The 55,396-nt window shown below is 67.7% G+C and carries 61 protein-coding genes, 1 tRNA gene and 1 riboswitch (2 of these 63 only partly in view); of the genes, 34 read left to right on the forward strand and 28 right to left on the reverse strand.

Annotated elements, in window-relative coordinates; genetic code table 11:
- The 5 genes from E3O18_RS13580 to E3O18_RS13600 all read left to right on the forward strand — a co-directional run.
- Nucleotides 1-72, forward strand: partial view of a septum formation initiator family protein gene (locus E3O18_RS13580; protein WP_134343481.1) — the end only. It extends 405 nt beyond the left edge of the window; 72 of the gene's 477 nt are visible here — the last part of the coding sequence; its start codon lies off the left edge, out of view; the stop codon is at nt 70-72.
- Nucleotides 69-590 carry a DUF501 domain-containing protein gene (locus E3O18_RS13585; RefSeq protein ID WP_134393816.1) on the forward strand — a complete coding sequence of 174 codons (522 nt, stop codon included), beginning with the start codon at nt 69-71 and terminating at the stop codon, nt 588-590. The genes E3O18_RS13580 and E3O18_RS13585 overlap by 4 nt, the downstream gene beginning before the upstream one ends.
- A 50-nt stretch (nt 591-640) precedes the next feature.
- A complete protein-coding gene (locus E3O18_RS13590) occupies nt 641-1,867 on the forward strand; it encodes a S8 family serine peptidase (protein WP_134393864.1) in 1,227 nt (408 codons plus the stop codon).
- 38 nt (nt 1,868-1,905) lie between these two features.
- On the forward strand, nt 1,906-3,438 hold the full coding sequence (locus E3O18_RS13595; RefSeq protein ID WP_134393815.1) for an NAD(P)/FAD-dependent oxidoreductase: 1,533 nt from the start codon (nt 1,906-1,908) through the stop codon (nt 3,436-3,438).
- 78 nt (nt 3,439-3,516) lie between these two features.
- A tRNA-Leu gene (locus E3O18_RS13600) sits at nt 3,517-3,592 on the forward strand.
- A gap of 387 nt (nt 3,593-3,979) precedes the next feature.
- Here the strand turns inward: E3O18_RS13600 and E3O18_RS13605 are convergent.
- Complete coding sequence (locus tag E3O18_RS13605) at nt 3,980-4,906, reverse strand: Ppx/GppA phosphatase family protein (RefSeq protein ID WP_134393814.1); 927 nt, start codon at nt 4,904-4,906, stop codon at nt 3,980-3,982.
- A gap of 119 nt (nt 4,907-5,025) precedes the next feature.
- On the opposite strand from E3O18_RS13605, the gene E3O18_RS16180 reads away from it, so the two are divergent.
- The gene (locus E3O18_RS16180; protein WP_166784531.1) at nt 5,026-5,190 is read left to right on the forward strand and encodes a hypothetical protein; all 165 of its coding nucleotides are present in this window, start codon (nt 5,026-5,028) and stop codon (nt 5,188-5,190) included.
- A gap of 69 nt (nt 5,191-5,259) precedes the next feature.
- Here the strand turns inward: E3O18_RS16180 and E3O18_RS13610 are convergent, their stop codons facing one another.
- Nucleotides 5,260-7,431 carry a hypothetical protein gene (locus E3O18_RS13610; RefSeq protein WP_166784935.1) on the reverse strand — a complete coding sequence of 724 codons (2,172 nt, stop codon included), beginning with the start codon at nt 7,429-7,431 and terminating at the stop codon, nt 5,260-5,262.
- A gap of 219 nt (nt 7,432-7,650) precedes the next feature.
- Here E3O18_RS13610 and E3O18_RS13615 point away from each other — a divergent pair, with 219 nt between their 5' ends.
- The 5 genes from E3O18_RS13615 to E3O18_RS13635 all read left to right on the forward strand — a co-directional run bounded on the left by E3O18_RS13615 (nt 7,651) and on the right by E3O18_RS13635 (nt 13,267).
- Nucleotides 7,651-8,883, forward strand: a complete 1,233-nt coding sequence (locus tag E3O18_RS13615; RefSeq protein ID WP_134418336.1) for an alanine racemase — start codon at nt 7,651-7,653, stop codon at nt 8,881-8,883.
- Entirely contained in the window at nt 8,880-10,193 is a 1,314-nt protein-coding gene (locus E3O18_RS13620) for a D-arabinono-1,4-lactone oxidase (protein WP_134393811.1), read from the forward strand. Before E3O18_RS13615 ends, E3O18_RS13620 begins: the two co-directional genes overlap by 4 nt.
- Entirely contained in the window at nt 10,190-11,647 is a 1,458-nt protein-coding gene (locus E3O18_RS13625) for a family 1 glycosylhydrolase (protein ID WP_134418337.1), read from the forward strand. Before E3O18_RS13620 ends, E3O18_RS13625 begins: the two co-directional genes overlap by 4 nt.
- 153 nt (nt 11,648-11,800) lie before the next feature.
- A complete protein-coding gene (locus E3O18_RS13630; protein WP_134418338.1) occupies nt 11,801-12,367 on the forward strand; it encodes a LemA family protein in 567 nt (188 codons plus the stop codon).
- A 12-nt stretch (nt 12,368-12,379) separates the two neighbouring features.
- A complete protein-coding gene (locus E3O18_RS13635) occupies nt 12,380-13,267 on the forward strand; it encodes a M48 family metallopeptidase (RefSeq protein ID WP_104170837.1) in 888 nt (295 codons plus the stop codon).
- Between the two features lie 16 nt (nt 13,268-13,283).
- Here E3O18_RS13635 and E3O18_RS13640 read toward each other — a convergent pair whose 3' ends face one another.
- On the reverse strand, nt 13,284-14,483 hold the full coding sequence (locus E3O18_RS13640) for a crosslink repair DNA glycosylase YcaQ family protein (protein WP_134397753.1): 1,200 nt from the start codon (nt 14,481-14,483) through the stop codon (nt 13,284-13,286).
- Nucleotides 14,484-14,643: 160 nt separating this feature from the next.
- Here E3O18_RS13640 and E3O18_RS13645 point away from each other — a divergent pair, with 160 nt between their 5' ends.
- The 6 genes from E3O18_RS13645 to ilvA all read left to right on the forward strand — a co-directional run bounded on the left by E3O18_RS13645 (nt 14,644) and on the right by ilvA (nt 21,124).
- Nucleotides 14,644-15,774, forward strand: a complete 1,131-nt coding sequence (locus tag E3O18_RS13645; RefSeq protein WP_134393807.1) for an ABC transporter substrate-binding protein — start codon at nt 14,644-14,646, stop codon at nt 15,772-15,774.
- Nucleotides 15,764-16,624: an ABC transporter permease subunit gene (locus E3O18_RS13650; RefSeq protein ID WP_134418361.1), complete on the forward strand. Its 861-nt coding sequence runs from the start codon at nt 15,764-15,766 to the stop codon at nt 16,622-16,624. The genes E3O18_RS13645 and E3O18_RS13650 overlap by 11 nt, the downstream gene beginning before the upstream one ends.
- The gene (locus E3O18_RS13655; RefSeq protein WP_134418360.1) at nt 16,621-17,448 is read left to right on the forward strand and encodes an ABC transporter permease subunit; all 828 of its coding nucleotides are present in this window, start codon (nt 16,621-16,623) and stop codon (nt 17,446-17,448) included. Before E3O18_RS13650 ends, E3O18_RS13655 begins: the two co-directional genes overlap by 4 nt.
- The gene (locus E3O18_RS13660) at nt 17,445-18,545 is read left to right on the forward strand and encodes an ABC transporter ATP-binding protein (protein WP_134393806.1); all 1,101 of its coding nucleotides are present in this window, start codon (nt 17,445-17,447) and stop codon (nt 18,543-18,545) included. The genes E3O18_RS13655 and E3O18_RS13660 overlap by 4 nt, the downstream gene beginning before the upstream one ends.
- An 82-nt stretch (nt 18,546-18,627) precedes the next feature.
- Nucleotides 18,628-19,896: an AI-2E family transporter gene (locus E3O18_RS13665; protein ID WP_134393861.1), complete on the forward strand. Its 1,269-nt coding sequence runs from the start codon at nt 18,628-18,630 to the stop codon at nt 19,894-19,896.
- On the forward strand, nt 19,889-21,124 hold the full coding sequence (gene ilvA / locus E3O18_RS13670; RefSeq protein ID WP_134393805.1) for a threonine ammonia-lyase: 1,236 nt from the start codon (nt 19,889-19,891) through the stop codon (nt 21,122-21,124). Before E3O18_RS13665 ends, ilvA begins: the two co-directional genes overlap by 8 nt.
- A 113-nt stretch (nt 21,125-21,237) precedes the next feature.
- Here the strand turns inward: ilvA and greA are convergent, their stop codons facing one another.
- Together greA and E3O18_RS13680 are read right to left on the reverse strand one after the other, a co-directional pair.
- On the reverse strand, nt 21,238-21,729 hold the full coding sequence (greA, locus tag E3O18_RS13675; protein WP_134418339.1) for a transcription elongation factor GreA: 492 nt from the start codon (nt 21,727-21,729) through the stop codon (nt 21,238-21,240).
- A gap of 107 nt (nt 21,730-21,836) precedes the next feature.
- Nucleotides 21,837-22,238 (reverse strand): DUF4307 domain-containing protein, encoded by a 402-nt coding sequence (locus tag E3O18_RS13680; RefSeq protein WP_134393803.1) that lies wholly within the window; start codon nt 22,236-22,238, stop codon nt 21,837-21,839.
- A gap of 70 nt (nt 22,239-22,308) precedes the next feature.
- Here E3O18_RS13680 and mca point away from each other — a divergent pair, with 70 nt between their 5' ends.
- The gene (gene mca / locus E3O18_RS13685; RefSeq protein ID WP_174722033.1) at nt 22,309-23,172 is read left to right on the forward strand and encodes a mycothiol conjugate amidase Mca; all 864 of its coding nucleotides are present in this window, start codon (nt 22,309-22,311) and stop codon (nt 23,170-23,172) included.
- A complete protein-coding gene (locus E3O18_RS13690; protein WP_134393802.1) occupies nt 23,169-23,429 on the forward strand; it encodes a hypothetical protein in 261 nt (86 codons plus the stop codon). The genes mca and E3O18_RS13690 overlap by 4 nt, the downstream gene beginning before the upstream one ends.
- Before the next feature lie 4 nt (nt 23,430-23,433).
- On the opposite strand, the gene E3O18_RS13695 is transcribed toward E3O18_RS13690, so the two are convergent.
- Nucleotides 23,434-24,135: a hemolysin III family protein gene (locus E3O18_RS13695; RefSeq protein ID WP_134418340.1), complete on the reverse strand. Its 702-nt coding sequence runs from the start codon at nt 24,133-24,135 to the stop codon at nt 23,434-23,436.
- A 70-nt stretch (nt 24,136-24,205) separates the two neighbouring features.
- Here E3O18_RS13695 and E3O18_RS13700 point away from each other — a divergent pair, with 70 nt between their 5' ends.
- The 3 genes from E3O18_RS13700 to E3O18_RS13710 all read left to right on the forward strand — a co-directional run bounded on the left by E3O18_RS13700 (nt 24,206) and on the right by E3O18_RS13710 (nt 27,656).
- Nucleotides 24,206-24,991: an isoprenyl transferase gene (locus E3O18_RS13700; protein WP_134393800.1), complete on the forward strand. Its 786-nt coding sequence runs from the start codon at nt 24,206-24,208 to the stop codon at nt 24,989-24,991.
- A gap of 9 nt (nt 24,992-25,000) precedes the next feature.
- Nucleotides 25,001-26,122 carry an aminotransferase class V-fold PLP-dependent enzyme gene (locus tag E3O18_RS13705; protein ID WP_134393799.1) on the forward strand — a complete coding sequence of 374 codons (1,122 nt, stop codon included), beginning with the start codon at nt 25,001-25,003 and terminating at the stop codon, nt 26,120-26,122.
- Between the two features lie 199 nt (nt 26,123-26,321).
- Nucleotides 26,322-27,656 carry a PhoH family protein gene (locus tag E3O18_RS13710; RefSeq protein WP_241976484.1) on the forward strand — a complete coding sequence of 445 codons (1,335 nt, stop codon included), beginning with the start codon at nt 26,322-26,324 and terminating at the stop codon, nt 27,654-27,656.
- Between the two features lie 130 nt (nt 27,657-27,786).
- Here E3O18_RS13710 and E3O18_RS13715 read toward each other — a convergent pair whose 3' ends face one another.
- The 5 genes from E3O18_RS13715 to xseA all read right to left on the reverse strand — a co-directional run bounded on the left by E3O18_RS13715 (nt 27,787) and on the right by xseA (nt 32,071).
- On the reverse strand, nt 27,787-29,202 hold the full coding sequence (locus tag E3O18_RS13715) for a class II fumarate hydratase (RefSeq protein WP_134393798.1): 1,416 nt from the start codon (nt 29,200-29,202) through the stop codon (nt 27,787-27,789).
- Nucleotides 29,203-29,290: 88 nt separating this feature from the next.
- Entirely contained in the window at nt 29,291-29,932 is a 642-nt protein-coding gene (locus E3O18_RS13720) for a carbonic anhydrase (protein WP_134397760.1), read from the reverse strand.
- Entirely contained in the window at nt 29,932-30,591 is a 660-nt protein-coding gene (locus E3O18_RS13725) for a DUF4245 domain-containing protein (protein ID WP_134397761.1), read from the reverse strand. The genes E3O18_RS13720 and E3O18_RS13725 overlap by 1 nt, the downstream gene beginning before the upstream one ends.
- Nucleotides 30,588-30,821 (reverse strand): exodeoxyribonuclease VII small subunit, encoded by a 234-nt coding sequence (locus E3O18_RS13730; protein ID WP_347232351.1) that lies wholly within the window; start codon nt 30,819-30,821, stop codon nt 30,588-30,590. The genes E3O18_RS13725 and E3O18_RS13730 overlap by 4 nt, the downstream gene beginning before the upstream one ends.
- Complete coding sequence (gene xseA, locus E3O18_RS13735; RefSeq protein WP_134418342.1) at nt 30,818-32,071, reverse strand: exodeoxyribonuclease VII large subunit; 1,254 nt, start codon at nt 32,069-32,071, stop codon at nt 30,818-30,820. Before xseA ends, E3O18_RS13730 begins: the two co-directional genes overlap by 4 nt.
- 89 nt (nt 32,072-32,160) lie before the next feature.
- Between xseA and E3O18_RS13740 the strand changes: the two genes are divergently transcribed.
- The gene (locus tag E3O18_RS13740; protein ID WP_134393858.1) at nt 32,161-33,195 is read left to right on the forward strand and encodes a 4-hydroxy-3-methylbut-2-enyl diphosphate reductase; all 1,035 of its coding nucleotides are present in this window, start codon (nt 32,161-32,163) and stop codon (nt 33,193-33,195) included.
- 102 nt (nt 33,196-33,297) lie between these two features.
- Here the strand turns inward: E3O18_RS13740 and E3O18_RS13745 are convergent, their stop codons facing one another.
- Both E3O18_RS13745 and fbaA read right to left on the reverse strand, forming a co-directional pair.
- Entirely contained in the window at nt 33,298-33,867 is a 570-nt protein-coding gene (locus E3O18_RS13745) for a DUF6264 family protein (RefSeq protein WP_134418343.1), read from the reverse strand.
- Between the two features lie 12 nt (nt 33,868-33,879).
- Complete coding sequence (fbaA, locus tag E3O18_RS13750; RefSeq protein ID WP_134418344.1) at nt 33,880-34,905, reverse strand: class II fructose-bisphosphate aldolase; 1,026 nt, start codon at nt 34,903-34,905, stop codon at nt 33,880-33,882.
- A 220-nt stretch (nt 34,906-35,125) separates the two neighbouring features.
- On the opposite strand from fbaA, the gene glpX reads away from it, so the two are divergent.
- Entirely contained in the window at nt 35,126-36,082 is a 957-nt protein-coding gene (glpX, locus tag E3O18_RS13755; RefSeq protein WP_233191397.1) for a class II fructose-bisphosphatase, read from the forward strand.
- A 64-nt stretch (nt 36,083-36,146) separates the two neighbouring features.
- Here the strand turns inward: glpX and rmuC are convergent, their stop codons facing one another.
- The gene (rmuC, locus tag E3O18_RS13760; protein ID WP_134418345.1) at nt 36,147-37,544 is read right to left on the reverse strand and encodes a DNA recombination protein RmuC; all 1,398 of its coding nucleotides are present in this window, start codon (nt 37,542-37,544) and stop codon (nt 36,147-36,149) included.
- Nucleotides 37,545-37,599: 55 nt separating this feature from the next.
- The gene (locus E3O18_RS13765; protein WP_134418346.1) at nt 37,600-38,217 is read right to left on the reverse strand and encodes an exonuclease domain-containing protein; all 618 of its coding nucleotides are present in this window, start codon (nt 38,215-38,217) and stop codon (nt 37,600-37,602) included.
- Between the two features lie 83 nt (nt 38,218-38,300).
- Here E3O18_RS13765 and ychF point away from each other — a divergent pair, with 83 nt between their 5' ends.
- Nucleotides 38,301-39,374: a redox-regulated ATPase YchF gene (gene ychF, locus E3O18_RS13770; RefSeq protein WP_134393789.1), complete on the forward strand. Its 1,074-nt coding sequence runs from the start codon at nt 38,301-38,303 to the stop codon at nt 39,372-39,374.
- A 128-nt stretch (nt 39,375-39,502) separates the two neighbouring features.
- Here ychF and E3O18_RS13775 read toward each other — a convergent pair whose 3' ends face one another.
- On the reverse strand, nt 39,503-40,114 hold the full coding sequence (locus tag E3O18_RS13775; RefSeq protein WP_241978196.1) for a hypothetical protein: 612 nt from the start codon (nt 40,112-40,114) through the stop codon (nt 39,503-39,505).
- A gap of 576 nt (nt 40,115-40,690) precedes the next feature.
- On the opposite strand from E3O18_RS13775, the gene E3O18_RS16185 reads away from it, so the two are divergent.
- Entirely contained in the window at nt 40,691-40,918 is a 228-nt protein-coding gene (locus E3O18_RS16185; protein WP_134393787.1) for a hypothetical protein, read from the forward strand.
- 99 nt (nt 40,919-41,017) lie between these two features.
- On the opposite strand, the gene E3O18_RS13785 is transcribed toward E3O18_RS16185, so the two are convergent.
- The 9 genes from E3O18_RS13785 to E3O18_RS13825 form a co-directional block, all read right to left on the reverse strand.
- Nucleotides 41,018-41,251 (reverse strand): hypothetical protein, encoded by a 234-nt coding sequence (locus tag E3O18_RS13785; RefSeq protein WP_134393786.1) that lies wholly within the window; start codon nt 41,249-41,251, stop codon nt 41,018-41,020.
- A 663-nt stretch (nt 41,252-41,914) separates the two neighbouring features.
- Nucleotides 41,915-42,787 (reverse strand): NAD(P)-dependent alcohol dehydrogenase, encoded by an 873-nt coding sequence (locus E3O18_RS13790; protein ID WP_134418350.1) that lies wholly within the window; start codon nt 42,785-42,787, stop codon nt 41,915-41,917.
- Between the two features lie 79 nt (nt 42,788-42,866).
- Nucleotides 42,867-43,043 carry a hypothetical protein gene (locus tag E3O18_RS13795; protein ID WP_198410553.1) on the reverse strand — a complete coding sequence of 59 codons (177 nt, stop codon included), beginning with the start codon at nt 43,041-43,043 and terminating at the stop codon, nt 42,867-42,869.
- Nucleotides 43,044-43,080: 37 nt separating this feature from the next.
- Nucleotides 43,081-43,272, reverse strand: coding sequence for a hypothetical protein (locus E3O18_RS13800; RefSeq protein ID WP_134393782.1), 192 nt, complete (start codon nt 43,270-43,272; stop codon nt 43,081-43,083).
- Nucleotides 43,273-43,398: 126 nt separating this feature from the next.
- Nucleotides 43,399-43,584 (reverse strand): LuxR C-terminal-related transcriptional regulator, encoded by a 186-nt coding sequence (locus tag E3O18_RS13805; protein ID WP_166784936.1) that lies wholly within the window; start codon nt 43,582-43,584, stop codon nt 43,399-43,401.
- A 31-nt stretch (nt 43,585-43,615) separates the two neighbouring features.
- Nucleotides 43,616-43,897 carry a hypothetical protein gene (locus E3O18_RS13810; RefSeq protein ID WP_134393780.1) on the reverse strand — a complete coding sequence of 94 codons (282 nt, stop codon included), beginning with the start codon at nt 43,895-43,897 and terminating at the stop codon, nt 43,616-43,618.
- Entirely contained in the window at nt 43,873-44,502 is a 630-nt protein-coding gene (locus E3O18_RS13815; protein ID WP_134418352.1) for a hypothetical protein, read from the reverse strand. The genes E3O18_RS13810 and E3O18_RS13815 overlap by 25 nt, the downstream gene beginning before the upstream one ends.
- Complete coding sequence (locus E3O18_RS13820; protein ID WP_134418353.1) at nt 44,483-44,710, reverse strand: hypothetical protein; 228 nt, start codon at nt 44,708-44,710, stop codon at nt 44,483-44,485. Before E3O18_RS13820 ends, E3O18_RS13815 begins: the two co-directional genes overlap by 20 nt.
- A complete protein-coding gene (locus tag E3O18_RS13825) occupies nt 44,707-45,204 on the reverse strand; it encodes a 2'-5' RNA ligase family protein (RefSeq protein ID WP_134418354.1) in 498 nt (165 codons plus the stop codon). The genes E3O18_RS13820 and E3O18_RS13825 overlap by 4 nt, the downstream gene beginning before the upstream one ends.
- 53 nt (nt 45,205-45,257) lie before the next feature.
- On the opposite strand from E3O18_RS13825, the gene E3O18_RS13830 reads away from it, so the two are divergent.
- From E3O18_RS13830 to E3O18_RS13845, 5 genes are all read left to right on the forward strand, one after another.
- Nucleotides 45,258-45,830: an HhH-GPD-type base excision DNA repair protein gene (locus E3O18_RS13830; protein WP_134418355.1), complete on the forward strand. Its 573-nt coding sequence runs from the start codon at nt 45,258-45,260 to the stop codon at nt 45,828-45,830.
- Nucleotides 45,831-45,832: 2 nt separating this feature from the next.
- The gene (locus tag E3O18_RS16635) at nt 45,833-45,973 is read left to right on the forward strand and encodes a hypothetical protein (RefSeq protein ID WP_241976480.1); all 141 of its coding nucleotides are present in this window, start codon (nt 45,833-45,835) and stop codon (nt 45,971-45,973) included.
- 27 nt (nt 45,974-46,000) lie between these two features.
- Entirely contained in the window at nt 46,001-46,225 is a 225-nt protein-coding gene (locus tag E3O18_RS16640) for a hypothetical protein (RefSeq protein ID WP_241976481.1), read from the forward strand.
- Nucleotides 46,226-46,451: 226 nt separating this feature from the next.
- Nucleotides 46,452-47,291, forward strand: coding sequence for a bacteriorhodopsin (locus E3O18_RS13840; protein ID WP_134393776.1), 840 nt, complete (start codon nt 46,452-46,454; stop codon nt 47,289-47,291).
- Between the two features lie 119 nt (nt 47,292-47,410).
- Nucleotides 47,411-48,619 (forward strand): FAD-binding domain-containing protein, encoded by a 1,209-nt coding sequence (locus tag E3O18_RS13845; protein WP_198410554.1) that lies wholly within the window; start codon nt 47,411-47,413, stop codon nt 48,617-48,619.
- Between the two features lie 22 nt (nt 48,620-48,641).
- Here E3O18_RS13845 and E3O18_RS13850 read toward each other — a convergent pair whose 3' ends face one another.
- Both E3O18_RS13850 and E3O18_RS13855 read right to left on the reverse strand, forming a co-directional pair.
- Complete coding sequence (locus tag E3O18_RS13850) at nt 48,642-49,616, reverse strand: IS481 family transposase (RefSeq protein WP_134418362.1); 975 nt, start codon at nt 49,614-49,616, stop codon at nt 48,642-48,644.
- A 103-nt stretch (nt 49,617-49,719) separates the two neighbouring features.
- The gene (locus E3O18_RS13855; protein ID WP_134393980.1) at nt 49,720-50,064 is read right to left on the reverse strand and encodes a LysR family transcriptional regulator; all 345 of its coding nucleotides are present in this window, start codon (nt 50,062-50,064) and stop codon (nt 49,720-49,722) included.
- A 164-nt stretch (nt 50,065-50,228) separates the two neighbouring features.
- A riboswitch (glycine riboswitch) is annotated at nt 50,229-50,326 on the forward strand.
- A 182-nt stretch (nt 50,327-50,508) separates the two neighbouring features.
- Here E3O18_RS13855 and gcvT point away from each other — a divergent pair.
- The 3 genes from gcvT to gcvP are packed head-to-tail and all read left to right on the forward strand — an operon-like array spanning nt 50,509 to nt 55,037.
- A complete protein-coding gene (gene gcvT / locus E3O18_RS13860) occupies nt 50,509-51,663 on the forward strand; it encodes a glycine cleavage system aminomethyltransferase GcvT (protein WP_134393979.1) in 1,155 nt (384 codons plus the stop codon).
- Nucleotides 51,664-51,688: 25 nt separating this feature from the next.
- Nucleotides 51,689-52,060, forward strand: a complete 372-nt coding sequence (gcvH, locus tag E3O18_RS13865) for a glycine cleavage system protein GcvH (protein WP_104100875.1) — start codon at nt 51,689-51,691, stop codon at nt 52,058-52,060.
- A 28-nt stretch (nt 52,061-52,088) separates the two neighbouring features.
- On the forward strand, nt 52,089-55,037 hold the full coding sequence (gene gcvP, locus E3O18_RS13870) for an aminomethyl-transferring glycine dehydrogenase (protein ID WP_134393978.1): 2,949 nt from the start codon (nt 52,089-52,091) through the stop codon (nt 55,035-55,037).
- Nucleotides 55,038-55,197: 160 nt separating this feature from the next.
- On the opposite strand, the gene E3O18_RS13875 is transcribed toward gcvP, so the two are convergent.
- On the reverse strand, nt 55,198-55,396 hold the 3' end of the coding sequence (locus E3O18_RS13875) for a CPBP family intramembrane glutamic endopeptidase (protein WP_134393984.1). The gene runs 515 nt beyond the window's last position; the window shows 199 of its 714 coding nt (coding positions 516-714); its start codon lies off the right edge, out of view — the gene reads right to left on this strand; its stop codon occupies nt 55,198-55,200.

A 55,396-nucleotide genomic window follows, 5' to 3' on the forward strand; every position in this document is an offset into this window, starting at 1 on the left:
AACGTCGATTGGCTCTCCTCCATGTTCGCCTCCGTAATGACGGCCGGTCTGGCTCCCGAGGCCGCGAAATGACCCGGCCTCCCTTCGCTTCGGTCACCGAGGACGACATCACTATCGTCTCGGCTCAGCTGGGACGCCCGGCCCGCAACGTCGTGGGCATCGCCGCGCGCTGCGTTTGCGGCGCCCCGACCGTGGTGGCGACGGCGCCGCGCCTTGCCGACGGCACCCCCTTCCCCACGTTGTATTACCTGACGCACCCCGCGGCGACCGCCGCGCTGTCGTTCCTTGAGGCCACCCAGGTGATGAACGAGTACAACCAGTTGCTGGCCGACGACGAGCAGGTGCGTGCCCGCTACCGGCGTGCGCATGAGGGTTTCCTCGCCGACCGGGAGATCCTGGGCACGGTTCCGGAAATCGTCGGCATCTCCTCCGGCGGCATGCCCGAACGCGTGAAATGCCTGCACGCGCTGGCCGCGCACTCTCTGGCCGCAGGTCCCGGAGTGAACCCGATCGGTGATCTGGCCCTCGCCCGGGCAGCCTGGACGCCCGCCGTCTGCGAGTGCCTCGACTACACCACGGCCGACGAGTGACCCGCTCCGCCTGGCGTCGGATCGGCGCGGGCGTCGCCCTGGGCCTGACCATGGCGCTGGGCGGGGCTTTCGTTGCACCGACCGCGCCGGCCTTCGCGGAGAACACGCAGGTGCGTGACCTTGAGTACTGGCTCAACGACTACGGATTCACCCAGGCCTGGAATACGACCCGTGGTGCGGGTGTGACGGTGGCCGTCATCGACACGGGAGTCGCCGGCGTCGCCGACCTCACCGGTGCGGTCGTCGGCGGAACGGATGTCTCCGGGCTCGGCTCCGCCAACGGGCAGACGCCCGTCGGAGAAGGCAGCGAGCACGGAACTCTGGTGGCATCCCTGCTGGCCGGCCGCGGCACGGGTGAGGGGTCCGGCGTGCTGGGAGTGGCTCCCGAGGCGTCGATCCTGGCCGTCTCGGTGGCCTTCGGCACCAGCGACGCCACCCTCAGCAACGACGACCAGATCGCCGAGGGCATCCGCTGGGCCGTCGACAACGGCGCGGACGTCATTAATATGTCCCTCACCCGCAACACCTTGGACTGGCCGCCGAGCTGGGACGACGCCTTCCTCTACGCGTTCGAGAACGACGTCGTGGTCGTGGCCGCCGCCGGGAACCGAGGCAGCGGCACCACCGAGGTCGGAGCCCCGGCCACCATCCCTGGGGTGCTGACGGTCGCCGGTGTCGACCGCAACAAGGGCGCCAGCTTCGACGCGTCCTCGCAGGGCATCACGATCTCGGTGGCCGCGCCCAGCGAGCAACTCGTGGGCGTCGTTCCGGGCGGCGGCTACGTGCAGTGGAACGGCACCAGCGCGGCCGCGCCCATCGTGTCGGGCCTGGTCGCCCTGGTGCGCGCCGCCTATCCCCGTCTCGATGCTGCGGAGGTGATGAACCGGGTCATCGAAACTGCCGACCCGAACGGGCGGGTCGTGCCCAGCCCGATCTACGGCAACGGTCTGATCGATGCCGCGGCGGCGGTCACTGCGGTCGTGCCGGCATCCACGAGCCCGGAACCGGCCGCCCTGCTGGAGGAGTGGATCCGGGTACACCGGCGGGCGGACACCGAGGTCGAGCCCACGCCGCAGACCGCCACGCAGGTGCCGGTCGCGCCGAAGGAAGACCCGGCGTTGCCTGCCCCCAGCGTCGTCGCGGCATGGTTGCCCAGCCCGCTCACGCTGAGGTATGTCACGGTGCCGCTCCTCGTCCTGGTCGGGTTTGGTACTCTGTTAACGCTGCTCGGCACCGGGGCCACTCGGCACATCAAGCGAATCCGGTCAAAACGGTAAGTTTTCGTGCAGCCAAATCATGTAGGAGGACTTTCATAGTGCCCAAAATTCTTATTGTCGGTGGCGGCTACGCCGGGTTCTACACCGCGTGGAAGCTGGAGAAATGGCTTCGCGCCGGCGAGGCCGAGGTCACCATGGTCGACCCTCTGCCGTATATGACCTACCAGCCGTTCCTGCCGGAGGTCGCAGCCGGATCTATCGAGGGGCGCCACGCCGCAGTCGCGCACCGTCGTCACCTCAAGAAGACCAACGTCGTGACGGCCAAGGTCACCCACATCGACCACGCCACGAAAACCGCGACCATCACCCCGCCCAGTGGCGAGCCCTACGAATTCGTCTATGACGTCGTCGCGGTGACAGCCGGCGCCGTGTCGCGCACGTTCCCGATCCCGGGCGTCGCGGACCAGGCCATCGGTCTGAAGACCATTGAGGAAGCCGTCGCCATCCGTGACCGCGTGCTCACCAACTTCGACAAGGCTGCCCAACTTCCGGCCGGCCCCGAGCGCGACCGCCTGCTCACCTTCGTCGTCATCGGCGGGGGCTTCGCCGGCATCGAGGTGTTCGCAGAGCTGCGTTCCTTCGCGTCATCGCTGCTGAAGTCCTACCCGCAGATCGGGTTCGACGACACCCATTTCCACCTGATCGAGGCGATGGGGCGCATCATGCCCGAGGTCTCGCTGCCGACCAGCCTCTGGGTCATCAAGCACCTCGACGAACGCGGCGCGCAAATCCACCTGAACACGCAGCTGACCAGCTCGGTCGACGGCAAGGTCGAACTGTCCACCGGCGAGAGCTTCGAGACCGATCTGATTGTCTGGACAGCCGGAGTCATGGCTAACCCGGCCATCGTGCGCCACACCGACCTGCCGATCGAAGATCGTGGACGCCTGCAGGTGCGCCCCGACCTGCGCGTCGGAACCGAAGACGAGATCATCGCCGACGCTTGGGGCGCCGGCGATATCACCGCCGTCCCCGACCTGAGCGGCGGGGGCGTGGGCGGCTTCTGCGTGCCCAACGCTCAGCACGCGGTGCGCCAGGGCAAGCTCCTCGCGAAGAACATCGTCGCGGTGCTGCGCGGCGAGACTCCCAAGGAATACCTGCACAAGAACCTGGGTGCCGTCGCCGGCCTCGGCATCGGTTCCGGTGTCTTCCAGTCCGGCAAGATCGCCATCACGGGTCTGCCGGCCTGGTTTGCCCACCGCGGCTACCACGGCCTGGCCATGCCCAGCTGGGAGCGCAAGCTGCGCATCGTCTGGGGCTGGATGAACAACTTCTTCCTCGGTCGCGACATCGTCTCGCTGGCCGCGGTGCAGCATCCGCGGGCCACGTTCGTGGAGTTTGCCTCGCGGCCCAAGCCGGTCGTGGATTCTGCCGCTCCGGCCAAGGCTCCGGTGACCGTCGCCGCATCGGCCAAGGCAGCGGCCACCGTAGCCGCGCCCGGCACGGGTCCCGCCGCCAAGGCAACGGCGCGCGCACCCCGGGCCCCGCGAAAGACCGCGGCCGACAAGGCTGCGGAAGTCGCTTCGGCAGGGACGACCGAGAAGGCCGCGGCGACCGCACCCGTCAAGTAATAGCGTCTGCGGGCGTCACCGGGAGAAACCGAAGACGCCCGCAGCCCCTACGCTTGAGGCGTTCGGTTCACCGGGCGCGCCCCCGTAGCCCAATGGCAGAGGCAGACGACTTAAAATCGTCACAGTCTGGGTTCGACCCCCAGCGGGGGCACCACACGGTACGTCACAGCGTCACAGCCCGACGCCCGCCGTCCGGGCGGCAGCATCGGAGCCTCGTCGTTCGACCTGTGCGGCAGCCTGTCCGGCCCGGTTCGTGGCGCTACCCTCTGCGAGTGAATCGGCCGATTCCTCCTGCCACGTGCCATTCCCCGACGTGAGAACGGTGTCAGGGGCATTCTGCACGCAACGTGGGACATCAGCCGCTTCTTCTTCTGGAAGTGATCACCACGGCGAAGGCGCCGCGCCGACCAGAGCGCTCCCTCGGCGCCACCCGGTTGGAGCTCAGACGGCCGAGTGCGGAACCAATTCGACGGAGATTTTGGCCTCGGAGCCCGTTTCGCGCCATTCTCGGCAGAATCTCCGTCGAATGGGTCAGGGGCAGCTACTCCAGGTGGTCCAGATACCTCAGGATGATGCCCTCGCGGAGCGCCCACGGCGACACTTCCAGCTCGGTCACCCCGAACGCGGCCATCGCCGCGTGGAGCACAATGCCACCGGCCACGATCTGGAAGGTGCGGTCGGCGGTGATGCCGGGCAGCGCCGGGCGCGCCTCAGCCGGGATCCGAGCCAGTCGGGGGACCCAGTCGCTCAGCTGCGAGCGGCTCAGCTGCATCCGCTCGCCCGACCCGAAACCGTCCGTGGTGGAGCCGGCCAGTTTCGCCAGGGAGCGGATGGTCTTGGACGAACCGACGACGTGGTGCGGCGCCGGGAGCCCCTCGAACGCCACCAGGGCTTCCGCGAGCACGGCGGCGGCGTGCTCGCGGAGGGCGGAGACCTGCGCGGGCAGCGGCGGGTCGTTGTGCAGGAAGCCGATGGTGGAACGGCCGGCACCCAGCGGCAGCGACAGCGCGACCGCGGGCACCTCGTTCGCGCCGGCGGCGATCTCCAGGGAGCCGCCCCCGATGTCGAAGAGCAGGATGTCCCTGGCGGACCAGCCGTACCAGCGCCGCACGGCCAGGAACGTCAGTCGGGCCTCGTCCTCGCCGGACAGGACCTGCAGGGCGACCCCGGTTTCCCGTTCGACCCGGGCGAGCAGTTCGGGCCCGTTCACGGCCTCACGCAGTGCGGAGGTGGCGAACGGCAGGAGGTCGTCGACGTGGTGGTGGCGGGCCACCTCGGCCGCGTTCCGCACCGACTCGAGCACGGCGGTGCACCCCTCGTCGGTGATGGCGCCCTCGGGGGTGAGGTAGCGCATCAGGCGCAGCACGGCCTTGTCGGAGGCCATCGGCACCGGTTGGGCGCCTGCGTGCGCGTCGACGACCAGCAGGTGGACGGTGTTCGAACCGACATCAAGGACTCCGAGGCGCACGCTCTCGACGATAGCGTGCGCCGCGGACGCGCCGTGACGCTGTGACGCTGTGGCGGCTCGTCGTCAGGGTGCCGTCGACCAGGGTGGACGTCACGGCGAGCAGGCGGGCGTGCCTCTAAATGCTCCAGACCGTGAAGAATGCGCCGACGGCCAGCGCCGAGACGCCGAACAGCAGCGCCACCATGAGCAGCAGGCAGCCACACATCTACCCGAAGCTCGGGGTGTCCTCACGCACGGCGGCCGTCGCGGCCGGCCGGCAGGCCGGCCTGATCCGTCGGGCCTGACCGGCCGTGCGACCTCTCGGCGGGCCTGATCCCGCGCCCTCTCGGCGGAATCATCGAGGTGGCCGAGGCTCAGACTCGGGCGGGCGTGACGAACCGCTGCCAGGCCCAGGCCCCGATGCTGACGGCGGCGAACAGAGTGCCTGCCACCCACCACAGGCTAAGGCTGCCACCTTCGTGCCAGAGTTCCACCGCCGGGGACAGCACTCCGAACATGATCGTGAAGGCGAGCACGGTCAGGCACGCCCAGATCGGCGGTGACCAGGCGAGGATGCTCCGTCCGCTGGTGCGTCCGATCGGGATCAGCACCAGCGCTGCCGAACCGATCGCGGCCAGCACCACACTGTTGATGATCTCGGCCGCCAGCGCGCTGAGGAAGCCGTCCGCGTCCGGCAGCAGGCCCAGCGTCAGCCAGCCGACCACGGCCAGCCCGATCAGGCTGCCGGCCCGAACGGCGGCGAGTGGGCCGCGCCTCGGCGTCAGCACCTCGGGGGCCACGGTGACGCTGCCGAGCAGCCCGAAGACGAGCGCCGGGTGAACGTCGAAAGCCCGGGAGGCCAACGCGGTCAGGGCGACCAGTAGCAGGTAACGGGGCAGGAAGGTCACGGACGCCTTCGTCCGCCACACGCGGGAGCTCCACCAGAGCGGAACGAGCGCTCCGACCGCGTTGACGATGAGGAGGGCCAGCGCCACGGCGAGGAGCAGCCGCAGGTAGGCTGGCTGGCTGGTGACCGGTCCGGACAGCATGACGAGGGTGGCCGCGGCCAGCACGGCGGCGCCGGCCACCAGCCACCGGTTCAGAGGTAGTTCGGGAACGGTCTCGAATTCCTCGCGGGACCGGTTGCGGCCCGCGATCGGCATGCTCTGCCAGAGTGGGCGGCCGTCCGTGGCCCGGAACACGGTCCCGGCGAGGAGGCGCGCGGGGATGCATAACAGCAGGAGGGCGCCGAGCGCCAGCAACGCCGCCTGGAACCAGGAGAGGTCGGGGGTCGACCACGGTGGCAGCACGGCCGTGGCGAACCGGGTGGGGTCGTTCCAGCCGCCCGGCAGCGGTGTGGCCAGGGCCACGGCCGGACGGTCCGCCTGCGGTGCCGGCGAGGCCGGGGCTGCAGGGCCGGGCGGGGCTTCCGCCGGTGCGGACTCCTCGGCCGGCGGTGGGGCGGCGGGGGCGTCGGCGGACGGGGCGGTCGCCTCGGGGCCGGTCGAGCCGGAGGGGGCAGGGGTGGGGACGCCGTAGCGCACGTCCACCCCGGGGCTGCCCGGGCCGAGGTTGCCGGCCAGGTCGAGTTGCACCGCGATCACCCGGAAGGTACCGGCAGCGACTCCGCCCGCCGAGCAACTCCACGACCCGGATGCCACGACGGCGCTGCAGACCGAATATGACCCGGCGAAGACGGTCACGGTCGCACCCTCTTCACCGGTTCCCGTGTACCCGGCGTCGGTGAGCGGCAGCTGGGCGCCGCTCACCGGCGTGGTCAGCGTGGGCGGCCCCGGACGGTCGAGGTCGAAGACGAGGTCGACCGGTGCGCTCGAATTGGACCATGAGGGATTGCTGTAGCTCGTCTGCTGGCTGGCCGAGACCTCGGCCTGCCCGCCGGCGAGGCCGTCGGCGAACGTGCACGACCAGTTGCCGGAGGCGTCGGCGGTGGCCGTGCAGCGCGGGCCGTCGCTCACCGTGACGACGACGGAGGCCCCCGGATAGCCGGTGCCGCGCACCGTGCCGTTGGTCAGGCTCCCACCGGTGGGACCGCCCGTCACCCGGGGGGCGGACAACACGGCGATCGTGTGCTCGTCGGTCAGGTCGGCGGCTCCGGTGACGACGACGCGAAGCGGCACGGATGGCCCGCTCGGCAGGGAAACCGCGGCGCAACTCCACTGGCCGGCTCCGTCGACCACGGCGAAGCAGAGCGGGTCCTGACCGTCGACGGGGGAGAGCAACTGGATCTCCCGGCCGGCTTCGCCCGTGCCGGAGACGGTGGTGGTTCCGCTGCCCACGAAACTGCCCGGCGGTGGGCCGACGATGGCCGGCGCGTTCGCCGGCGCCGCCGTGGCGTCCCGCTCGCTTGTGGGAGTCGGCGTGGGAGTCGGCGTGGCTGCGGCAGCCGGTTCGGCGAACGCCGCGCCCGGTACGCCGAGGAGAAGCAGGCCGACCAGGGCGACGAACAGAGGCAGGGGGCCGGGCATCCACCGTCGACGACGACGCCCGGGCGTTCCGCCCGAACCGGCCATACGTGTCCCGAACATGATTCCCCCTGTGACCATTTCACGGGCCAGCGCCGCGAAAGTCAACGTGCGACACCCAATTAGACGGCGACGACACCCATTCGTGATCGGCGGGGGCCATAGGGCATACTGGCGCTGGAACATCCGTGCTGCTGCTTCCCCGCGCAAGAGCACGGGGCGGCTGTGGCTGGGTCACCGCGCCGGGTATCCTCGGTCCCGGCTACTGAAGGCGGTGCGCTGATGCTCGACCTCTCCCACCGCCCCACGGGCCGGCCGTGGCAGACGCCGGGGCTGTTCTGGCCTGAGCTCACGGCCGCGACGGCGCACCTGGACGCCCCCGTCGCCGCCCTGCACCTGGGTGCCCTGCGCCACAACGCGCACGACCTGCTGGACCGCGCGGCCGGCACCTCCCTCCGGGTCGCGTCGAAGTCGATTCGGGTGCGCGGCGTGCTTGAGGCCATCCTGGCCATGCCCGGCTATCGGGGTGTGCTGGCCTACACCCTGGCGGAGGCGCTCTGGCTGGCTGAGACGGTGACGGATGTCGTCGTCGGCTACCCCACGGCCGACCGGTCCGCGATCCGCACGTTGGGCCGCTCGCCCGAGCTGGCCGGGGCGGTCACCCTGATGGTCGACTCGATCGCGCACCTCGACTTCATCGATGCCGTGCTTCCGCCCGGCAGACGGACCCCGATCCGGGTCTGCCTTGAACTCGACGCGGCCTGGGACGCCCCCGTGCTCGGCCACCTGGGCGTCTGGCGTTCACCCGTGCACACCCCCGGCGAGGCCCGCCGGCTCGCTGAGGACATCGTCGCCCGCCCCGGCTTCGTTCTCGTCGGCGTGATGTCCTATGAGGCGCAGGTGGCGGGGATCGGCGACAGGTCGGCCGGGAAACCGATCCGGGGCCTGGTCACCCGCTGGGTGCGGCGCCGGTCCATTGGCGAGCTCAGGGAGCGGCGCAGCGCGGCCGTCGCCGCGGTGCGGGAGGTCGCGCCCCTCGAGTTCGTGAACGGGGGCGGAACCGGCTCGGTCGAGAGCACGCGCGCCGACGCATCCGTCACCGACATTGCCGTCGGCAGCGGCTTCTTCGGCGGCCACCTCTTCGACAATTTCGCGAGCTTCCGGCCCGCGCCTGCGGCCGCGGTCGCCCTCACGGTGGTGCGGAAGCCCCGCCCCGCCACGGCCGTGCTGCTCGGCGGCGGCTGGATCGCGTCCGGCGTGCCCGGGGCCGACCGGCTGCCCCGCGTGGTCTGGCCGGAGGGCCTCGGTCTGGTGCCGCGGGAGATGGCCGGTGAGGTGCAGACCCCGCTCACCGGTGTGGGTGCGGCCCGGCTCCGCGTCGGTGACCGCGTCTGGGCGCGGCACACCAAGTCGGGGGAGTTGAGCGAGCACGTGAACGAGTTCGCGCTGGTCGAGAATGGAAAGGTGGTCGACATCCTGCCGACCTACCGGGGTGAGGGGAAGGCCTTTCTGTGAGTGCGAGCGGAGCGGTGTGGCGCAACTGGGCCCGGAACCAGGCGGTGACTCCGGTGCGCGTGGAGCGGCCGTCGAGCGTCGCCGCCGTGCAGCGCGCCGTGGTGGCGGCCGGGGCGGTGGGCCTTCGGGTCAAGGCCGTGGGCTCCGGGCACAGCTTCTCGGGCATCGCGCTCGCGCCCGGGGTGCAGCTTGACCTGTTTGACCTCGCCGGGCTGATCGGTGTGGACACCGTGGCCGGGCAGGTCACTCTGGCCGCGGGCACCCGACTGTTCGAACTGCCCCGGCTGCTGCGGCCCTACGGTCTGGCCCTGCCGAACCTGGGCGACGTGGACCGGCAGACGATTTCCGGCGCCACGTCCACCGGGACGCACGGCACGGGCGGCCGGTACGGCGGTCTGGCCACCCAGATCGTGGCGCTGACCCTGGTAGTCGGTGACGGCAGCCTGCTGCGCGTGAGCGCCACGGAGAACCCGGAGCTGCTGCCCGCGACCCGGCTCGGTCTCGGCGCGCTCGGAATCGTGGTGGACGTGACCCTGCAGTGCGTGCCCGCGTTCCTGCTGCACGCGGTGGAGGCGGCCGAGCCGCTCGCGGAGGTCCTGGAGCACTACCTCGACCGGACCGACCACAGCGATCACTACGAGTTCTTCTGGTTCCCGCACACCGAGACCGCCCTGACCAAGACCAACACCCGGCTGCCCCTGGAGTCCGGCCGGTCGCCGCTCGGCAAGGTCGCCCGCTTCGTCGACGACGAACTGCTCGCGAACGGGGTCTACCGCGGCATTTGCGCCCTGGGCGCCGTGGCGCCGGCGACAGTCCCCGGATTCAACCGACTCGCCGCCCGCTTGACCGGCAGACGCGAATTCACGGATGTCTCGCACCACGTGTTCCTGACGAACCGCACGGTGCGTTTTCAAGAAATGGAATATGCCGTGCCGCGCGTCCGGGTACCGGCCGCGCTGCGGGAGGTGCGGGCGCTGATCGAGGCGCGGGGTTGGCGCATCTCGTTCCCGATCGAGGTGCGCTCGGCCGCCGCCGACGACGTCTGGCTGTCCACCGCCGCGGGCCGAGAGACCGGCTACATCGCCGTGCACCGGTACTACCGGGAGGACCCGGCGGCGTATTTCCAGGCGGTCGAGGCCATCATGCGCGCGCACGGCGGGCGTCCGCACTGGGGCAAGATGCACGACCAGGACGCGGCGTCCCTCCGCACCGACTATCCGCACTTCGACGACTTCCTTTCGGTGCGTGACAGGCTTGACCCGGAGCGCCGCTTCAGCAACAGCTATCTGGAAAGAGTTTTGGGTCGATGAGCAACAGCAACACCCCCGCCGCCCGCGCCTGGGAACACCGGGCGGGGGAACTGGGCGACCGGCTGCCCGACGGCTTCACCCTGGGCGTGGCAACCTCCGCGTTCCAAATCGAGGGTGGCGCCCGGGACGGCGGTCGCGGGGAGTCGAGCTGGGACCCGTTCACGGCCACCGCCGGGCGCATCCGTGACGGCTCCAACGCATCCGTTTCGACCGATCACTTCAATCGGCTCGACGAGGACGTCACGCTGCTCCGCGAACTGGGCGTCGACGTCTATCGGTTCTCCCTGGCCTGGTCCCGGCTGCAGCCCGATGGCCGCGGCTCGCTCAGCCGGGCCGGCCTGGCCTTCTACGACCGGCTGCTCGACGGGCTCCTGGTCGCGGGGATCAGCCCGATGGCGACCCTGTTCCACTGGGACACCCCGGTGCGGTTGCGCGGCGGCTGGCTGAACCGAGACACCGCGATGCGGTTCGGCGACTACGCCCACCAGGTCGGCGAGGTGTTCGGGGACCGGATCGACTCCTGGCTGACCCTGAACGACCCCGCAACGGTGACCCTCAACGGCTACGCCCTCGGAACGGATGCCCCGGGGGAGGCCCGGCTCTTCGGTGCCCTGCCGGCGGCGCACCACCAGTTGCTTGCTCACGGACTCGCCGTGCAGGGGCTGCGCGCCGCCGATGTGCGCGGCCGGATCGGGATTTCCAACGTGCACTCGCCCGTGCAAGCCGCCAGCGGCCGCGAAGCCGACGAGGTCGCCGCCGCGCTCTTCGACGTGCTGCACAATCGCGTCTACGCCGACGCGGTGCTGCTCGGCCGCTACCCGGAACCGCCGGAGCCCTACCAGGTGCCGATGCGGATGCTGCTGGAAACCGACCCGGACGACCTGCGCACCATCCACCAGCCGCTCGACTTCTACGGGCTGGGTTACTCCCAGCCGAGCCGGATCAAGGCCGGCGCCGCTGCCCCGAAGACCCCGAACGGGCCTCCGCCCAGCGGGCCGGCGGAGAAGCCCGTGGCCTTTCCCTTCCACGTCACCCCGTTTCGCGAGTTCCCCGTGACCAACGCCGGCACGGCCATCGCGCCCGAATACCTCGGTGTGGCCCTCGGCGAACTGCGCGACCGCTACGCGGAGAACCTGCCGCCCGTCTGCATCACGGCCGGGGGAGCGAGCTTCCCCGACGCCGCCGACACGTGGGGTGCCGTGCACGATCCGGCCCGGATCGACTACCTGGCCGAGCACATCACGGCGGCGCTCGCCGCGGCGGCCCCCGGCGGGATCGCCGACGGGGTCACCCTGCAGGGCTACCTGGTCTGGTCCCTGCTGGACAGCTTCGAATGGACGGCCGGCTACACCCAACGGTTCGGCCTCGTGCACGTCGACTTCCAGAGCGGCACCCGCACCCGCACCCCCAAGTCCTCCTACCGCTGGCTGCAGACGGTGCTCTCCGCCCGCTGACGGTCGCGTGGGGCCGGTCATCGCCGCGTTTCTTGGAGTGTGTCGGGAAGCGCATGTGAGCCCCAGGGCCCGCGGTTATGATGGTGCGTGCGTCGTAAAAAACGCCGCCGCGGCCTGCTTGCCCGCCCCGCCTCACCTCAAGGAGAAGCTGCCATGGAATGGCTCATCCCGGTCCTCATCGTTGTTGCACTCGTCGTCATCATTGGGATTTACCTCTGGGCCACGTACAACTCCCTCGTCACCCTCAAAGTGCGCGTGGACGAGGCATGGAGTGATATCACCGTTCAGATGAAGCGCCGGGCCGACCTGATCCCGAACCTGATCGAGACGGTCAAGGGCTACGCGGCACACGAGCGGGCCGTTTTCGAGAACGTCACGAAGGCACGGGCCGAGTCGCTCAACGCGCAGGGTCCGGCCGAGGCCGCCGCCGCCGAGAACCACATGCAGACCGCGCTGCGCAGCATCTTCGCCGTAGCGGAGGCGTACCCGCAGCTGCAGGCCAGCCAGAACTACCTGCAGTTGCAGGGCGAGCTCGTCGACACGGAGGACAAAATCCAGGCCTCACGCCGGTTCTTCAACGGCGGCGTTCGGGAATTGAACACGAAGATCCAGGTCTTCCCCAACAACCTCATCGCCCGCAACCTCGGGTTCACCCAGCGAGACTTTTTCGAGGTGTCCGACTCCGCCGCCATCGCGGAGCCGCCTCGCGTTCAGTTCTAGCGGACGGCTGCCATGTACAGCGCTATTGCGCGCAACAAGCGCAACACCGTCTTCATCATCATCCTGTTCATCGCCATCATCGCGGGTCTCGGCTGGCTCGCCAACGCGGTCTACAGCACGCCCGGTGACTACAGCATCCTGATTTTCACGGTCGTCTTCGCCACGGGGTACGCCGTGGTGCAGTACTTCGTGGCCGGTCGCCAGGCGATCGCGATGAGCGGCGGCATCCGCATCACCAGTCAATCGGAGAATCCGAGGCTCTGGAACATCGTCGAGAACCTCTCAATCACCACCGGCACGCCGATGCCCGCGATCTATGTCATCAACGACCCGGCGCCGAACGCCTTCGCCACCGGGCGCGACCCGGAACACGCGATCGTCGCGGCCACCACCGGCCTGCTGGAGATCATGACCGACTCCGAGCTCGAGGGCGTCATGGCGCACGAGCTCGGCCACGTGCGCAACTACGACATCCGCCTGTCAATGGTCGTGTTCGGCCTCGTCGTCGCCGTCGGGTTCATCTCGGACATCTTCCTTCGAATGGCGTTCTTTGGCCGGAACAGCAAAAACAATGGCAGCCCCGTCATCATGGTGGTCGGTCTCGTCGCCATGCTCGTGGCGCCCCTGATCGCCACGATCGTGCAGCTTGCGGTGTCGAGGCAGCGCGAATACCTGGCGGATGCGACGGCCGCCCTGACCACGCGGCATCCGGACGCCCTGGCCAGCGCACTCGGCAAGCTCGAGGCCTTCGGGCGCCCGATGAAGAAGCAGAATACCTCGATGGCCCACCTCTGGATCGCCGACCCGCTCAAGCCCGGCGTGATGGACAAGCTCTTCGCCACGCACCCGCCGATCGCCGAGCGCGTCGAGCGCCTGCACACGATGGGCCGCAAGTTCTGACCATCCTCGACGGCCGCTAACGCAGCTCGGCGGCCAACGCCTCGGCGAGGTTGCCGCGCGATTCCACCTCGATCTGCGGCAGGCCCTGCCAGGCGGCGGCCTCCTTGAGAACAGCTGCGAGGCGTCCGGCCGTGTCCGATGGCGCGCCGGGCTCCGCCCAGGCCGCGCGCACCCGCAGCACCTGCGCCTGCCGGTCGTTCTTCAGGTCGACCCGGCCCACGATCGTGTCGCCGAGCAGCACGGGCAGGCAGTAGTAACCGAACACCCGCTTCGGTTCGGGCGTGTAGATCTCGATCCGGTAGTGGAATCCGAACAGGCGCAACGCGCGCGCCCGTTCCCAGACGACCGGGTCGAACGGCGACAGCAGGGCCGCGGCATCCACCCGGCGGGGGAGCCGCGCGTCGCGGTGCAGCCAGGCGCCCCCCGGTGCGCCGCCCGCACCCCAGCCCGGCACCTCGACCGGGATGAGCTCGCCGGCATCCTCGAGGTCGTGGATGGCCGCCAGGGTCGCCGGGCCGCGCAACCGGAAGTAGTCGGCGAAGTCCTTCCCCGTACCGATTCCGTGCGCCCGCGCCGAGCGACTCACCAGCTCGCGGTGCGCGTCGTCCCGGCCGACCGTTCGCTCCCGCAACTCCCGCGGGAACACCTGCTCCGGCAGCCCGTAGACCCGTTCGAACCGTTCCCGGCCCGAGATCGCCACGTCGCCCCAGCGGAACAGGGTCTCCAACCCGGTCTTCACGTCCGACCAGCCCCACCACGGGCCGCTGCGGCGGTTCGCGTCGTGCTCGATGGCGCTCGCGCGCAGGGGACCGTTGGCGGCAAGCTCGGCGAGCAGCCAGTCGAGCATCGGCCGGTTGCCCTGCGCCCACGCCTCGGTTGCCGACCGGGTCCGGAATTCGCGCATCCGCCAGCCGAAGAGCGGCCAGGCGTCGCGCGGCAGGAACGACGCCTCGTGCGCCCAGTACTCGGTGAACCGGGATTCGCGGCCCGAGGTCAGTCGGTCCAGCTGCGCCTTGTCGTAGGCGCCGAGTCGGCTGAACGCCGGCATATAGTGGCTGCGCTCGAACACGTTCACGGAGTCGATCTGCAGCAGCCCGAGCCGGTTCACCAGGGCATCCAGCTGACGGATGCCCGGCGTCACTGTCGGCGGGCGGCCGAAGCCCTGCGCGCCGAGCGCGATCCGGCGGGCAAGGGCTGGGGAGATCGTCTGCACCACTCTCCGACCCTAGTGGCACGCTTCAGACGGCATTCACCCGATGTTCAGCGGCGCACCCCCTCACGGTCGACGGCCGCTCCTAACCTCGCCTTGACCGGCTACCCGGCTCCACACGTCCGCGTTTTCGCGCGGCGGCCGCCACGGGTCCGATGGAGGAATCTTGTTCACCACGCGCATCCTGGCCGCGGCCGCGGCCACCGCCCTCGCCCTGAGCCTGTCCGCCTGCTCCGGTGCCGCGGATGCCGGTTCCGGACCCACGGGGGTCGATGCCGCCTCCGCGACCAGCCTCTCCGCCTTCGGCGACCTGGCCGCCCTCGAGGACGCGGCCCGGGCCGAAGGCGCTCTGAACGTGATCGCCCTGCCGCGGGACTGGGCCAACTACGGCGCCGTGCTTGACGCATTTTCCGAGAAGTACCCGGAAATCACCATCACCGAGGCCTCGCCGGACGCGTCCAGCGCCGAGGAGATCCTGGCCGCGGACAACCTCGCCGGGCAGGACACCGCCCCCGACGTGTTCGACCTGGGCCTCGCGGTGGCGCTGTCCAGCACCGATCGCTTCGCGCCCTACCAGGTGGCGGCCTGGGACGAAATCCCGGATGCGCTCAAGGAGGCCTCCGGGCTGTACACGGGCGACTACGGCGGTTACCTGGCGGTCGGCTACGACCCCGACGCCGTTCCCGCGCCGACCGAGCTGCGTGACCTGCTCGGCGCCGAGTACACGGGCAAGGTCGCGATCAACGGCGACCCGACACAGGCCGGGGCTGCGTTCGCCGCCGTCGGGCTGGCCACCGTGCAGAGCGGGAGCGAGGTGGGCGACTTCCAGGCCGGCATCGACTTCTTCGACGAGCTCAACCAGGCCGGCAACTTCGTCAAGATCGACCCGACGTCGGCGACCATCGCGTCGGGTGAGACCCCGGTGGTCTTCGACTGGGACTACCTCAACGTGGGCTACGGAACCAGTCTGGCCGGCGAGCGCAACTGGGAGGTCGTCGTCTTCCCGGGAACCGGTTATGCCGGCTACTACAACCAGGCCGTGAACAAGGATGCCCCGAACCCGGCCGCAGCCAGGCTCTGGCAGGAATTTCTCTACAGCGACGAGGGCCAGAACCTCTGGCTCGCCGGCGGCGCCCGCCCCGTTCGCGCCGAGGCGATGGCCGCGGCCGGCACCATCGACGCCGCGCTCTTCGCCGCACTCCCGGCGGCCCCGGCCGAGACGGTCGTCCCCTCCGAGGCGGAGAGCGCCGCGGGAGCCGCGCTCCTCGCCGCCAAGTGGGCCGCAGCTGTCCGGTAGCCGGCGCGGCACGGCGGCAGCCTTCGGGCTGCTGCCGTTCGCGGCATATGTGGTGCTCTTCCTGCTTGTTCCTACCCTGATCGCCGTCGGAAGCGGCTTCGTCGACGAGTCCGGGGTGTTCACTCTCGAGACTGTGGCCGCGCTGGGCACCCCGGTCGTGAGAGACGCCTTCGCCGCGTCATTCGGACTGTCGGCACTCACCGCCGTTGTGGGTGCGGTCGTCGGTGCCCTTGCCTGCTACGGCTTGCTCGGCGCGCGCGAGAACGGCCCCCTCCGCGCCGTCGTGGACTCCCTCAGCGGCGTGCTCGCCCAGTTCGGCGGCGTCATGCTGGCCTTCGCGTTCGTGGCGACCATCGGCATCCAGGGTCTGGTCACCGTGATCCTGCGCGACACCTTCGGTGTCGACATCTTCGCCGACGGGGTATGGCTCTACGAACTTCCCGGCCTCGTGCTGCCCTACATCTACTTTCAAGTTCCCCTGATGATCATCACCTTCCTGCCCGCCCTGCAGGCGCTCAACCCGCACTGGGCCGAGGCCAACGCAACCCTCGGCGGCAACCGGGCCACCTACTGGTTCCGGATCGCGTTCCCGGTGCTGGCGCCCTCGTTTCTCGGCAGCCTGCTGCTGCTCTTCGCCAACGCGTTCTCCTCCTATGCGACCGCCGCCGCGCTCACCAGCCAGGGATCGCAGATCGTTCCGCTGCAGATCCGCTCGGCCCTGACCAGTGAAACCCTGCTCGGCCGGGAGAATCTCGCCGGGGCGTTGGCGCTCGGCATGATCCTGGTGATGTTCGTCGTCATGTCCGGCTACTCGGCCTTGCAGGCACGGGCGGCGCGGTGGCAGCGATGAAGGCGGTGGCGCACACCCCCACCCGGATGGCGCGCGGCCTCATCCTCGGCAGCATCGGCCTCCTCTTCGCCATCCCCATCGTCGCCATGGTCGAGTTCACCCTGCGCCGCGGCCTCGCCGGCGGCCACGACCTCTCCCGTTGGACGGCCCTGTTCCAGGGTGGCTTCGCCGGCCCGTACCGTTCGGTGCTCGTCGCGCTCGGGAACTCGGTCGGGCTGGCCGTGGGCACCGTTTCGATCGTTCTCCTGCTGCTGGTGCCGACCCTGCTGCTGGTGCACCTGCGGTTTCCCCGCCTGCGCCGCGTGATGGAGTTCGTCTGCATTCTGCCCATCAGCATCCCGGCCATCGTCCTTGTGGTCGGCCTGGCCCCGGTGTACTCGGTGCTCGGCCGCCTGCTGGGCAGCGGTGTGTGGACCCTCGCCTTCGCCTACGGCATCACGGTGCTCCCGTTCGCCTACCGGGCCATCCAGACGAACCTCGACGGCGTCGACGTGCGCACGCTCAGTGAGGCGGCCCGCACGCTCGGCGCGGGCTGGGTGAGCGTGCTCGTGCGGGTACTGATTCCGAACCTGCGCCGCGGCATCCTCGCCGGCGCGTTCATCTCGGTCGCAGTCGTGCTCGGCGAATTCACGATCGCCTCCCTGCTCAACCGCATCACCCTGCAGACTGCGCTCGTTGTCGTGAGCAAGGCTGACCCCTACACGGCCGTCATCCTGTCTCTGCTCGCACTCACCTTCGCATTCCTGCTCTTGCTCGTCATCGGGCGTCTCGGCACGGTTCGCACCGGCAGTCGGCGACGGCCCACCACCGGAGGTCAGCTATGAACCAGAACCAGCTTCGGACCCAGAATGAGAACCGGGACCGTCCGGCGGCGAACGCCCCGGCGGGTGCCTCGGTGCGCTTCGCGGGCGTGGTGAAGGACTTCACCGGCCATCGTGCCCTGGATGGCTTCGATCTCACCCTGCACGCGGGCGAGTTCGTCGCCCTGCTCGGCCCGAGCGGCAGCGGCAAGACCACCGCGCTGCGGGTATTGGCCGGGCTCGAATCCACGGATGCCGGAAGCATCCTGATCGACGGAGCCGACGTGTCGACACTGCCGACGAGCCGGCGCGACCTGGGCATGGTGTTCCAGTCCTACTCGCTGTTCCCGCACCTCAGCGCGGGTGAGAACGTCGAGTTCGGCCTGCGCATGCGGAAGGTCCGTGGCGAGGAACGGCGCGCCCGCGCGGCCGTGGCCCTCGCCCTGGTCGGGCTCGACGCCCACTACGACCGCTTCGCGCACCAGCTCTCCGGCGGTCAGCAGCAACGCGTGGCGCTGGCGCGCGCCCTCGTCACCGAGCCTCGGGTGCTCCTGCTCGACGAGCCATTGTCGGCCCTTGACGCCCAGGTTCGGGTGGTGCTGCGCGAGGAGATCCGGCGCATCCAGACCGAACTGGGCATCACGACCCTGTTCGTCACGCACGACCAGGACGAGGCGCTCGCCGTGGCCGACCGCGTCGCCGTGATGCGGGCGGGTTCCATCGAGCAGGTCGGAGCACCGGAAGAGCTCTATACCCGGCCGGCCTCGTCATTCATCGCGGAGTTCGTGGGGCTCAGCAATCGACTGGTCGGCGTGGTGCGCCACGGGTTCGCGCGGGTTCACGGTGCCTCTCTGCCGCTGCTCGACCCCTCGCAGGCGGATGGCGCTGTGTCCGTCTCCGTGCGGCCGGAAGACCTCGAATTCGGCGCTGCGGGGGCACCGGGGGTCGTGCTCTCGTCGAGCTTCCACGGCTCGCTCCGGCGCACGAGGGTGCGCCTGGACGACGGAGCGTCGCTCGTCGTGCAGCACGGCGCGCGGCTGCATCCGTCGGCCGGGGACCGGGTCCTGGTGCGGTTCACGGGCGCGCCCGTCTCGGTCGACCCACTCCCGTCTCGGGCATAGTGACCGGTCCGGGGCCTGAGGCGGCGAGCACCTTTGGCCCATACCGGAGACGGCACGTGTGATTGCCTAGACTGAGTCCGTGATGGAAACCGACGGAAAACCCGCCCGCAGCGGCTTCTTCGGCGTGTTCGGCCGCCGCCGCACCGTACCCCCGCTCCTGGTCGAGCTCCCGCCCTCGCACGGCTACGGGGTCGACGAGAACCTGCCGGCCGGCATTCGACTCGCCGCCGCCTGGTCCTGGCGCCTGCTCGCGCTCGCCGGCGCACTTGCTGTCTTCATCTTCATCGTCATCCAGCTCCGGTTGATCGTCATCCCGTTGCTCGTGGCCGTGCTGGTGTCGGCACTGCTCGTGCCCTTCGTCGGATTCCTGGTGCGACATCGATTTCCCAAGGCTCTCGCGGTCGTGATCGCTCTGATCAATACCTTCGCGATCCTCGGCGGACTGGTCACGTTGGCCGTGACGCAGATCGCCATCGGCACGGTCGGCCTGAACGACAGGCTCGCCGCCTCCTACGACAGCCTCAAGGCCGTTCTCCTGGCGTCGCCGCTGCAGCTGACCGAACCGGAGCTCAACGCGTTCCTCGGCCAGGCCTGGGACGCCATTCAGGCGGACAGCCAGGTTTTCGTTTCCGGGGCGCTCTCCGTGGGGTCCTCGCTCGGCCACCTGGTGACGGGTTTCCTTCTGGCGCTGTTCAGCCTGCTGTTCATCCTGATCGATGGCAAGGGCATCTGGTCCTGGATCGTGCGCCTGTTTCCCCAGGGCGCGCGCGCGGCCATCGACGGCGCGGGGGTGGCCGGCTGGACCACGCTGGGGAACTTCGCCAGGGTGCAGATCCTGGTGGCGTCCATCGACGCGATCGGCATCGGGGTCGGGGCCGCACTGCTGGGGGTTCCGCTCGCCATCCCGATCGGCGTGCTCGTTTTTCTCGGCTCGTTCATCCCCATCGTCGGCGCCGTGGCCACGGGCGCCGTGGCGGTCGTGATCGCCCTGATCTTCAACGACTGGGTGGTGGCCTTGCTGATGCTCGGCGTTGTGCTGCTGGTGCAGCAGGTCGAGGGTCACGTGCTACAGCCCCTGATCATGGGTACGGCGGTCAAGGTGCATCCACTGGGTGTCGTGCTCGTGGTGGCGGCCGGCGCCCTGCTCGCGGGCATCGCCGGCGCCCTCTTCGCCGTGCCGATCGCTGCCGTGCTCAACGTCATGATCAGTTACATCAACAGCGGGGCGTGGCGATCCGAGCAGGTCGCCTCGGCACCCGTCTTCGCCTCCACGTTGTGGCAGACCGTCCCGCAACGCCCCGGTTTCCGCCGACCGGCATACCGCCTCGAGAAAAGTGCCTCCCATGACTAATGTCTCGCTCGTCGGACCGACCCTGGCTGATTTCGAGTCCGCCCGGGATGTCGTCGGTCGGGTCGCCGCCGTCACCCCGATGGAAACGTCCCGCTACCTCTCGAAGCTCCTCGGCGCGCCGGTCCTCCTCAAGTGCGAGAACCTGCAGCGCACCGGGTCCTACAAGATCCGCGGTGCGTACAACCGGATGTCCAAGCTCACCAACGAAGAGAAGACCCGCGGTGTCGTGGCCGCCTCGGCCGGCAACCACGCCCAGGGCGTCGCCTTCGCGGCGCGGGAGCTCGGCATCCAGGCCACGATCTTCATGCCCGTGGGCGTCGCCCTGCCCAAGCTGCAGGCAACCCGCGACTACGGCGCGCACGTCATCCTGCGCGGCAATACGGTGGCCGAGCCGCTGCTCGCGGCCGCGGAGTGGGCCGCCGAGACCGGCGCCATCCTGATCCCCCCGTTCGACCACGCGGATGTCGTCACCGGCCAGGGCACCGTGGGTCTGGAGATCCTCGATCAGGTTCCCGACCTCGCCACCGTGATCGTTCCGATCGGTGGCGGCGGCCTCATCTCCGGTGTCGCCAGCGTGCTCAAGCAGCGCGCGCGCCGGGACGGCCGCCAGATCCGGGTGATCGGGGTGCAGGCCGCCAACGCGGCCGCCTACCCCCCGTCCCTCGAGGCCGGCCGGGTGCTGGAGATCCAGATCATGCCGACCATCGCCGACGGCATCGCGGTGGCCAAACCGGGCATGCTCAATTTTGAGATCGTGCGCGATGCCGTCGATGAGGTCGTCACCGTCACCGAGGACGACACGGCTCGTGCCCTCCTGGTGCTGCTCGAGCGCGCCAAGCTCGTGGTCGAGCCGGCCGGCGCGGTCGCCGTGGCGGCGATCCTCGCGGGCAAGGTCACCGCGACCGGCCCAACGGTCGCGATCCTCAGCGGGGGAAATATCGACCCGCTGCTGATGCAGCGCGTGATCAGCCATGGTCTCTCGGCATCCGGCCGCTATCTCACGTTGCGCATCATGCTGCCCGACCGTCCCGGGCAGCTGGCCCGCATCTCGGAGCTGCTCGCCGAGGCGCACGCCAACGTGATCGAGGTTCTGCACACGCGGCACGGTGTGGGGCTTCAGATCAGCGAGGTCGAACTCAACGTCAGCGTCGAGACTCGCGGGCCCGATCACCGCCAGCTCGTCGTGGATGTGTTGCGTGCGGCCGGATACGACCCGCAGATCGACTAGCGGGCGAGCGTCGACGAATCGAGCGTCGTGGGTGCGACGCTCGTGACGGTGCCGTGCCGCCAACGAATTCGACGGCGGGAGCCAAGCGGGGCGCGAGCGGGGAATCGGTGCTGTTAGTTGCCGGTCCAGGTCTCCACGAGGAAGATCTCGACGGCGATTTCCTTGCCGGTGGGCGTCACGTACGACGTTGTCGCTCCGACGGCCAGGCCGATGATCGCGGTGCCGAGCGGGCTCTGCTCGCTGAAGACGTCGAGGTCGCTGTCCCCGGCGATCTCGCGGCTGCCGATCAGGAAGCGGGTCTCATCGCCGGCGATCGTGGCCGTGATCACGGTTCCCGGCTCGACGACGCCCCGGCTTTCCGGCGCATGGCCGACCTCGGCGTTGCGCAGCAGCAGGACGAGGGTGCGGATGCGGGCCTCCATCTTCCCCTGCTCATCCTTGGCCGCGTGGTAGCCCGAGTTCTCCTTGAGGTCGCCCTCCTCGCGAGCCGATTCGATCTTCTTCGCGATCTCGACGCGCCCGACGGTGCTGAGCGTGTCCAGCTCCGCGGCGAGGCGGTCGTGGGCCTCCTGCGTCAGCCAGGTGACCGTGATTTCGGTAGTCATGGGTGGAATCTCCTCATGCTTGTTCGTGCTCGTTCGATGCCCGTGCGGGTGAACCCGCAGATATACAACGGACGCCCCGACGATCACGTCAGGGCGAAGCCATCAGTCTAGGTCAGCCAGCAGCGGTAAATCAATCCGGTGTTGCTCTGCTCGGTGGTGCGCACATCCGTCGTCGTCGACCGCGAATACACGGTGCTCGCGGGCAGGTCGACGACTTTCCAGCCAACCACCGTGAAACTCTCGTTGAGCGCCTGAACGGCGCAGCTGGCGGTGCGGCCGACCGGGATGGACGCCTCGAACGTGACGCTCACAGTGTTCTCGTCGATGATGCTGTGACGGATGTCCCGGGTCTCGATCAAAGGCTCCGACGCCCCCAGTCCCACCCAGACCACGAAGCCCAGGAGGATTGCCGCGAGGGAGCCGGCTGAGACGAACAGAACGCGACGGTCTCTCGTGCCCCGGTTCGGGGCGCGCCCGTACCGGGTGTCGAGGTTGCTGCTCAGGGCCACTCAGACTCCACACTCACGGATCAACGATTAGTCTTAGTACCAAGGATATCTGGCATTTCTGAGGAGTTTCATGACGCTGCGACTCTTGGCGGTGCACGCCCATCCCGACGACGAGTCGAGCAAGGGCGCTGCGACCTATGCCCACTACCGGAGTCTCGGCGCAGAAGTGATGATCCTGAGCTGCACGGGCGGCGAGCGGGGGAGCATCCTGAATGAGGCCCTGCTCGGCCATCCGCTGGCCGAGCGCGACCTGCCGGGACTGCGCCGTCTGGAAATGGCCGAGGCCCAGCGGGCCCTCGGCGTGCAGCACCGCTGGCTCGGCTACGAGGACTCCGGCATGAACGAAGACGGTTCGGTGCCCCCGAACTCGTTCGCGGACATCCCGGTGGCGATCTCCGCCGAACCGGTCGTCCGGCTGATCCGCGAATTTCGACCGCAGGTCCTGGTGACCTACGACGAGAAGGGCGGCTACCCGCATCCCGATCACATCCGCTGCCACGACGTGTCGATGGAGGCCTACCGTGCCGCCGCCGACGCGACCCGGTACCCGGATGCCGGTGAGCCCTGGCAGGTCGACAAGCTCTATTACGATCGGATTTTCAACCTCGAACGCGTCGACGCCATGTTCCTGGAACTGAGCGTCACGGAGCCGGACTCGCCCCTGCTGGAGCCGCTCGGGGCGGCCAGGGAGTGGATGAAAGACTACCCGAAGCTGGCCACGACCCATGTGCCCGTCGGGGACTTCCTCGAGGTGCGGGACGCGGCGCTTCGCGCCCACGCGAGTCAGGTTGCCCCCACCAGCAGTTTCTTCTTCTGGCCGAACGACCTCATCCGCGAGGCGTGGCCCTATGAAGACTTCCAGCTCGTCGAATCGAAAGTGGACACCGTGATACCTGAATCCGACCTCTTCACCGGAATCCGGGACGACTCGTGAGCGCCCTGATCCTGGCTCCGCTCGTGAGCATCGTCCTGGCCGCGACCCCATCGCCGGAGTTTGACCCGAACACGGTGACGCCGGGCCCGGAGGGCTTTGTGGCGATTGCTCTGGTCGCCGTGGGAGCGGTGCTGCTGGCGATGGACATGGCCCGCCGAGTGCGCCGCAACACCTACCGCGCCGAGATTCAGGAACGTCTGCAGGCGGAGATGGCCGCACAGAAGGCCGCAGAGGCCGGAATCGCTGACGAAGACTAGCGAACTACGGGTGGATCGGGTTCGTCGCGATGATCATGATCGCCGCCCAGTGGCAGAGGAAGGCCACCACGGTCAGGGTATGGAAGATCTCGTGGAAGCCGAATACGCCCGGCAGCGGGTTCGGCCGCTTCATGCCGTAGATGACGGCGCCGACCGAGTAGCAGAGCCCGCCGATCATGATCAGTGTCATCATCGCTGCGTTGGCCTGGAAGAAGTCCACGATGAACATCAGCGCTCCCCAGCCGAGTGCCAGGTACAGCGGAACGTAGAGCCAACGCGGGGCGTGGATCCAGAACACCCGGAAGGCGATTCCGAGGATGGCGCCGCCCCAAACGAGCGACAGAAGCAGCGTGGACTTGGCGGGCGGCAGGGCCAGCACGGCGATGGGCGTGTAGGAGCCCGCGATCAGGAGGAAGATGTTGGCGTGGTCGATCCGTTTGAGGATGACTTTCGTGCGCGGACTCCAGTCGAACCGGTGGTACAGCGCCGAATTGCCGAACAGCAGCATCGAGCTGAGCACGAACACGAGCGAACTCCACCGGGCCGCGCCGCCCTCGGCCGACAAAAGCAGCACGATGCCGGCCACGATCGTGACCGGGAACGTGCCGGCGTGGATCCATCCCCGCCAGGTGGGCTTGACGTCCATTTGCAGGGGCAGGTCGTCCTCGAACAACGGCAGGTTGGGGATGTCATCCGCTGAGGCCATGCTGCAAGAATACGTCAGTGTGCATGCCGCGCGCGGTACGCGACCCTCCCGAGTGGGCTAGCGTAACTGTGTGCAGAAACGGGAAGTTCCTTGGGCGCGCGGCATTCTCTACGGGGTCTATCAGCGTCGACTTCGTCGCGGGCTGACTCCGGATGTGCTTCCGAACCACGTCGCCATGATCATCGACGGCAACCGGCGCTGGGCCAAACAGCTCGGGTTCGACTCCGCCGCCCACGGGCATCGGGCCGGCGCCGCCAAGATGCGGGAGTTCCTCAAGTGGTGTGACGACCTGGGCATCTCCGTCGTCACGCTTTACCTGTTGTCGTCCGACAACCTCACCAACCGGCCCAGCGAAGAACTCGCGGAGCTGACGAAGATCATCGCCAAGCTCGCGGAGGAGCTGTCCCGGTACCGCGACTGGCGGGTGCAGCAGGTCGGCTCGAAGACCGGACTGCCCGAGCCGCTGGTGGCCGCACTGAACGCCGCGGAAGCGCGCACGGCCCGCAAGAAGGGGCTGCACATCAACCTTGCCGTCGGCTACGGCGGGCGCACCGAGATCACCGACGCCATGCGGAGCATCGTGGGAGCGCACCTTGCCAGCGGCGGCGTGCTCGAAGACCTTGCGGAGACGCTGACCCCGGATCTGATCGGGGCGCACCTGTACACGGGCGGCCAGCCCGATCCGGACCTGGTCATCCGCACGTCGGGGGAGCAGCGCATCAGCGATTTCATGCTCTGGCAGAGCGCACACAGCGAGTTTTACTTCGTCGAGGCACTCGGGCCTGACCTCCGCCAGGTCGACTTTTTGCGCGCCCTGCGCGATTTTGCCCGACGCCAGCGCCGCTTCGGAGGGTAGGGGCACCTCATGACGGATCTCGAACGGTTCCTTGACGGGTTCATCGCGGAACCCGGTTACCTCGACTATGCCCGGATCGGCCCGCTGTCGGCGGGGGTGGTCGCCGAAACCCTCGGCCAGACCGAGGCGCTCTCGCGGGCCCGGTTCGGCAGCCTGGACCACTTCCAGGCCCAGGACGAGCGGCTGCGCACCGCCGTGGCCCGGGCGACCGGATTCCGCGCCGACCAGGTCGTTTCCGAGCCCAACACCACCACCGGTGTCATGCAGGCCATGTTCGGCCTGACGGGGGCGGTGCTGCTGTCGTCGGGCGATTTTCCCACGGTCCCGTTCGCGGCCGTGCGCGCCGCGGAGGCGCTGCGGGTGGTCACCCCACTCTGGCTGGAGACCGACCACGGCCGCGTCACCCCTGGGCAGATCCGGGAGCAGCTCACCCCGGCCACTGCCGCAGTGGCGGTCTGCCTCGTCGATTCTCGCACCGGCCATCGCGTGGATCTCGAGGGCATCCGTCAAGTGATCGGCGACCGTTTGCTCATCGTCGACGCCATCCAGGGTTTCGGCGCAGTGGATGTCCCCTACGAGGTGGCAGACGTCGTCGCGTCGGGCGGGCAGAAATGGTCCAGGGCCGGCTGGGGCACCGGGTTCCTGGCTCTCAGCGACCGTGCGGTGGAACGCCTGGTCCCCGTGTTCTCCGGTTTCGCCGGCACCGACGTCCCCGAGCCGTGGGACGCAGTGTTGCCGCCGAGCCGCAGCGCAAACGCATTCCGGGTGAGCAATGGAGACGCCATCGCCCAGGCCCGGTTCGCGGCCGCCCTCGAGGAGGTGGCCGAGGTCGGTATCCGTGCCATAGAAAACGCGATCGCGGTGAACGTGTCGCTTCTGATCGATCTGGCGGACGAGTTCGCCGTGCCCGTGGTTTCCTCCCGGGACGACCGGGAGCGGGCCGGTATCCTGGTGCTCGAGCCGCCGGCGAGCCAGCTCACGCTGCTGAGCATCGCGCTGCACAACCACGGGGTGACGGCGACGACCCGCGACGGCACCGTGCGGCTGAGCACCCATGCGGCGCTCAGCCCGGACACGGTTGACATGCTGCGCGGGGCGTTCACCTCTTATGCGACCGCCGTGACCTACTGACGACGGCTCGGTGAACGTTGTTTCGAATGGGCGTGTCGCTCTTCCCCTGGAGCGTGCGGGTAAGTAGCGTCATGCCTATCAGGTATGGCGCCTGATCGAGTCGGCCACATAAGTACGGCTCGAGAACCCTGTGGCCGCTCGCCAACACAATCTGTGCCTCACGGGGCACGGGGTGGGAGTGGTTGTGACCGCTAATCAGATCGATAACAAGGGTTCTAAGCAGGGCGCGTCGGCGACGGGGCAGACCGAATGCACGTACGTTCTTGACACCTCGGTTCTGCTCTCCGATCCCAAAGCGATTTTCCGTTTCGCGGAGCACGCCGTCGTGCTCCCCGTCGTGGTGATTGCGGAGCTCGAGGCCAAGCGCAACGACCCGGAGATCGGCTACTTCGCCCGCCAGTCACTGCGGCTCCTCGACGAACTGCGGGTGAAGCACGAACGGTTGGACTTCCCGATCCCGGTCGGTGACGGCGGCAGCCTCCGCGTGGAGCTCAACCACTCGAACATGTCGGTACTGCCGTCCGGACTGCAACTCGGTGACAACGACTCCCGCATCCTCGCCGTGGCCCTGAATCTCGCCCACGACGGTTTGAACGTGACCGTCGTGTCCAAGGACCTGCCCCTGCGGGTCAAGGCGGCCTCGCTCGGCCTCACCGCAGAGGAGTACCGTCACGAACTTGCCGTGGACTCCGGCTGGACCGGCATCGACGAGATCACCCTGGGCTCGAACCTGATCGACGAGCTTTACGACAAGGAGGTCGTGCACACCCGTCTCGTGCAGGACATGCCCGTGAACACGGGCCTGGTCATCCACTCCGACCGCGGTTCGGCGCTGGGCCGGGTGACCGGCAACGGTGCGATGAAGCTCGTGCGCGGTGACCGGGACGTCTTCGGGCTGAAAGGACGCTCGGCGGAACAGCGGCTCGCCATCGACCTGCTGCTCGACCCGGAGATCGGCATCCTGTCACTGGGAGGTCGGGCCGGAACGGGGAAGTCGGCGCTCGCCCTCTGCGCCGGGCTCGAGGCCGTGCTGGAACGCCAGCAGCACCGCAAGATCATGGTCTTCCGGCCGCTTTACGCGGTCGGCGGCCAGGAGCTGGGGTACCTGCCCGGTGACGCCGCCGAGAAGATGAGCCCGTGGGCCCAGGCGGTCTTCGACACACTCGGGGCCATCGTCTCCGAGAACGTGCTGGAGGAGGTCATCGAGCGCGGCATCCTCGAAGTCCTGCCGCTGACGCACATCCGCGGCCGGTCCCTGCACGACGCCTTCGTGATCGTCGATGAGGCTCAGTCGCTCGAACGCAACGTGCTACTCACGGTGCTCAGCCGGATCGGGCAGAACTCGCGGGTGGTCCTCACCCACGATGTGGCGCAGCGGGACAACCTGCGGGTCGGCCGCTTCGACGGGGTGGCGTCGGTGATCGAGACGCTCAAGGGACATCCGCTCTTCGCCCACATGACGCTCACCCGCTCGGAGCGGAGCGCGATCGCCGCCCTCGTGACCGAGATGCTCGAAGGCAACGAGGTGCGCTAGCTGTTCTTCCGACGGAGATTTTGCCCCAGAAGCCGCTTTCAGCACGAAAACAGGCTTCTGGGAGCAAAATCTCCGTCGAATGGGTGAGCGCTGAACGGACAACGAGCTGCGCAAGTGAGAAAGCGCGGGGCTACCTCGCCTGAGGCGGGCGGGTCATGCTCAGCACGTCGAGGGCGGTGTCGAGCAATTCGAGGGTGACCTCGCCGCGCTCAACGAAACCGAGCGCGATGACGGACTCGCGCACGGTCACCCCTTCGGCCACCGAGTACTTGGCCACCTTGGCCGCGGCCTCGTAGCCGATGACCCGGTTCAGAGGAGTGACGATCGCAGGGGAGGATTCGGCCAGCGCGCGCGCGCGCTCGACGTTCGCCGTAAGGCCGTCGACGGTCTTGTCGGCGAGCACGCGGGCCGCGTTCGAGAGCAGGCGGATCGACTCGAGCAGGGCGGTGCCCATCACCGGGATCGCGACGTTGAGCTCGAACGAGCCCGACGCGCCCGACCAGGCGATGGTGGCGTCGTTGCCGATCACGCGGGAGCAGACCATCAGCACGGCCTCGGGGATCACCGGGTTCACCTTGCCCGGCATGATCGAGGAGCCCGGCTGCAGGTCGGGGATGTTCAGCTCGCCGAAGCCCGTGTTGGGGCCCGAGCCCATCCAGCGCAGGTCGTTGCAGATCTTGGTGAGGCTCACCGCGATGGTGCGAAGGGCGCCGGATGCGTCCACCAGGCCGTCCCGGTTGGCCTGCGCCTCGAAGTGGTCGCGTGCCTCGGTGACCGGCAGCTCGGTCTCCTCGACGAGTAGCTCGATCACAAGTTGCGGGAATCCGGCGGGCGTGTTGATGCCGGTGCCGACCGCAGTGCCGCCGAGGGGGACCTCCGCGACGCGGGGAAGCGCGGTGCGCACGCGCTCGATGCCCAGGCGCATCTGTCGCGCATATCCGCCGAACTCCTGGCCGAGGGTGACCGGGGTGGCATCCATCAGGTGGGTGCGGCCGGCCTTGACCGCGCCGGCCCACAGCTCGGCCTTGGCCTCGAAGGCCACGGCCAGGTGGTCGAGTGCGGGGACGAGCTCGTCGATGAGCGCGCTCGTCACGGCGAGGTGCACGGATGTCGGGAACACGTCGTTGGAGGACTGAGACGCATTCACGTGGTCGTTCGGGTGCACCGGGCGCCCGAGGCTGCGGGTCGCCAGGGTCGCGAGGACCTCGTTCATGTTCATGTTCGAGGAGGTGCCGCTGCCGGTCTGGTAGACGTCGATCGGGAACTCGGAGTCGTAGCGACCGGTGGAGACCTCGTCGGCGGCGGCGGCGATCGCGTTGGCGATGTCGACGTCGAGTACCCCTAGTTTCGCGTTCGCCAGGGCGGCGGACTTTTTGATACGCGCCAGGGCGGCGATCTGGGCGGGCTCCAGCACCGAGCCGGAGATCGGGAAATTCTCGACGGCCCGCTGCGTCTGCGCCCCGTAGAGGGCGGCGACCGGAACCCGGACCTCGCCCATGGTGTCGTGTTCGATCCGGTACTCGGCTTCAGCGGTCTTGTCCACCACGGTGTGTATTACCTTTCGGTTGGGAATCTTTTCGGTATGGGAACGCGCGGCGACGGCCTGGGCGGCTCGCCGCGGGCGGGCTGCTCGGCTAAACCACGCCGACAACGATGTCGGGCACGGCACGGCCTGCGAGCAGCCGGTAGTTCGCCCCGACGATAGCCAATGTACCTTCTGCCACGGCCGCGCTGATCATCTCCGAGCGCTCGAGCAGTTCGGACACCGTGTCGCGAAGGTGTTCGCGGCCGACGGCGAGGGCGTCGACCAGCTCGGGATCGATCGGCGTCGCATCCTTGGACCCCGCCACCCGGCGGACGGCCGGCACGATCTTCTCGATGATCCGGCTGATGTGCGCGGGCAGTGGTTGCGCGTCGGCGGCCTGGGAATCGATGGCGGCGCGCACGGCCCCGCAGCCGTCGTGGCCGAGCACCAGGATGAGCGGCACACGCAGCACGGCGACCGCGTATTCGAGCGAGCCGAGCACCGAATCGGAGATGACCTGACCGGCATTGCGCACGACGAACAGGTCGCCGAGGCCCTTGTCGAAGATGATCTCGGCGGCCAGCCGCGAGTCGCTGCAGCCGAACAGGGCCGCGTCGGGGGTCTGTACGAAGGCGAGCTCGGCTCGGCGGTCCACATCCTGGCGCGGATGCCGCGGCTCGCCGCTCACGAAGCGGTCGTTTCCGCGCTGCAGGTCGGTCCAGACGTCTGCCGGTGTTGCTGCCTCGCCCATTACTGTCCCTCGGTGCTGTTGGAACTGATCTGTTCGGCCAGCACTGCGGCCAGAACGGCGAGTTCCTCGTCGTCGGCGGTACCGACGAGGAGGTAGGTACTGTCGCCGGCCCTGGTCACCAGAGCGGATTCGAAATTGCCGCGGTCATCTTCCGGTGCGGTGTTGCGGTAGACGTCCCAGGTGACGCCGGCGATCATGACGGTGCCGGCGACCGGAGCATCCTGCAGCTCGTCGGCGAGCCAGCTCGGGTTGGCGCCGAGCGCCTGGGTGAGGCCGATGAACTCGGTCTTGGCCGTGATCAGGCCGATGTACCAGGACGGGATCTTGTCGCTTCCGCCCAGGCGCCACTGCGCCGCGTTGGCCGTCCACCCACTCGGCAACTCCGGAACCAGCAGGGGATCGCTGAGGCCGGGTTGCACCTGCGCGGCAACGGATTGGAAATCGACGTCGCGGTTTTGCGGGGCGTCGCTACGCGGCACCAGCAGCACGAGCACCAGGACTGTGCCCAGTGTGGCCAGCAGGGACAGGATCAGATTGTTCACGGTCTTGTGGGAGCGGTACTTGCGGGAGTTCTCGGCCAGTCGGGTGCGGGTTTCATCCGGCGTCTCCGGGCGCCCCAGCTCTGCGACGATTCGGGGCGCGCGCTTGGCGGGGCTCATCCGGCTGTCGCGGCGGAGTCGACCTGGCCTGCCCGGGCGGCATCCAGTCTGGCTTTCGCGCCGATCAGCCACTCTTCGCAGCGGCGGGCGAGAGCCTCACCTCGTTCCCACAGTGCGAGCGATTCCTCCAGCGACGAGGCACCCTGCTCGAGGGCGTTCACCACGCGCACGAGCTCATCCCGGGCCTGCTCGTAGCTCAGTGCATTGATTTCGTCTGGTGCCGAGGTCATGGTGTCCATTCTAATTTCACATTCGACGGTGTCGGGTCCGAGGTTGCCGCGTTCGCGGTGGCCGCCAGAGCGCCCTCGGCGAGCGTGATCAGGAGTTTCGTCTGCGACGGTGCCTGCCCGGGCGAGCGCACCACCTGGCCGCCCTGCAACTGCACGATCGAGTAGCCGCGGTCGAGGGTGCCCTGGGGGGAGAGGGCGCGCAACTGGGAACGCAGGTCGACGATCACCGCTCCGGCCCGCTCGACCGCCCGGTCGACCAGCTCGGCGCCACGGGCGACGTAGCGGGTGAGGTCCTCGGACCGGGAATCGATGATCCACTCGGGGGTGCTCAGCACCGGGCGTGAGCGAAGCTGGCCGATCCGGTCGACCTCGTGCGCGAGGATGCCGGTCAGCCGGTTGCTGAGGCGGGCCCGGGCTTGCTGTACCCGGTTGAGTTCGTCGGAGACGTCCGGCACGACGCGTTTGGCGGCATCCGTCGGCGTCGACGCGCGCAGGTCGGCCACGTCGTCGAGCAGCGGCCGGTCTGCCTCGTGGCCGATCGCGCTGACCAGCGGGGTCGTGCAGGCCGCCGCAGCCCGGATCAGCGTCTCGTCGCTGAAGCCGAGCAGGTTCTGGAAGTCGCCGCCGCCGCGGGCGACTATGATCACGTCGACCTCCGGGTCGTCGTCCAGCCGCTGGATGGCCGCGGTCACCTCGGACACCATGCGGTCACCCTGCACGGCGGCGTAGGCCAGGTTGAAAGTGACGGCCGGCCAGCGCAGCTGGGCGTTGCGGATGACGTCTTTCTCAGCGTCGGAGTCTTTGCCGGTGACCAGGCCGATGCAATGGGGGAGGAAGGGCAGCGGCTTCTTGCGGGACGCATCGAAAAGACCCTCGCCGGCCAGCCGATTGCGCAGCCGTTCGAGCCGTTCCAGCATGTCGCCGAGGCCCACGTGGCGCATCTCGAGCATCTGCATGGTGAGAGTGCCGCCCTTGACCCAGTAGTTGGGTTTGACGAGGGCGATGACCCGGTCGCCCTGCTTGAAGTCGCTGGTCAGCTTCGCGCGCACCGATGACCAGATCGTGAAGCTGACCGTGGCGTCTTCGGTGAGGTCCTTGAGCTTGCCGTAGACGTTGCCGCCGCTGGCGCCCCACTGGGTGATCTCACCCTCGACCCAGGCCGTGCCGAGGCGCTCGATGTAGCCGCGGATCTTGTTGGCCAGCAGCCCGACCGGCCAGGGGGTCTCGAGGGTGGGTGGTGTGTCCGTCATCAATCGTTCCTCCCACGGACTGCACAGTCGGCCCCCCATAAGATGAGGAGGTGACTATCAGTACGGATTCGCCTGTGATCGGCCTTGGCATGCCACGGCTTCCCCGCGCACGCAACAGGCTCAAGGATACCCCGGTGCTCGGGCACAAACGGGTGCTGCTGGCCGCCCCGCGCGGTTACTGCGCCGGCGTGGACCGTGCCGTCATCGCCGTCGAGAAGGCCCTCGAACTGTACGGCTCCCCCGTGTATGTGCGCAAGCAGATCGTGCACAACATCCACGTGGTCTCCGAGCTGGAGAAGAAGGGGGCGATCTTCGTCGAGGAAGTCGACGAGGTGCCCACCGGCTCCCACATCGTTTTCAGCGCCCACGGCGTGTCCCCGGCCGTCGTCACCGCGGCCACGGACCGAGGCCTGCTGGCAATCGACGCCACCTGCCCACTGGTCACGAAGGTGCACCGTGAGGCCGTGCGCTTCGCCCGGGACGACTTCCAGATCCTGCTGATCGGTCACGAAGGCCACGAAGAGGTCGAGGGAACCGCGGGGGAGGCACCCGAGCACACCACGCTCGTCGGGAGCCCTGACGACGCCGACACCATCGAGGTGCGCGACCCCGACAAGGTGGTCTGGCTGTCTCAGACCACGCTGAGCGTGGACGAGACCATGGAAACCGTGCGTCGCCTGCGTGCCCGTTTTCCAAATCTGCAGGATCCCCCCAGCGACGACATCTGCTACGCCACCCAAAACCGCCAGGTGGCGATCAAGAAGGTGGCCCGTGATTCGGACCTTGTCATTGTGGTCGGATCGGCGAACTCGTCCAACTCGGTGCGACTGGTCGAGGTGGCCCTGGAGCACGGTGCCCGGGCTGCCTACCGCGTGGACTTCGCCAGCGAGATCCAGCAGGAGTGGCTCGACGGGGTTGTCACCGTGGGCGTGACCAGCGGGGCATCCGTGCCCGACGAACTGGTGCACGAGGTGCTCGCCGATCTGGCCGAGGCCGGCTACGGCGACATCGAAGAGATCAAGACGGCCGAGGAGGACCTGCTGTTCTCACTGCCGAAGGAACTGCGAAAGGATCTGTCCGGCAACGCGGATGCCCGCGGTCTCGGCGGACGGGTCAGCAGCTAGGAGCCGGCCGGCCGCGTTCACCACGAAGGCCCCCGTCGATCAGATCCAGGATCTGACCGACGGGGGCCTTCGTGTACGCCGGATACGGCAGCACGGCGTCGCCTACAACGTGCCGTAGACGTCCATCAGGTTCGGGTCGTTGAGCAGCGTCGGGTCGGTGGCCAAAACCGCGGTGGTGAAGGCGATGAACACGAACGCGGACAGAACCGCACCGATCAGCGGCACAAAGAACGCGCGCTTGCCTCGGACCAGCAACAGGATCACGCCTGCCGCTGTGGCCAGCCAGACGAGGGACACACCGATGATCCCGGCCGTGACCAGCCCGGCCGCGGAGGGATCCGGCTCATACGCGGCGAGATCCAGCTGGGTATGGAGCAGTTGAATGGACTCGGTGATCATCGTGAGCATGCTGACCGCGAAGAACGTGGACAGGAGCCCGAGGACGAGCAGGCTCAGAGTCACCGGCCGGTCCCAGGCCGGCGCGGTTCCGGCCGGGCGCACAGCCCGCTCGGGGGCCGCGGCCGGCCCCGCAGCCGGCGGTGTGGCGAGCGTGCGCTCATCCGGGGTAGGAGTCCAGCTCCAACCCTCGGGCGCAAGCTCACCGTACTGGGGACGGGGCCGGGAATCCTCCGGAGGGGTTCCCGAAGGAGTCGACGAAGAATTCTCGGCCATCGTCATCCGGTGCTAGCTGTTCGAGTGGCCGGCGGAGCCGAGCTGGCGGGTGGCGTCAGCGACGCGAGCGGCCATGGCCGTCTCGGCAACCTTGCCCCAGGCGCGCGGGTCGTAGACCTTCTTGTTGCCGACTTCGCCGTCAATCTTGAGCACGCTGTCATAGTTGCTCAGCATGTAGCCGGCGACCGCGCGGGTGAACGCGTACTGGGTGTCGGTGTCGATGTTCATTTTGACGACACCGTTCGCGACGGCCTCGGCGATCTCGGCGTCGGTCGAGCCTGACCCACCGTGGAAGACCAGGTCGAGCGGCTTCGGGCCGGTACCCAGCTTGGCGGCGACGCCGTCCTGGATCTCCTTGAGGAGCTCCGGGCGCAGCTTGACGTTGCCGGGCTTGTATACGCCGTGCACGTTGCCGAAGGTGAGGGCAGCCATGTAGCGGCCGTTCTCGCCCATGCCGAGGGAATCGATCATCGAGAGCGCGTCGTCGAGAGTCGTGTACAGATTCTCGTTGATGTCGCCCTCAACGCCGTCTTCTTCGCCGCCGACGGCGCCGATCTCGACCTCGAGGATGGCGTTGATCGCCTGGGTGCGCTTCAGGATGTCCTTGGCGATGTCCAGGTTCTCTGCCAGCGGGATGGCGGAGCCGTCCCACATGTGCGACTGGAAGATCGGGTTGCGGCCGGCCTTCACCTCGTCTTCGGAAGCGGCGATGAGCGGGAGGACGAAGTCCTCCAGCGCACCCTTGGGGCAGTGGTCCGTGTGGAGTGCAACGGTAATGGGGTAATTGTCGGCGACGGACTGTACGAAGCGCGCCATCGCGAGCGCACCGGAGGCGCGGTTCTTGACCGTGTGGCCGGCGAAGTAATCTGCGCCACCGGTGGTGACCTGGATGATGCCGTCAGAGCCGGCTTCGGTCAGGCCCTGAAGGACGGCATTAATGCTTTGAGAAGACGAAACGTTGAACGCCGGGTAGGCGAACCCCTTCGTCTTGGCCTTGTTGAGCATCTCGGCATACTGGTCTGGGGTTGCGATGGGCATTGTTGAGTCTCCTCGATTGAACCGTTTCGGTCTTCTCATCCTACCGAGGTGGGTCTCCGGCCGTGCCAGCGAGCGCACACCCCCCGCGACGAAGAGCGGGCGCTAGGCTGAACGAGGCAGCACCGACACCGGTGCCGGCCCAATGATGGGTCTTGCCACTGCCGCACTCTTCGTCCGGGAAGGACCATCTGTGAACAGCCCCGAAGTCGCCCCCAATTTCATGCACCCCGACCGCAACCTTGCGATGGAATTGGTGCGGGCCACCGAGGCCGCAGCGATTCGTGCGGTCCCGTTCATCGGCCGCGGCGACAAGAATGCCGCAGACAAGGCAGCCGTCGACGCCATGCGCGTCTTCCTCGGCACCGTGAACTTCGACGGACTCATCGTCATCGGCGAGGGTGAGAAAGACGAAGCCCCGATGCTCTTCAACGGTGAGCGCGTCGGCAACGGAACCGGACCCGCCTGCGACATCGCGGTCGACCCGATCGACGGCACCAGCCTCACCGCCGCCGGACGCCAGAATGCCCTCTCCGTGATCGCGGTCTCCTCCCGGGGCACCATGCTCGACGCGTCATCCGTGTTCTACATGGACAAGATCGTCACGGGCGCCGCCGGGCGCGGAGTCGTCAGCCTCGACGCCCCGATCGGCGACAACATCCGTGAGCTGTCGAAAGCGACGGGCAAGCCGGTCGGCGAAATGGTCCTCGCCGTGCTCGACCGTCCCCGCCACGCCGAACTTATCGACGCCATCCGCAGCGCCGGAGCGGGCACGCGGCTGATGAGCGACGGCGACGTCGCCGGCGGCATCAACGCGGCCCGCTGGGAAACGCGCATCGACATGTGCGTCGGTACGGGTGGCAGCCCCGAAGGCATCACCACGGCCTGCGCGCTCAAGGCCATCGGCGGTTACATGCAGGGACGCCTGGCACCGAAGGACGACGCCGAGCGTGCGGGCGCCGTCGCGGCCGGTCTCGACGTCGACAAGCTGCTGGAGCTGGACGACATGGTCAGCGGCGACAACACCTTCTTCGTCGCCACGGGCGTGACGGATGGCGGACTCGTCGATGGCGTGCGCCGCCAGGGCCCGATCATCCGCACCGAGAGCATCGTGCTGCGGTCGAAGTCCGGCACCACGCGTCGGGTGATCGCCGAGCACCTCGCCTCGAAGTGGCTCTAGGCGCTCGGCTTTAGCTGCCCGCACGGCCGAAAATCGCCGTTCGGACGGCGATTCTCGGAGTCAGTCAGTCAGTCAGTGCGGCGGCATCGAGTGCGGCGGCATCGAGTGCGGCGGCATCGAGTGCGGCGCTTTCGAGTACCGCGCTTTCGAGTACCGCGGCCTCCAGTTCCGACACGAACTCCCAGGCGGCCAGTTCGCGCGGGGTGTCCTCGATGCCCGCCAGCGGCGCCAGCACCTTTGACTCATCGAGGGCGTTGAGCTTGCGTGCGGTGGGCAGTACCTGGCGTTCCATCGAGCCGACGAAGCCGTTGTAGTCCTTCACCGTGCGCTCGATCGACCGGCCCAGTTTTTCGATGTGCGTGGCCGTGGTGGCCAGACGGCCGTATAACTCCCGACTGAGGTCGAACAAGACTTTTGCGTCATGCGTGAGTACGTCCTGCTGCCAGGTGAAGGCCACCGTCTTGAGCACCGACCACAGGGTCACCGGGGAGGCGAGGGCCACCCGTTTCGAGAACGCGAATTCCATGATCGAGGGGTCGGCCTCCAACGCCGAGGAGACCAGGGACTCGCTCGGGATGAAGGCGATCACGATCTCCGGGGAGGCCTCCAAGCCCTGCCAGTAGGCCTTGCTGCCGAGAGCGGTGATGTGGTCGCGCACGGCCTTGACGTGCGCCTTCATGTAGACGGCCCGCTGGGCTCCCAGGGCGCCGGTAGCGGTGACTGGGATCTGGCTGGCTTCGAGGAACGCCGTGAACGGCACCTTCGCGTCGACGGCGATGTTCTTGCCGCCGGGCAGGTGCACGACCATGTCGGGGCGGCCGGCGCCGGCGTCGGAGGTGATGCTCGACTGCACGTCGAAGTCGACCCGCTCGATCAGGCCGGCGGCCTCGACCACGCTGCGCAGCTGGGTTTCGCCCCAGACCCCGCGCGTGTTGTTGGCGCGCAGGGCCGACGCGAGCGACTCGGCAGTGCTCCGTAGGCGCTCCTCCGACTCGGTCGCCGACCGCAGCTGCTGGCTGAGCTCGCCGTGTTGCAGGCTGCGCTGGGCCTCGAGCTCGGCGACCTTCTGCTGCATGTCCTGCAGGCTCTCCTTGACCGGGGCGAGTGCCTGGAGCACCTTGCTTTCCTGCTTCTGCTGCTCGGTGCGCGCGTCCTGGTCGTCGCGCTGGCGGTCGCTCAGTTCGCGGTATTGCCGCCCCGCGTCGACGACCTGCCCGCGCAGGGCGTCGGCGGTGGCCTGAACTGAGGCCAGCTCTTCGCGCAGGATGGATTGCATGCCGGCCTCCCGGGCATGCACCTCGGCCAGGGCCACCTGGTGCCTGGCCTCGACGACGAGAGGATCGGTGCCGGACGAGCCTCCGTTGCGGCGCTCGGCGGAACGCGCCGTGAGGACCACCGTGAGCAGGGTGCCGAGCAGGGCGCCGACGACAAGGCCGAGAAGAAGACTGAACCAGGAATCCATGGTTCTACTCTGCCAGTGGCCACCGACATTGCCCGAAGCGGTGCCTCAAGGATGCCTAGTTCAGCGCCATCGGGCCGTGCGTGGCGGACTTCTCCTTCGTGGCGACCGGCCCGATGGCGCCGATCTTCACGCCGGTGATCTGCGCCAGCTCCTCGAGAGTGCCGGCCCCGTGCCGGTCGGCGGCGTGGATCATGATGGCCGCGCAAGCCTCCGCGTCGGCCAGGGCGTCGTGGTGGGCGAAACCCTCGAAGCCCGCGGCCATCGCGGCCACCGGAAGCCGGTAGGACTCGAGGTGGTAGGTGCGGCGGGCCACCTGGAGGCTGCAGACGTAGTTGAAGTCGGGCACGACCAGCCCGGCGACAGTGGAGGACGTCTTGATGACCCCCAGGTCGAACCCGGCGTTGTGCGCCACGAGGTGGTCGTCGCCGGCGAAGGCGACCAGATCGGGAAGCTGCTGCGCCCAGGTGGCCGCACCGGCGACATCCGTCGGCCGGATGCCGTGGATTTTGATGTTCCAGGCCAGGAAGACGTCGTGCCCGACGGCCGGCTTGATGAACCAGGCGACACTGTCGACGACCTTGCCGTCACGGACCTTCACCAGCCCGACCGAGCACGCCGAAGCGCTGGAGGAGTTGGCGGTCTCGAAGTCGATGGCGGTGAAGTTGACTGGCACCGCTTCATCCTGTCACGGGCCGCCGACAGCGCGTCGCCTCTGTGCCGACCGGCCCCGGGTCGCAGACGGTACGATTGACTCTCGTGGCTCTTACTATTGCAATCGTCGGACTGCCCAATGTTGGCAAGTCCACCCTCTTCAACGCGTTGACCAAGAACAACGTGCTCGCGGCGAACTACCCGTTCGCCACCATCGAGCCCAACGTCGGCATCGTCAACCTGCCCGACCACCGCCTGGCCAAGCTGGCGGCGGTCTTCGGTAGCGAGCGTCTGCTGCCTGCCCCGGTGTCGTTCGTCGACATCGCCGGCATCGTGCGCGGCGCCAGCGAGGGGGAGGGGCTCGGCAACAAGTTCCTCGCCAACATTCGGGAGGCAGACGCCATCGCTCAGGTCATCCGCGGTTTCGCCGACCCCGACGTGGTGCACGTCGATGGCGCCGTCGACCCGGCCGGCGACATGGAGACGATCAACACCGAACTCATCCTCGCCGACCTGCAGACCCTCGAGAAGGCGGTCTCCCGCTTCGAGAAAGAGGTCAAGGGGCGCAAGCTTCCCGCCATCGTGCTGGAGACCGCGCTTAAGGCGCAGGCCATCCTCGACGCCGGAGCGCCGCTGTCATCGGCCACGCTCGACATCGAGCCCATCCGGGAGCTGGGCCTGCTGACGGCCAAGCCGTTCATCTACGTGTTCAACGTCGACGAGGCGGTGCTGCAGGATGCCGGGAAGCTCGCTGTTCTGGCCGCGCTGGTGGCCCCGGCCAACGCCGTGTTCCTCGACGCGAAGCTCGAATCCGAGCTCAGTGAACTCGACGCCGAGGACGCTGCCGAGATGCTGGCGTCCACCGGCCAGGCCGAGAGCGGGCTCGACCAGCTCGCCCGCATCGGCTTCGACACCCTCGGCCTGCAGACCTACCTCACGGCCGGGCCCAAGGAAACACGCGCCTGGACCATCCACAAGGGCTGGACCGCTCCGCAGGCCGCCGGCGTCATTCACACCGACTTTCAAAAGGGCTTCATCAAGGCGGAGATCTTCTCCTTCGACGATCTGATGGAGGCCGGTTCCGTGGCGGAGGCCCGCTCCAAGGGCAAGGCCCGCATCGAGGGCAAGGAATACATCATGCAGGACGGCGACGTGGTGGAGTTCCGTTTCAACGTCTAGTTCAAGTGGATCCAGGGCTTGAAGCGGTGATGGGCGCCCGTGCCGGTCACCGCGCTTTCTCTGGCGAATCGTTGCTTCATTTGGCCAAAGTGGTCGCGGAAGCCTCGACGTACGTCATGATGCGAGCGCTAATTACAAAAGTCCGCGATTCGGCGATTTCGCGATGAGACGAACTCGATCGTTAGTCTCCGATAATCCTGATAGGCAGCCATCGTCCTCGGAAATGCGGGCGGGCGGAAGTCATCGAACGGCATCAAGGACCTGACTGCAGTGGAGTCTTCATTCACAAGATCTTGCAGGAGGAAAAATTTCACGTAGCCTTCGAAGCTTTCGAACAGAGCGAAGAAATCGGGATACCGGGCAAGCGTCTCACCGAGGGGGCTGCCCATGCCGAGGTAGTGCCGTCGTACACCTTCGAGGGTGAGATCGAGCCGATCGGCGATCTTCTGATTGAACCCGCGGGCACCGTTGATGGTCTGTTTACCGTCCACCTTATTGCCGGGGAAAAGCATCATCCCAACGATTGTGTACCCGATGTCGTGGAACGACTTCCGTTCCACTTCCGGTATCTCGTCGATAATGTGCGCCATCCTGAACCAGCTGGCGAACGTGGGTATGACGGAATCACTCGCAAGGTAGAACTCGCCCAAGGCAGACTTGTGGTGCAGATACGCGTCCGGCGTGTGGTCGTCCAAGTCGAACAGAACGCCGCTGGGCAAGGGTTTGCTCCAGAGCTGCATGTGATAATTGCGAAGTGTTCGACTGTGCGTGTCAGGATCTTTTCCGCGAGCGTCGGTCCGCACGTCAAACGTCGTATCGATAGCTGAGTTTCGCCCCATGAACCCGAATCTTACTAAGCCTCGATCTACCGGTCCGCCTTGAGTGAACGGGGTCGCTGACTGCTGGGCGGTGTTTTGGTGGTGGGCACGGCGAAGTTGTCGGCCTTTGCTGCCGATGGTGTTCCGTGAGCTTCGGTGCCGTGTGGCGGATGGTCAGGTGGTGACGGTTTGCGGCGGGCCGCAGGCCGCCGCGAATGCGGCTGTCCGAGTTGCGACTCGGCATCGATAGCTTCGGCGGTCTGGCATCACTGCCGTGATGGATGCCATGCTCCAAACATGAGCAATTGGTGGCGCAGGACTCTCGGCATTGGGGTCGTTCTTTCAGTGAGTGTCGGTCTCGTCGCGTGCTCGGCGACGTCGGCGTCCTCGGTTCAGGAATCCCCGAACGGCCGGTTGATTGCCGTCTCCGGGCAGACGAGTGACGTTCAAGAGCAGGCGCTCGCGGAGGGAACAGTCGCGTGGGGGCGTGGCGATTGCATGGTGGTCGAAGCAGAGGAGACCTACCTCATCGTGTTCCCACAGGGCACGACTATTGGCGGCAGCGATGAGGTGATTCTTCCCGACGGCTATGTCATCAGCGCTGGCGACGAGGTAGGACTCGGGGGCGGCTTCCACCCGGTTTTCACAGCGAGTGAGCTCTCGGCGACGCTGGGGGCGTGCCTGACCGAAGAGGTGTTCTGGGCAAGCGGCGAGGTGGCCGAGTAATCTCGACCACTGGATAGCGCCCTCACCCACATGCGCGAGAGGGCCGCCCATCCCAGATCTATCCTCTCGACGTGACTGCGTGGAATTTAAATTCAGTGTCTAGTTCTGAGTGTGCATGCCCCTATCGGGCTCGAATACCGCAGGGGATTCCCTATGCCGATTCCAGAGTTCGAACCAATCCGTGGAGCCGGTCAGCTCGATTCCGTCGTCGAGATAGGACGACCATCGGCGCGTCTGATCGTTGGCGTCGATCAGCGGGAGGAACAATCGAAGCATGGGAAAACTGGCATATCGATCCGGGACGAGATCGCGCGCTGGCGTGATGTCGCTCATTCTCGTTCCGCCTCCCGAGGGCCCCAAGATGAATCGACGCAATTCACGGGCCGTGGCTGACGAATACCGTGCCGCTGAGGTCGTACTGCGCGCTGGTGAACCGACTCCTGTCGTAACGTTGCTTGGTGACGCAACGTGGTGGAGTTCCGCTTCAACGTGTAGAGCGTTCCGGCCGCAACTGATTCCGTTTCGGACAATTGCTGCCGGTGCGCGGGGCGCAGTTGTCCGCTGCGGCACCAGTTGCGATGGTGAGGCTCGGTGCACTTGAGCGAGTCGTGATGGTCTTCCTTGGCTTGGCCGGCTGAGTTCTCTGGTACTCGTAATGTGTTTCCGTGCGGTAAGGCGGTGGAGTTCCGCTTCAACGTCCAGCGCGTTGCGTGGGGCGTGTGGGGTGTGGCTAAATCAGGAGATCTGTCGCCCGGGGATGCCACCAGGGTGGTCTTTCAGAGTGGATCCCGCCACGGGTCGGACAATTCTCCTGAATTAGCCACCGCGCGGGGCTCCCCGCTTCAGCAAATCGTGTTGCAGGGGCAGGGGAGATCCTTCGGCCGACACCTCGACTTCTCCGCGGACGAGCAACAGAATCGGGATCGGGGCCACGCTCGATGAACTCAAAACCGCGTGCCCCGATGCTCACGGACCAGAGAGACTGCCTCCGCCCCCTCAACCGGCCGCGACGCGCAGGATGACGTTGCCTTTCTTATGGCCGGCCTCGACGAAACGGTGCGCCAGAGCGACGTCGGCCAGGTCGTACGTCCGATCGATGACCGCCAGGAACCGACCCGACTCGGCAAGGTCGACCAGGTGCGCGAGAGCATCCGCGGTGCTGTCGATGTTGTCCGCGACGACCCGCCTCCCGCTCCTCCTGGTGTGCCAGGCGGCCAGAAGCAGCCCCCGGAGATCGGAGACGACGAGCAACAGGGCGCCGCCGGAAGTGAGGCACGCCGCAGCGCGTTCACAGGGGGCGTTCCTGACGCAATCCATGATGACGTCGTAGGTTTGCCCCTCGAGCAGGAAATCCTCCGTTGTGTAGTCGATCACCCGGTCGGCGCCGAGCGCGGTGACCAGTTCGCGGTTGGCGCCGCTGCACACGCCGGTGACGCGCGCGCCCATCTGCTTGGCGAGCTGCACCGCCGCCGTGCCCACGGCACCGGATGCGCCGTTCACGAGAACGGTGCTGCCCGGTTTGATCTCGGCGCGGCTGAAAAAAGCATGGGCGGTGGTCCCGCCGAAGACGAGAGTCACGGAATCCGTGAAGGTCATGTTCCGTGGCTTCGCCGTGATCGCGCCATCCTGCGGGATGCAGACGTATTCCGCGTGCCCGCCGAATCGGCTGCCGAGCATCGCGATCACCTCGTCGCCGGGCCCGAACGACGCTCCCAGCAAGGAGAACACGGTCACGCTGAGGATATGCGTCACGATGGGCACGGGGGAGTCGAGGAACCTGGCGTTGTGCGCCGAGGCGACAGCCCCGCCCGCCTGCTCGGTCAGCCGCGCTGCCCCGGCGAGCAGCGGGATGAGGCTGAGCAGGATCAACCCGGTTGACGCACGCCACTGCCCCGCTGGGCCATCCTTCGACTGTCGTGGGGTGCCGCGGCAGTCGCGATGTCCCGGGTCATGGTTGCCTGCTTCCCAGAGCGTTGACGGAGATCAGCGTCACACCCAGGTCACTCACTCGGCGCAGCAGCCCGTGCAGCGCGGCCTGGTCGATGACCGAGCCCGTGAGGACTGTCGTGCCGTCGCCTGTCCCGGTCAGTGTGAAGCCCTCGAACCAGTCACTCCAACTTTCCACGAGCTGCCCCTGAAGCCGAATCTCATAGCGGTCGAGTTCAGCCCGTGATGCCGACCAAGCCGAGGACGGCCATGCCGAAGCTGAGACTGTGCACCGTCACCCAGGTCTGGGTGGTGAGGGAGGCGGCCTCGTCGGCGGGGTGGATGAACTGGATGACGATGTAGATCAGCCCGGACAGTGCGGCGGCGACCGCGGCCCTTCGGGTGAGAGTAGAAGGCGTGATGCTCATGAGGTGCTCCGATGCTCTGAGAAGCCCCAGGCGGATACCCGAGGATGACCCGAATCTAAGGAGACACATGCTGACGGGGCATCACCCCACGTGGTGACCGAGGTGGTGATTATGCCGACTGCCGGATTAGATCAGGCCCAGCTGGGCGGCGTGGCTGACGGCAACCGAACGGCTGTGGACGTTGAGCTTGCCGAAGATGTGCCTGCTGTGGGTGCGCAGGGTGTTGAGCGAGACGCACAGTTCACGGGCGATCTGGGGACCGGTGAGTTCGGTCGCCAGGAACCGGAGTACGTGCAGCTCGCGCTCGCTCACGGGCTCAGGCAGGGTCGGCGGGCCGACTGTTTCATCGCCGGATGTTTGCAGGGCCCGGCCGATCCGTCGCACGTAGTCGGAGCTGATTCCCGCCTCGGCGGCCTACTCCGGCGGCGGCCAGAAGCCGGTCGAGCAACCGGATGGCCGACCCGATCGACCCCTCGCTCGGATCGGCCCGGTGTTGCGCGAGGAGCAGCTTCGCCAGGGTGATGTGCCCGAACTCGCTCAGGTAGGTCAGCTCGTCGTCCGCGGACAGGCCGTGCTTGTCGGCCCAGGCCCGGGCATCCGTCAGCCGTCCCTGCTGGATCCGCAACCGCGCCCGCAGGACATATGCAAAGAGGTGGTGATACCGGTACCAGCGGCGCCGGTCAACCAGGGCAACGACGAAGAGATCCTCCGCTCGAGGGACTCCAGCATCTCGCTGCTCCCCGTTTCCTCGGTGACGGCGTCACAGAGGGGGCCAGTGAGCCGGTTCAGGATGCAGGTGCGCAGCAGGAATGCCCGCACCTTCTCGGGCTGACGTTGCATCACCTCCTCGGCGAGATAGTCGATCACGAACCGGTTGCTCCCGGTGAAGCCGTGAATGAAGCCGGAGACATCCGAGCGTTCCCGCATCGAGAGGGCCGCCAGCTGGAGACCGGCGATCCAACCCTCTGTGCGTGTGTCAAGAGCGGCGATGTCCTCGGCCGAGAGCTTCAGGTCCACCATGTCCTTCAGGAAGGCGGAAGCCTCGTCCGGGGTGAAGCTCAGATCGGATGCCCGCAACTCGGTGAGCTCGTTCCCGGCACGCAGTCGCGCCACGGGGTGGAGCGGATCGGATCGGCTCGCCACGGCCAGGTGCAGATTCGGCGGAAGGTGATCGAGGAGGAAGACCAGCGCATCGCGGATATCCGGTGCCTCAATCAGTTGGAGGTGCATCGAGCACCATGATGATCTCGTGCGGACTCTGGGCGACGTCGTTGATCAGTCCCGTCAGCGCCGACTCGAACGACGTCACCGGAAGGGTCAACGCTGCTGCACCGATCGCGGGATCTGCCCGAGTGCGCGCGTGACGCCCCTGGTTGCGGAAGCCGGGGCGCAGCTCGGCGCACAGACCCGCTGCACCCGACCGGGTGTCCGCACTCACACGGGAGTAGGCAAGGGGAACGTGGCGAGCACCGTGCGGCCGCTCGCCGCCGATCGGGGCGCCATGTCCACGAGGGCGATCTGGGTGAGAGCGAGCCGCTGGCCCTCGTGCACTCGGGCGCCGTTCTTGATCGTGATGTGGGCCCGGAAGCCGGGACCCGTGAACGCGGGCTCGTCGGGGGTGGAGGCAAACGGCCGCACAGCCTCGACGAGGGCGCGGTGCAGCCGGGTCAGGCGCGGGTCGTCCCCGACGAGCGTCACCGGCACGTCCTCGCGCCGGCCGAACAGCGCGTCGGCAGCCGCGACCGCCGTGAGGGCGGTGCGGCCCGATGCCGTGGCGGCGACGACGCCGGAAATGACATCCGCGATGACGGATGCAACGGCATCCGTGTGAAAGGGGGGCAGCACGGTGATGTGCAATGGCCACTCCGACACCGGGAAGCTGTCGCCTGTACGGAGCGCCGTGAGCGGGAGGACGACGACGAGGCGGGACATCCGCCGAGTCTAGGGGAATCCCGCCGGCGCGCCGCCGGTGGCACAATGGTCGCATGATGCTGCACCTCACCGGCGATGACGCCGCCGACGCCCTGCTCAGCGATGACCCCTTCGCGCTCCTCCTCGGGATGCTGCTGGACCAGCAGATCGCGATGGAGACCGCGTTCGCCGGGCCGGCCAAGATCCGCGACCGGATCGGCACGCTCAATCCGGCGACCATCGCCGGCTTCGACGCCGATGCACTCGTCGAGGTGTTCCGGGCCACGCCGGCGGTGCACCGCTTTCCGGGCTCGATGGCCGCTCGCACGCAGACCCTCGCGGGCGTGATCGCCACAGACTGGAGGGGTGATGCGTCCGCCCTGTGGACCGCCGACTCCCCGGACGGCGCCGAGATCCTGCGGCGCCTGAAAGCGCTCCCGGGATTCGGCGAGCAGAAGGCGAAGATCTTCCTTGCCCTGCTCGGCAAGCGTCAGGGTCTCACCGTGCAGGGCTGGCGTGAGGCCTCCGAGCCCTATGGCGAGGACGGCTCGTTCCGGTCCGTCGCCGACATCGTCGACCCCGAATCCCTGAACCGGGTGCGGGAAACCAAGCGGGCGGCGAAGGCGGCCGCCAAGAAGAAGGAGTAGCCATGGTGCGTTTCCTGATCCGCGCGGCCATTTTCCTCGGTTCGGCCGCGCTCGGCCTCGGGGTGGCGTCGCTGGTACTCGTGGGTTTCAGGCTTACCTGGCAGGGATTCCTGATCACGGTGCTCGTTTTCGCGGCCGCGTAGAGCATCCTGTCGCCCTCTATCACGAAATTGACGGCACGTAATACGCCGGCGTTCCTGGGCGGGGTCGGCCTGGTGTCGACCTTCGTGGTGCTACTGGTCGCATCCGTCGTCGCCAACGGGCTTGTCATCCGCGGCTGGCAGACCTGGATCCTGGCCGCCTTGGTGGTCTGGCTGGTCACCGCCCTCGCGACGGTCATTCTGCCGCTGCTGTTCCGGCGTACGGTGGCACAGCAGGTCGGCACCAGCAGGTAGGGCGGTGTCGACCACATCAGCGAGCGTATAGCGGCTGAGCGCCATCTGCACCGTAGCTATTGACCTGCTGACCGGGGGCGATACTCTATGCAAAGAATCAGGAAACGTGTACTAAATTCATAGTTAGCAATCAGATAGGCAGTTCAGTAACTGAGAAATCAATAAACACAGCAAAGCTCTTCGGCACGACTCTTTCCTGTTCTTTCTCGCTTATTCGGAGGACAACGTGATTCCCGATTCCCTCACCCAGATTCAATACGACACCGTCTACAACGTGTTCTCGCTCGTCATCGCGTCACAGCTGTTCACGGCGATCTTCATCATCATCTCGCTCAAGCGGGTCCTGCCCCGGTATCGTCAGGCGATGACCGTCGCGGCCATCGTCTGTGCGATTGCCGCCTACCACTATTTCCGCATTTTCGACTCCTTCAAGGCTGCCTTCGTCACCGAGGCCATCGGCGGGGCGGGCGACTATGTGCAGGTCGCCGGGGAGTCCTTCAATGAGGGCTACCGCTACGTCGACTGGTTGCTCACGGTTCCCCTGCTGCTGCTCGAACTGATCGCGGTTCTCGCCCTGGCCCGCAAGGTGCAAACCAGTCTCCTGTACCGGCTCATTCCGGCTTCGGCCCTGATGATCATCCTCGGGTACCCCGGCGAGCTCAGCGGGGACAACGCCGTTCGCGGAATCTTCGGTCTGCTCTCCACCATCCCGTTCGCGTACATCCTCTACGTTCTGTTCGTCGAACTGACCAAGTCCCTCGACCGCCAGCCGCAGAGTGTGCGCCGCACGATCAGCCAGCTGCGCCTGCTTCTGCTGCTGACCTGGGGTGTTTACCCGATCGCCTACCTACTGCCCATGCTGGGTATCGACGGCTCGGATGCCTGGGTCGGCAAACAGATCGGATACTCGGTCGCCGACATCCTCGCCAAGGCCCTCTACGGTCTGATCATCTACCGCATCGCGCGGATGAAGTCGTTCGCGGATGACCCGGCATTCGCACGCCTCGAACTGTCGGTCGATGAGGCCGAGGAGATGGCCGCCCCGGTGCACGTGCGGAACAAGTAGGCCTACCCGGCCACCTGCTCACCGCCAACGGGCCTGGGCCGATCGCGATCATCTTGATCGTGACCGGCCCAGGCCCGTTTCGCTTTCTGCTGCCCCTCAGGCGGAGTCTAAAATCAAGTGTGCTCATCGCCCTGAACGACAGAACCGCGGATGCCGTGGTGCGGCGCCATCTGCACCACCTGGTCGATGACGAGGTGCGGGCGAGCCCGAGCATCCGGGGCGGCCAGACCAGCGCCGACCGTGCCCTGGCGGAATTCTCGGTGGCGGGCTATGCGGCCAAGCGCAGCCAGGTGCTGCCGGAAACCGATCGCGGGGCATCCCGGCTATCACCGTACATTCGGCACTCCTTGGTGCCGCTTCGCCGGGCTTGGGAGCACGTCGGCAACGGACCTGCCCGAGATACCCGCAAATTCCGGGACGAGTTGCTCTGGCAGGAATACGCCCGACACCTCTATGCGCGTGTGGGTGTGGCCCTGCACCGAAACCTGCGCTTTGCGGCACCCTGGGCCGGAGAATTCGAACCTCAGGCCTGGCCGCGCCGGATGCACTGCATCGACTCGGTCGTGTCGGAACTGGAAACCGACGGCTGGCTGGTCAATCAGACCCGGATGTGGCTGGCCTCCCAGTACACGGTCCGGTCTGGCGCGGGGTGGCATGCCGGCCAGGAAGAATTCTACCGGCACCTGCTCGACGGCTCCCGCGCGGCCAACCTCCTGGGCTGGCAGTGGACCGTGGGTGCCGGCACCGGCTCCGCCTACGGCTTCGCCCGCTGGCAGGTTGAGAAACGGGCACCGCAGCTCTGCCGGGAGTGTCCGCTCGCCCGGGCCTGCCCGATCGAGCAGTTTCCGGTGGGGGCAGCGCCAGTGCCGGTGACGGATGCTCCGGCCACTCTCACGCACGATCCGCACCTGTCCGACACGATGGGGCCCACCGACGTCGTGCGGCGCCGCGCACCCCGGTCGGTGCTGCTGACGGTCGATTCCCTGGGCGACGCCGATCCGGCGCTCGCGGCGCATCCCGCACTGCCGGCCGCCTTCGTCTTCGACGAGCCGGCCCTGGCCAAGCTGCGGCTCTCAAGCAAAAGACTGATCTTCACCGTGGAAACCCTTCAGGATCTGGCCCGGCGTCGCGAGGTGGTCGTGTACCTGGGTGACCCGCGAGTGATCGTTCCGGGCCTCGACGCAGCAGTCACGTTTGCGCCGGTGCCCAGCTTCGCGCGCTACGCGGAGGGCGCGGCCGTGCTGCACCCGTGGCCGTGGCTGGTGCCGCCGCATAGCGGATCGGTGGCCAGTTTCTCGGCCTGGCGCCGTGCCTCGGCCGGCGTCTAGAGTCCGAAGCCGAGCGTGCGGGCTAGCTGTTGTTCCCACTGACGTTGTGAGCACGGTTGATGGGTGATTTGCCGCCGATGCCGGTATGGGGTCTGTGGTGATTGTAGCTATGGATCCAGTCTTGGTAGGTGGCTGCTCGGGCGGCGTCTGAGTTGTAGTGGTGGGCGTAAGCCCATTCCGCGGCGAGGGTGCGGTGGAATCGTTCGATCTTTCCGTTGGTTTGGGGTCGGTAGGGCCGGGTGTACTTGTGCGTAATGTCGCCCAGAGCGTCGTTGAAGAACTTCGACCGGTAGCAGGAGCCGTTGTCGGTCATGACGCGCAGCACAGTGATGTCGTGGGTCGCGTAGAACGCGTTCGCGCGGCCCCAGAAGCCGGCCGCGGTTTCCTTCTTCTCATCGGTCAAGATCTCTGAATAGACCAGCCGGGAATAATCGTCGATCGCGGAGTGCAGAAATGAGTGGCCTACGCCTGCCTGACGGTTGCGTTTGCCGGCTTGGCGGCCGAGAGTGCGGTGGCCGCCGCCGTCGGGGATGCGACCAAGTTTCTTCACGTCAACGTGCACCAGCTCGCCTGGGGTTTTCTTCTCGTACCGAATCGGTTTGGGTTTGCGCACCGGCAGGCCCGTGTTCTGGTCTAGATGGCCCAGCAACGGCATCCGGTACCGGTTGAGGACCTTCGAGACCGTCGATTGCGGCAGCCTCAGGTGGTAGCCGATGCGGTGCGGCCCCCACCGCCTCGTGAAGCGCAGCGCGATGATTCGCCGTTCGGTGCGCCGGGCACATTGGTTCGGGGAGAAGTGCGGGCGCGAGGACCGGTCGACGAGCCCGGCACCACCCTGAGCCCGGTACCGGGTAACCCATTTGGCCACGGTCGCGCGAGAGACCTGGAGCCGTTCGGCGACCCGGGCTTGAGCCCAACCGTCGTTCACGACGAGCTGAACCAGCTTCAGCCGGCCTCCCGGGGTCAGCGGGGCGTTGGCATGAGTAACGTAAGCGATGAGGGCCTCCGTTGCATCGTGTTGAGTGTGGTAACCCAATCGATACCGGAGGTCCTCACCTTTTTAGCTCACGCCACGCTCACAACCTGTATGGGAACAACAGCTAGCGGCCCTGGCGGCGCTTGCCGGGACGCGGCTGGCCCTTCACCTCGGGCGCGCGGCCCTTGCCCTTCGCCGCCTTCGCCTTGCCGCCCGCCGGAAGCGGCGGCTTCCAGGGCTCATCCGAGGCGGCCAGCATGGTGCGGGCATCCGTGAGAAACAGGTTGCCCGCCGCGGTCAATCGGGTGGTTTCCGTGGTGCGGTCGATGAGCACGACGCCCAGGTTCGCCTCGAGTTTTGCGATCGAGGAGCGCAATTTCGGGGTGGAGATATTGAGGTTCATCGCGGCGCGCGGGAAGTGCAACTCCTCGGCGACGGCGATGAAATGCCGGAGGAGTGTGATGTCCACGGAACGCCTTTCTGTGTGCGCCGCACGAATCGCGGGCGAAGTGTCAAGGGTACGCGTTCCCGCTGGGGGTGTCGCCGGGGGCCACCGGAAGCGGCCGCACCACGCTTCCGGGCCCGCACGCGCTAGGCTCGGAGCGCACACCCTCAAGTGAATATAGGGCCATCAAGGTCGATGCGGGAGAGTTCGACGCCCTCAGGCAGTCGAACACCGAAGGAGCAATCCTCCCCGACAATCTCTCAGGTACTCGTACCGCATCGAACTGGCCACTCTGAAAAGTAGTCGCGGCTCGGCAGCGGCTCGCCCACGGTGAAAATCGCGCCCGCCCAACGGCTGCGGTGAAGCTCTCAGGCCTGACGACAGAGGGGGAGTTCCCAGGGGTACGATCGATCGATCGCGCCCCGAAGATTCTTGCTCGGCCCCGGCCGGCGACAACCTGGAGAACTCATGACCTCGGACACTGAAGCCCACACCGATTCGACCCCCACGGTGGAGCGGTTCTCCCCGCTGCACCTGGCGCACGTGGATGCCGGCGCCAGTTTTACGGACTTCGCCGGCTGGCAGATGCCGGTGCGCTACTCGAGCGATCTCGCCGAGCACCACGCCGTGCGCACCAGCGCGGGCATCTTCGACCTCTCGCACATGGCCGAGATCCTGGTGGCCGGGCCGGACGCCGGAGCGTTCCTCGACTATGCCCTCGCCGGCCAGCTCTCCGCGATCGACCTGCTGCAGGCCAAGTACAGCCTCATCCTCAACCGCGCTGGCGGCATCATCGACGACATCGTCGTCTACCGCACGGCCGAGAACGAGTACCTCGTCATCGCCAACGCGGGCAATCGTTTCCCGGCAGTCGCGGCGCTCACGGCCCGGGCCACCCGCTTCGACGTCACCGTCACCGATCAGAGCGACGACGTCGCCCTGATCGCCGTGCAGGGGCCGAACTCGCGCGCCATCCTCGAGGCCACGGCGGACCTCAGGGTCGACGGCGACCTGTCAGCGCTGAAGTACTACCGCGCCCTGGGCGGTACCTTCCAGGCCGGCCGCGTTCTCATTGCCCGCACCGGCTACACCGGTGAAGACGGCTTCGAACTCTATGTCGACGTGCCGGATGCCGCGGCGCTCTGGGACGCGCTCCGCGCGGCGGGCGCCTCTTTCCACCTCGTGCCGGCGGGGCTCGCCAGCCGGGACACCCTCCGCCTCGAGGCCGGCATGCCGCTCTACGGCCACGAACTGAGCACCTCGACCTACCCGGTGCAGGCCGGGCTCGGCCGCGTTGTGAACCTCGCCAAGGAGGTCGATTTCATCGGCCGCGAGGCCAGCGAAGAGGGTCCCAGCGCGGAGGCGCGCGTACTCGTGGGACTGGAGTCTGCCGGCAAGCGTGCCGGTCGCACCGACTACCCGGTGTATCGCAGTGCCGACGCGACCGTGGCCGACGGCGTGATCACGAGCGGGGCGCTGTCGCCGACGCTCGGACATCCGATCGCCATGGCCTACGTGGCGCCCGGCGTGGCGCGACTCGGCACCCAGGTCTTCGTCGACGTGCGCGGCACCCGCATCCCCGCAACCGTGACCGCCCTTCCGTTCTACAAGCGTCAGAAATAGTCCACCCCTCGAGAGGAACACCCCCATGGCCGAACAGTCTGAACTCCAGTACACCGCCGAGCACGAGTGGGTTCTCGTCGACGGCGACACCGCCACCGTCGGCATCACCGCCTACGCCGCCGACAAGCTCGGCGACGTCGTCTTCGTCGAGCTGCCGGCCGTCGGCAGCGATGTCGCCGGCGGCACCGTCGTCGGCGAGATCGAGTCCACCAAGTCGGTCGGCGAGCTCTTCGCCCCCGTCACGGGCACCGTCGCCGAGACCAACGATGCCGTCGTCGAGAGCCCCGAGCTCGTCAACAGCGACCCGTTCGGCGCCGGCTGGCTGCTCAAGGTCACGTTCGCGGAGTTGCCTCCTCTCCTCAGTTACGCCGACTACTCCGCCCTCATCGGCGAGTAACGAAAACGAAAAGCCAGGTTCCGCACACATGTCACAGCCTTTCACTCAGCGCCACATCGGCACGGATGCCGACGCGCAGTCCCGCATGCTGTCCATCCTCGGTTACGACTCGGTCGACGCCCTCGTCAACGCGGCCGTGCCCGAATCGATCCAGGTGGACCAGTTCCGCACCATCGGTGACAGCACCCTGCCGCCCGCCGCCACCGAGCGGGAGGCCATCGCGGAGTTGCGGGGCCTCGCCGGCCGCAACACCGTGAAGCGGTCCATGATCGGTCTCGGCTACTACGACACCGTCACCCCGGCCGTGATCAAGCGCAATGTGTTCGAGAACCCCAGCTGGTACACGGCATACACTCCGTACCAGCCCGAAATCTCCCAGGGCCGTCTTGAGGCGCTGATCAACTTCCAGACCATGATCGCCGACCTGACCGGACTGTCCACGGCCAACGCGTCCATGCTCGACGAGTCGACCGCCGTGGTGGAGGGCATGCTGCTCACCCGTCGGGCGTCGAAGTCGAAGTCGACCCGTTTCCTCGTCGACGCCGACGCGCTGCCGCAGACGAAGGCCCTGCTCGGCAATCGCGCGGCCGCCGTCGGGATCGACCTCGTGGAGGTCGACCTGGCCGGGTCCGCTGAGGACCTCGGCGAGTACTTCGGTCTCTTCGTGCAGTACCCCGGCGCATCCGGCCGGGTCTGGAACCCGGCCGGTGTTATCGCCGCCGCCCAGGCGCAGGGGGCGCTCGCCGTCGTCGCCGCCGACCTGCTCGCCCTGACCCTGATCACCTCGCCCGGCGAGCTCGGCGCCGACGTGGCCGTGGGCACCAGCCAGCGCTTCGGTGTGCCGATGGGCTTCGGTGGTCCGCACGCGGGCTACATGGCCGTGCGCAGGGGCCTCGAGCGTCAGCTTCCCGGCCGCCTGGTCGGCGTCAGCGTTGACGCGGCCGGCCACCCGGCCTACCGCCTGTCGCTGCAAGTGCGTGAGCAGCACATCCGTCGGGACAAGGCCACCTCGAACATTTGCACCGCCCAGGTGCTGCTGGCCGTGATGGCCGGCATGTACGCGGTCTACCACGGGCCCGACGGCCTGCGGAAGATCGCCGCCCAGGTGCACGAGCGCGCCGGGCAACTCGTCGTCGCGCTCCTCGCCGCCGGTGTCGACGTCGTCACCGCGACGTTCTTCGACACGGTCCGTGCCTCCGTTCCGGGCCGCGCCGCCGAGATCGCCCGGGCCGCCGCCGCCAGCGGGGTCAACCTCTACCTGGTCGACGCGGACACCGTCGGCATCGCCGTCGACGAGACGACGACTCTCGCGGATCTCGCCCTGGTCGTCGGCGCGTTCGGCGGACGGGATGCCTTCGGCCTGGTCGACTTCAGCATGGTCGAGGCCGGCCTTCCGCCCGAACTTCATCGCACCAGCGAGTTCCTCACCCACCCGGTGTTCAACACGCACCGCTCGGAGACGAGCATGATGCGCTATCTCAAACGCCTCGCCGACTTCGATTACGCGCTCGACCGCGGCATGATCCCGCTCGGCTCCTGCACCATGAAGCTGAACGCGGCCACCGAGATGGAGGCCGTCAGCTGGCCCGAGTTCGGCGGGCTGCACCCGTTCGCGCCGCGTGCCGACATCGAGGGCTACCTGGAACTGATCCGGCAGCTCGAATCCTGGCTGACGGATGTCACCGGCTACGATTCCGTGTCCCTCCAGCCCAACGCCGGCAGCCAGGGTGAACTCGCCGGGCTCCTCGCGATCCGCGGCTACCACCTCTCCACCGGGGATACCCAGCGAACGGTATGCCTGATCCCGTCCAGCGCGCACGGCACCAACGCGGCCTCCGCCGTGCTCGCCGGCATGAAGGTCATCGTCGTCGCCTGCGACGAGCTCGGCAACGTCGACCTGGACGACCTGCGCGCCAAGATCGCGGAGCACGCCGAGAACCTCGCCGCGCTGATGATCACCTACCCGTCGACGCACGGCGTCTACGAGCACGAGGTCGGCGCCATCTGCACGGCCGTGCACGACGCCGGCGGCCAGGTCTACGTCGACGGCGCCAACCTGAACGCCCTGCTCGGTTTCGCCCGTTACGGCGACTTCGGCGGCGACGTGTCGCACCTGAACCTGCACAAGACGTTCTGCATCCCGCACGGCGGTGGCGGGCCGGGCGTCGGTCCGGTCGGGGCCAAGGCGCACCTCGCTCCGTTCCTGCCGGGGCACCCGCTCGCTCAGAGCGACGAGCACTACCTCCTCGCCTCCCGCGATGCGGCGGCGGTCGACGGCGGTGGCGATGAAAGTGACGGCACGGTCGGCGGCACGGTCGGCGGCACGGTCGTGCACTCCGGCGGGCCGGTCTCGGCGGCGCCCTACGGCAGCCCGAGCATCCTACCGATCTCCTGGGCCTATGTGCGCATGATGGGGGCCGAGGGACTGCACGCGGCCACCGGCGCCGCGGTACTCGCGGCCAACTATGTGGCCAAGCGCCTCGAGGCTCACTACCCGGTGCTGTATTCCGGTGACAACGGCCTGGTCGCCCATGAGTGCATCCTCGATCTGCGGCCGCTCACCGAGGCCACCGGGGTCAGCGTCGACGATGTGGCCAAGCGCCTCGTCGACTACGGCTTCCACGCGCCGACCATGAGCTTTCCGGTGTCCGGTACGCTCATGATCGAGCCCACCGAGAGTGAGGACCTGGTCGAGATCGACCGGTTCGTCGAGGCCATGATCGCGATCAAGGCCGAAGCGGATGCCGTAGCCGCCGGCCGCTGGCCTGCCGAGGACAACCCGCTGCACAATGCCCCGCACACGGCACAGTCGGTGATCGAGGGGGAGTGGACGCACGCCTACGACCGTGAGACCGCGGTCTACCCGGTGCGCAGTCTCATTCGTGGCAAGTACTGGCCGCCGGTGCGCCGCATCGACAACGCCTTCGGTGACCGCAATCTCGTCTGCGCCTGCCCGCCCCCCGAGGCCTTCGAGTAGACCGCCACTCCCGAACGAATTCGACGGAGATTCTGCCTGTCCGGCCGGGTTTTGGCCCGATTCGAGCCGTTCTCGGCAAAATCTCCGTCGAATTCGCGGTCCGGCAGACCGGTCAGGCAGGGCAGACCGGTCAGGCAGGTCAGGCAGGCAGGCAGGCAGGTCAGGCGGCGGGGGCGAGGAGCCCCGGCCACCAGGCGAGGGCGAGCGGGTACCCGACGAAGGAGACGATGTCGAGGATCCAGTGCGCAATCACGAGCGGCATCGTGCGTCCCCAACGCAGATAGCACCAGCCGAACAGCACCCCCATGGCCGCATTGCCGAAGAACGGCCCGATGCCCTGGTAGAGATGGTAGCTGCCG

This window comes from Cryobacterium sp. TMT2-42-4 (genome assembly GCF_004402645.1).
GTDB classification, from domain to species: domain Bacteria; phylum Actinomycetota; class Actinomycetes; order Actinomycetales; family Microbacteriaceae; genus Cryobacterium; species Cryobacterium sandaracinum.

Coding starts and splice junctions, on each gene's coding strand:
- E3O18_RS13585 (WP_134393816.1), top strand. CDS start 69: ATGACCCGGCCTCCCTTCGCTTCGGTCACCGAGGACGACATCACTATC.
- E3O18_RS13590 (WP_134393864.1), top strand. CDS start 641: ATGGCGCTGGGCGGGGCTTTCGTTGCACCGACCGCGCCGGCCTTCGCG.
- E3O18_RS16180 (WP_166784531.1), top strand. CDS start 5,026: ATGCTCCAGACCGTGAAGAATGCGCCGACGGCCAGCGCCGAGACGCCG.
- E3O18_RS13610 (WP_166784935.1), bottom strand. CDS start 7,431: ATGTTCGGGACACGTATGGCCGGTTCGGGCGGAACGCCCGGGCGTCGT.
- E3O18_RS13615 (WP_134418336.1), top strand. CDS start 7,651: ATGCTCGACCTCTCCCACCGCCCCACGGGCCGGCCGTGGCAGACGCCG.
- E3O18_RS13625 (WP_134418337.1), top strand. CDS start 10,190: ATGAGCAACAGCAACACCCCCGCCGCCCGCGCCTGGGAACACCGGGCG.
- E3O18_RS13630 (WP_134418338.1), top strand. CDS start 11,801: ATGGAATGGCTCATCCCGGTCCTCATCGTTGTTGCACTCGTCGTCATC.
- E3O18_RS13635 (WP_104170837.1), top strand. CDS start 12,380: ATGTACAGCGCTATTGCGCGCAACAAGCGCAACACCGTCTTCATCATC.
- E3O18_RS13655 (WP_134418360.1), top strand. CDS start 16,621: ATGAAGGCGGTGGCGCACACCCCCACCCGGATGGCGCGCGGCCTCATC.
- E3O18_RS13660 (WP_134393806.1), top strand. CDS start 17,445: ATGAACCAGAACCAGCTTCGGACCCAGAATGAGAACCGGGACCGTCCG.
- E3O18_RS13665 (WP_134393861.1), top strand. CDS start 18,628: ATGGAAACCGACGGAAAACCCGCCCGCAGCGGCTTCTTCGGCGTGTTC.
- ilvA (WP_134393805.1), top strand. CDS start 19,889: ATGACTAATGTCTCGCTCGTCGGACCGACCCTGGCTGATTTCGAGTCC.
- greA (WP_134418339.1), bottom strand. CDS start 21,729: ATGACTACCGAAATCACGGTCACCTGGCTGACGCAGGAGGCCCACGAC.
- mca (WP_174722033.1), top strand. CDS start 22,309: ATGACGCTGCGACTCTTGGCGGTGCACGCCCATCCCGACGACGAGTCG.
- E3O18_RS13695 (WP_134418340.1), bottom strand. CDS start 24,135: ATGGCCTCAGCGGATGACATCCCCAACCTGCCGTTGTTCGAGGACGAC.
- E3O18_RS13705 (WP_134393799.1), top strand. CDS start 25,001: ATGACGGATCTCGAACGGTTCCTTGACGGGTTCATCGCGGAACCCGGT.
- E3O18_RS13720 (WP_134397760.1), bottom strand. CDS start 29,932: ATGGGCGAGGCAGCAACACCGGCAGACGTCTGGACCGACCTGCAGCGC.
- E3O18_RS13725 (WP_134397761.1), bottom strand. CDS start 30,591: ATGAGCCCCGCCAAGCGCGCGCCCCGAATCGTCGCAGAGCTGGGGCGC.
- E3O18_RS13730 (WP_347232351.1), bottom strand. CDS start 30,821: ATGACCTCGGCACCAGACGAAATCAATGCACTGAGCTACGAGCAGGCC.
- xseA (WP_134418342.1), bottom strand. CDS start 32,071: ATGACGGACACACCACCCACCCTCGAGACCCCCTGGCCGGTCGGGCTG.
- E3O18_RS13740 (WP_134393858.1), top strand. CDS start 32,161: ATGCCACGGCTTCCCCGCGCACGCAACAGGCTCAAGGATACCCCGGTG.
- E3O18_RS13745 (WP_134418343.1), bottom strand. CDS start 33,867: ATGGCCGAGAATTCTTCGTCGACTCCTTCGGGAACCCCTCCGGAGGAT.
- fbaA (WP_134418344.1), bottom strand. CDS start 34,905: ATGCCCATCGCAACCCCAGACCAGTATGCCGAGATGCTCAACAAGGCC.
- glpX (WP_233191397.1), top strand. CDS start 35,126: ATGCACCCCGACCGCAACCTTGCGATGGAATTGGTGCGGGCCACCGAG.
- rmuC (WP_134418345.1), bottom strand. CDS start 37,544: ATGGATTCCTGGTTCAGTCTTCTTCTCGGCCTTGTCGTCGGCGCCCTG.
- E3O18_RS13775 (WP_241978196.1), bottom strand. CDS start 40,114: ATGCAGCTCTGGAGCAAACCCTTGCCCAGCGGCGTTCTGTTCGACTTG.
- E3O18_RS16185 (WP_134393787.1), top strand. CDS start 40,691: ATGGTGGTCGAAGCAGAGGAGACCTACCTCATCGTGTTCCCACAGGGC.
- E3O18_RS13785 (WP_134393786.1), bottom strand. CDS start 41,251: ATGAGCGACATCACGCCAGCGCGCGATCTCGTCCCGGATCGATATGCC.
- E3O18_RS13800 (WP_134393782.1), bottom strand. CDS start 43,272: ATGAGCATCACGCCTTCTACTCTCACCCGAAGGGCCGCGGTCGCCGCC.
- E3O18_RS13815 (WP_134418352.1), bottom strand. CDS start 44,502: ATGCACCTCCAACTGATTGAGGCACCGGATATCCGCGATGCGCTGGTC.
- E3O18_RS13825 (WP_134418354.1), bottom strand. CDS start 45,204: ATGTCCCGCCTCGTCGTCGTCCTCCCGCTCACGGCGCTCCGTACAGGC.
- E3O18_RS13830 (WP_134418355.1), top strand. CDS start 45,258: ATGATGCTGCACCTCACCGGCGATGACGCCGCCGACGCCCTGCTCAGC.
- E3O18_RS16635 (WP_241976480.1), top strand. CDS start 45,833: ATGGTGCGTTTCCTGATCCGCGCGGCCATTTTCCTCGGTTCGGCCGCG.
- gcvT (WP_134393979.1), top strand. CDS start 50,509: ATGACCTCGGACACTGAAGCCCACACCGATTCGACCCCCACGGTGGAG.
- gcvH (WP_104100875.1), top strand. CDS start 51,689: ATGGCCGAACAGTCTGAACTCCAGTACACCGCCGAGCACGAGTGGGTT.
- gcvP (WP_134393978.1), top strand. CDS start 52,089: ATGTCACAGCCTTTCACTCAGCGCCACATCGGCACGGATGCCGACGCG.